The organism is Mangrovicoccus algicola (assembly GCF_014903745.1).
GTDB lineage: Bacteria > Pseudomonadota > Alphaproteobacteria > Rhodobacterales > Rhodobacteraceae > Mangrovicoccus > Mangrovicoccus algicola.
The window spans coordinates 1-56,241 of sequence record NZ_JACVXA010000013.1; the positions used below are offsets into that span (position 1 = coordinate 1).

Annotated in this window: 53 protein-coding genes and 1 riboswitch (1 of these 54 only partly in view); of the genes, 20 read left to right on the forward strand and 33 right to left on the reverse strand. The window is 68.5% G+C overall.

Annotated elements, in window-relative coordinates; all coding sequences use genetic code 11:
- The 3 genes from ICN82_RS06465 to ICN82_RS06475 form a co-directional block, all read left to right on the forward strand.
- Positions 1-285, forward strand: a 285-nt coding sequence (locus tag ICN82_RS06465; protein ID WP_330998971.1) for an acetyl-CoA carboxylase biotin carboxyl carrier protein, incomplete at its 5' end; no start/stop codon positions are given.
- A gap of 5 nt (positions 286-290) precedes the next feature.
- The gene (accC, locus tag ICN82_RS06470) at positions 291-1,640 is read left to right on the forward strand and encodes an acetyl-CoA carboxylase biotin carboxylase subunit (protein ID WP_193180904.1); all 1,350 of its coding nucleotides are present in this window, start codon (positions 291-293) and stop codon (positions 1,638-1,640) included.
- 183 nt (positions 1,641-1,823) lie between these two features.
- Complete coding sequence (locus ICN82_RS06475) at positions 1,824-3,296, forward strand: NAD-dependent succinate-semialdehyde dehydrogenase (protein ID WP_193180906.1); 1,473 nt, start codon at positions 1,824-1,826, stop codon at positions 3,294-3,296.
- Between the two features lie 51 nt (positions 3,297-3,347).
- Here ICN82_RS06475 and ICN82_RS06480 read toward each other — a convergent pair whose 3' ends face one another.
- Complete coding sequence (locus tag ICN82_RS06480; protein ID WP_193180908.1) at positions 3,348-3,725, reverse strand: hypothetical protein; 378 nt, start codon at positions 3,723-3,725, stop codon at positions 3,348-3,350.
- Between the two features lie 52 nt (positions 3,726-3,777).
- Positions 3,778-5,268 (reverse strand): MORN repeat-containing protein, encoded by a 1,491-nt coding sequence (locus ICN82_RS06485; protein WP_193180910.1) that lies wholly within the window; start codon positions 5,266-5,268, stop codon positions 3,778-3,780.
- A 157-nt stretch (positions 5,269-5,425) separates the two neighbouring features.
- Here ICN82_RS06485 and ICN82_RS06490 point away from each other — a divergent pair, with 157 nt between their 5' ends.
- Both ICN82_RS06490 and ICN82_RS06495 read left to right on the forward strand, forming a co-directional pair.
- Entirely contained in the window at positions 5,426-6,301 is an 876-nt protein-coding gene (locus ICN82_RS06490; protein ID WP_193180912.1) for a bifunctional helix-turn-helix transcriptional regulator/GNAT family N-acetyltransferase, read from the forward strand.
- Positions 6,302-6,391: 90 nt separating this feature from the next.
- The gene (locus tag ICN82_RS06495) at positions 6,392-8,050 is read left to right on the forward strand and encodes an NAD+ synthase (protein ID WP_193180914.1); all 1,659 of its coding nucleotides are present in this window, start codon (positions 6,392-6,394) and stop codon (positions 8,048-8,050) included.
- A 16-nt stretch (positions 8,051-8,066) separates the two neighbouring features.
- Here ICN82_RS06495 and ICN82_RS06500 read toward each other — a convergent pair whose 3' ends face one another.
- From ICN82_RS06500 to ICN82_RS06510, 3 genes are all read right to left on the reverse strand, one after another.
- On the reverse strand, positions 8,067-8,705 hold the full coding sequence (locus tag ICN82_RS06500) for an AAA family ATPase (protein WP_330998972.1): 639 nt from the start codon (positions 8,703-8,705) through the stop codon (positions 8,067-8,069).
- A gap of 75 nt (positions 8,706-8,780) precedes the next feature.
- Positions 8,781-9,707: an MBL fold metallo-hydrolase gene (locus ICN82_RS06505; protein WP_193180916.1), complete on the reverse strand. Its 927-nt coding sequence runs from the start codon at positions 9,705-9,707 to the stop codon at positions 8,781-8,783.
- 89 nt (positions 9,708-9,796) lie between these two features.
- Complete coding sequence (locus ICN82_RS06510) at positions 9,797-10,219, reverse strand: metallopeptidase family protein (RefSeq protein WP_193180918.1); 423 nt, start codon at positions 10,217-10,219, stop codon at positions 9,797-9,799.
- A 123-nt stretch (positions 10,220-10,342) separates the two neighbouring features.
- Here ICN82_RS06510 and gltX point away from each other — a divergent pair, with 123 nt between their 5' ends.
- Positions 10,343-11,665, forward strand: a complete 1,323-nt coding sequence (gltX, locus tag ICN82_RS06515; RefSeq protein ID WP_193180920.1) for a glutamate--tRNA ligase — start codon at positions 10,343-10,345, stop codon at positions 11,663-11,665.
- A gap of 89 nt (positions 11,666-11,754) precedes the next feature.
- Here gltX and clpB read toward each other — a convergent pair whose 3' ends face one another.
- Complete coding sequence (gene clpB, locus ICN82_RS06520) at positions 11,755-14,370, reverse strand: ATP-dependent chaperone ClpB (protein WP_193180922.1); 2,616 nt, start codon at positions 14,368-14,370, stop codon at positions 11,755-11,757.
- A gap of 265 nt (positions 14,371-14,635) precedes the next feature.
- Here clpB and ICN82_RS06525 point away from each other — a divergent pair, with 265 nt between their 5' ends.
- The 3 genes from ICN82_RS06525 to ICN82_RS06535 all read left to right on the forward strand — a co-directional run bounded on the left by ICN82_RS06525 (position 14,636) and on the right by ICN82_RS06535 (position 17,061).
- Entirely contained in the window at positions 14,636-14,932 is a 297-nt protein-coding gene (locus ICN82_RS06525; RefSeq protein ID WP_193180923.1) for a hypothetical protein, read from the forward strand.
- A gap of 81 nt (positions 14,933-15,013) precedes the next feature.
- Positions 15,014-15,727, forward strand: coding sequence for an orotidine-5'-phosphate decarboxylase (gene pyrF, locus ICN82_RS06530; protein WP_193180924.1), 714 nt, complete (start codon positions 15,014-15,016; stop codon positions 15,725-15,727).
- Between the two features lie 74 nt (positions 15,728-15,801).
- Positions 15,802-17,061 carry a DUF2254 domain-containing protein gene (locus tag ICN82_RS06535; protein ID WP_193180925.1) on the forward strand — a complete coding sequence of 420 codons (1,260 nt, stop codon included), beginning with the start codon at positions 15,802-15,804 and terminating at the stop codon, positions 17,059-17,061.
- Positions 17,062-17,064: 3 nt separating this feature from the next.
- On the opposite strand, the gene ICN82_RS06540 is transcribed toward ICN82_RS06535, so the two are convergent.
- Together ICN82_RS06540 and ICN82_RS06545 are read right to left on the reverse strand one after the other, a co-directional pair.
- Positions 17,065-18,315: a D-amino acid dehydrogenase gene (locus ICN82_RS06540; protein ID WP_193180926.1), complete on the reverse strand. Its 1,251-nt coding sequence runs from the start codon at positions 18,313-18,315 to the stop codon at positions 17,065-17,067.
- Between the two features lie 141 nt (positions 18,316-18,456).
- Positions 18,457-18,543, reverse strand: a riboswitch (glycine riboswitch).
- A gap of 112 nt (positions 18,544-18,655) precedes the next feature.
- Entirely contained in the window at positions 18,656-19,909 is a 1,254-nt protein-coding gene (locus ICN82_RS06545) for a DNA polymerase IV (protein ID WP_193180927.1), read from the reverse strand.
- Between ICN82_RS06545 and ICN82_RS06550 the strand changes: the two genes are divergently transcribed.
- Positions 19,910-20,371, forward strand: coding sequence for an NUDIX hydrolase (locus tag ICN82_RS06550; protein WP_193180928.1), 462 nt, complete (start codon positions 19,910-19,912; stop codon positions 20,369-20,371).
- Here the strand turns inward: ICN82_RS06550 and ICN82_RS06555 are convergent.
- Both ICN82_RS06555 and ICN82_RS06560 read right to left on the reverse strand, forming a co-directional pair.
- On the reverse strand, positions 20,354-20,695 hold the full coding sequence (locus ICN82_RS06555) for a DMT family transporter (RefSeq protein ID WP_193180929.1): 342 nt from the start codon (positions 20,693-20,695) through the stop codon (positions 20,354-20,356). The two genes, ICN82_RS06550 and ICN82_RS06555, sit on opposite strands and share 18 nt — an antisense overlap.
- A complete protein-coding gene (locus ICN82_RS06560) occupies positions 20,680-21,114 on the reverse strand; it encodes a winged helix-turn-helix transcriptional regulator (RefSeq protein ID WP_193180930.1) in 435 nt (144 codons plus the stop codon). The genes ICN82_RS06555 and ICN82_RS06560 overlap by 16 nt, the downstream gene beginning before the upstream one ends.
- A gap of 135 nt (positions 21,115-21,249) precedes the next feature.
- Between ICN82_RS06560 and ICN82_RS06565 the strand changes: the two genes are divergently transcribed.
- Positions 21,250-21,627: a YigZ family protein gene (locus ICN82_RS06565; RefSeq protein ID WP_193180931.1), complete on the forward strand. Its 378-nt coding sequence runs from the start codon at positions 21,250-21,252 to the stop codon at positions 21,625-21,627.
- Between the two features lie 10 nt (positions 21,628-21,637).
- Here the strand turns inward: ICN82_RS06565 and ICN82_RS06570 are convergent, their stop codons facing one another.
- The 9 genes from ICN82_RS06570 to ICN82_RS06610 all read right to left on the reverse strand — a co-directional run bounded on the left by ICN82_RS06570 (position 21,638) and on the right by ICN82_RS06610 (position 30,514).
- On the reverse strand, positions 21,638-22,714 hold the full coding sequence (locus tag ICN82_RS06570) for a PLP-dependent cysteine synthase family protein (protein ID WP_193180933.1): 1,077 nt from the start codon (positions 22,712-22,714) through the stop codon (positions 21,638-21,640).
- A gap of 79 nt (positions 22,715-22,793) precedes the next feature.
- Positions 22,794-23,555: an ABC transporter permease gene (locus tag ICN82_RS06575; protein WP_193180935.1), complete on the reverse strand. Its 762-nt coding sequence runs from the start codon at positions 23,553-23,555 to the stop codon at positions 22,794-22,796.
- Positions 23,552-24,475: an ABC transporter ATP-binding protein gene (locus ICN82_RS06580; protein WP_193180936.1), complete on the reverse strand. Its 924-nt coding sequence runs from the start codon at positions 24,473-24,475 to the stop codon at positions 23,552-23,554. Before ICN82_RS06580 ends, ICN82_RS06575 begins: the two co-directional genes overlap by 4 nt.
- 153 nt (positions 24,476-24,628) lie before the next feature.
- The gene (gene nqrF, locus ICN82_RS06585) at positions 24,629-25,849 is read right to left on the reverse strand and encodes an NADH:ubiquinone reductase (Na(+)-transporting) subunit F (RefSeq protein ID WP_193180939.1); all 1,221 of its coding nucleotides are present in this window, start codon (positions 25,847-25,849) and stop codon (positions 24,629-24,631) included.
- A gap of 15 nt (positions 25,850-25,864) precedes the next feature.
- Positions 25,865-26,473, reverse strand: coding sequence for an NADH:ubiquinone reductase (Na(+)-transporting) subunit E (nqrE, locus tag ICN82_RS06590; RefSeq protein ID WP_193180941.1), 609 nt, complete (start codon positions 26,471-26,473; stop codon positions 25,865-25,867).
- 1 nt (position 26,474) lies between these two features.
- Positions 26,475-27,128 (reverse strand): NADH:ubiquinone reductase (Na(+)-transporting) subunit D, encoded by a 654-nt coding sequence (locus ICN82_RS06595; protein WP_193180943.1) that lies wholly within the window; start codon positions 27,126-27,128, stop codon positions 26,475-26,477.
- Positions 27,128-27,958, reverse strand: a complete 831-nt coding sequence (locus ICN82_RS06600) for a Na(+)-translocating NADH-quinone reductase subunit C (protein WP_193180945.1) — start codon at positions 27,956-27,958, stop codon at positions 27,128-27,130. Before ICN82_RS06600 ends, ICN82_RS06595 begins: the two co-directional genes overlap by 1 nt.
- On the reverse strand, positions 27,951-29,159 hold the full coding sequence (locus tag ICN82_RS06605) for an NADH:ubiquinone reductase (Na(+)-transporting) subunit B (protein WP_193180947.1): 1,209 nt from the start codon (positions 29,157-29,159) through the stop codon (positions 27,951-27,953). The genes ICN82_RS06600 and ICN82_RS06605 overlap by 8 nt, the downstream gene beginning before the upstream one ends.
- 5 nt (positions 29,160-29,164) lie before the next feature.
- Entirely contained in the window at positions 29,165-30,514 is a 1,350-nt protein-coding gene (locus ICN82_RS06610) for a Na(+)-translocating NADH-quinone reductase subunit A (protein WP_193180949.1), read from the reverse strand.
- A gap of 272 nt (positions 30,515-30,786) precedes the next feature.
- On the opposite strand from ICN82_RS06610, the gene ICN82_RS06615 reads away from it, so the two are divergent.
- Both ICN82_RS06615 and nqrM read left to right on the forward strand, forming a co-directional pair.
- The gene (locus ICN82_RS06615) at positions 30,787-31,815 is read left to right on the forward strand and encodes an FAD:protein FMN transferase (RefSeq protein WP_193180950.1); all 1,029 of its coding nucleotides are present in this window, start codon (positions 30,787-30,789) and stop codon (positions 31,813-31,815) included.
- A 13-nt stretch (positions 31,816-31,828) separates the two neighbouring features.
- The gene (gene nqrM / locus ICN82_RS06620; RefSeq protein ID WP_193180952.1) at positions 31,829-32,080 is read left to right on the forward strand and encodes a (Na+)-NQR maturation NqrM; all 252 of its coding nucleotides are present in this window, start codon (positions 31,829-31,831) and stop codon (positions 32,078-32,080) included.
- 40 nt (positions 32,081-32,120) lie between these two features.
- On the opposite strand, the gene ICN82_RS06625 is transcribed toward nqrM, so the two are convergent.
- The 4 genes from ICN82_RS06625 to secA form a co-directional block, all read right to left on the reverse strand.
- Positions 32,121-32,300, reverse strand: a complete 180-nt coding sequence (locus ICN82_RS06625) for a hypothetical protein (RefSeq protein WP_193180954.1) — start codon at positions 32,298-32,300, stop codon at positions 32,121-32,123.
- A 1-nt stretch (position 32,301) separates the two neighbouring features.
- Positions 32,302-32,820 (reverse strand): CBS domain-containing protein, encoded by a 519-nt coding sequence (locus ICN82_RS06630; RefSeq protein WP_193180956.1) that lies wholly within the window; start codon positions 32,818-32,820, stop codon positions 32,302-32,304.
- Positions 32,821-32,936: 116 nt separating this feature from the next.
- Entirely contained in the window at positions 32,937-33,533 is a 597-nt protein-coding gene (locus ICN82_RS06635; protein ID WP_193180958.1) for a hypothetical protein, read from the reverse strand.
- The gene (gene secA, locus ICN82_RS06640) at positions 33,512-36,226 is read right to left on the reverse strand and encodes a preprotein translocase subunit SecA (protein WP_193180969.1); all 2,715 of its coding nucleotides are present in this window, start codon (positions 36,224-36,226) and stop codon (positions 33,512-33,514) included. The genes ICN82_RS06635 and secA overlap by 22 nt, the downstream gene beginning before the upstream one ends.
- Before the next feature lie 183 nt (positions 36,227-36,409).
- Between secA and ICN82_RS06645 the strand changes: the two genes are divergently transcribed.
- The 4 genes from ICN82_RS06645 to ICN82_RS21475 all read left to right on the forward strand — a co-directional run bounded on the left by ICN82_RS06645 (position 36,410) and on the right by ICN82_RS21475 (position 39,380).
- The gene (locus tag ICN82_RS06645) at positions 36,410-37,270 is read left to right on the forward strand and encodes a peptidylprolyl isomerase (RefSeq protein ID WP_193180971.1); all 861 of its coding nucleotides are present in this window, start codon (positions 36,410-36,412) and stop codon (positions 37,268-37,270) included.
- 7 nt (positions 37,271-37,277) lie between these two features.
- Positions 37,278-38,600, forward strand: coding sequence for a bifunctional glutamate N-acetyltransferase/amino-acid acetyltransferase ArgJ (gene argJ, locus ICN82_RS06650; protein ID WP_193180974.1), 1,323 nt, complete (start codon positions 37,278-37,280; stop codon positions 38,598-38,600).
- Positions 38,597-38,995, forward strand: coding sequence for an 8-oxo-dGTP diphosphatase MutT (gene mutT, locus ICN82_RS06655; protein WP_193180976.1), 399 nt, complete (start codon positions 38,597-38,599; stop codon positions 38,993-38,995). The genes argJ and mutT overlap by 4 nt, the downstream gene beginning before the upstream one ends.
- A 262-nt stretch (positions 38,996-39,257) precedes the next feature.
- Positions 39,258-39,380, forward strand: coding sequence for a hypothetical protein (locus tag ICN82_RS21475; protein ID WP_269142378.1), 123 nt, complete (start codon positions 39,258-39,260; stop codon positions 39,378-39,380).
- 173 nt (positions 39,381-39,553) lie between these two features.
- Here the strand turns inward: ICN82_RS21475 and infB are convergent, their stop codons facing one another.
- The 6 genes from infB to pip form a co-directional block, all read right to left on the reverse strand.
- The gene (gene infB, locus ICN82_RS06660) at positions 39,554-42,088 is read right to left on the reverse strand and encodes a translation initiation factor IF-2 (RefSeq protein ID WP_193180978.1); all 2,535 of its coding nucleotides are present in this window, start codon (positions 42,086-42,088) and stop codon (positions 39,554-39,556) included.
- An 8-nt stretch (positions 42,089-42,096) separates the two neighbouring features.
- Positions 42,097-42,720 carry an RNA-binding protein gene (locus ICN82_RS06665; RefSeq protein ID WP_193180981.1) on the reverse strand — a complete coding sequence of 208 codons (624 nt, stop codon included), beginning with the start codon at positions 42,718-42,720 and terminating at the stop codon, positions 42,097-42,099.
- Positions 42,721-42,743: 23 nt separating this feature from the next.
- Entirely contained in the window at positions 42,744-44,369 is a 1,626-nt protein-coding gene (nusA, locus tag ICN82_RS06670) for a transcription termination factor NusA (protein WP_193180983.1), read from the reverse strand.
- Positions 44,370-44,375: 6 nt separating this feature from the next.
- Positions 44,376-44,987 carry a ribosome maturation factor RimP gene (gene rimP, locus ICN82_RS06675; RefSeq protein ID WP_193180985.1) on the reverse strand — a complete coding sequence of 204 codons (612 nt, stop codon included), beginning with the start codon at positions 44,985-44,987 and terminating at the stop codon, positions 44,376-44,378.
- A gap of 174 nt (positions 44,988-45,161) precedes the next feature.
- Positions 45,162-47,267: a methyl-accepting chemotaxis protein gene (locus ICN82_RS06680; RefSeq protein WP_193180987.1), complete on the reverse strand. Its 2,106-nt coding sequence runs from the start codon at positions 47,265-47,267 to the stop codon at positions 45,162-45,164.
- A gap of 105 nt (positions 47,268-47,372) precedes the next feature.
- A complete protein-coding gene (pip, locus tag ICN82_RS06685) occupies positions 47,373-48,365 on the reverse strand; it encodes a prolyl aminopeptidase (RefSeq protein WP_193180989.1) in 993 nt (330 codons plus the stop codon).
- Positions 48,366-48,430: 65 nt separating this feature from the next.
- On the opposite strand from pip, the gene ubiG reads away from it, so the two are divergent.
- Complete coding sequence (gene ubiG, locus ICN82_RS06690; RefSeq protein WP_193180991.1) at positions 48,431-49,174, forward strand: bifunctional 2-polyprenyl-6-hydroxyphenol methylase/3-demethylubiquinol 3-O-methyltransferase UbiG; 744 nt, start codon at positions 48,431-48,433, stop codon at positions 49,172-49,174.
- Positions 49,175-49,203: 29 nt separating this feature from the next.
- Here ubiG and ICN82_RS06695 read toward each other — a convergent pair whose 3' ends face one another.
- The gene (locus ICN82_RS06695) at positions 49,204-50,034 is read right to left on the reverse strand and encodes an SHOCT domain-containing protein (protein ID WP_193180993.1); all 831 of its coding nucleotides are present in this window, start codon (positions 50,032-50,034) and stop codon (positions 49,204-49,206) included.
- A gap of 129 nt (positions 50,035-50,163) precedes the next feature.
- Entirely contained in the window at positions 50,164-51,141 is a 978-nt protein-coding gene (gene meaB, locus ICN82_RS06700; RefSeq protein ID WP_193180995.1) for a methylmalonyl Co-A mutase-associated GTPase MeaB, read from the reverse strand.
- Between the two features lie 105 nt (positions 51,142-51,246).
- Between meaB and ICN82_RS06705 the strand changes: the two genes are divergently transcribed.
- Together ICN82_RS06705 and hrpB are read left to right on the forward strand one after the other, a co-directional pair.
- A complete protein-coding gene (locus tag ICN82_RS06705; protein ID WP_193180998.1) occupies positions 51,247-51,957 on the forward strand; it encodes a DUF3108 domain-containing protein in 711 nt (236 codons plus the stop codon).
- 2 nt (positions 51,958-51,959) lie between these two features.
- Positions 51,960-54,419 carry an ATP-dependent helicase HrpB gene (gene hrpB / locus ICN82_RS06710; protein ID WP_193181000.1) on the forward strand — a complete coding sequence of 820 codons (2,460 nt, stop codon included), beginning with the start codon at positions 51,960-51,962 and terminating at the stop codon, positions 54,417-54,419.
- 18 nt (positions 54,420-54,437) lie between these two features.
- Here hrpB and argF read toward each other — a convergent pair whose 3' ends face one another.
- Positions 54,438-55,364: an ornithine carbamoyltransferase gene (gene argF / locus ICN82_RS06715; protein WP_193181002.1), complete on the reverse strand. Its 927-nt coding sequence runs from the start codon at positions 55,362-55,364 to the stop codon at positions 54,438-54,440.
- 12 nt (positions 55,365-55,376) lie between these two features.
- Positions 55,377-56,241, reverse strand: partial view of an aspartate aminotransferase family protein gene (locus ICN82_RS06720; RefSeq protein ID WP_193181004.1) — the 3' portion only. The gene runs 323 nt beyond the window's last position; the window shows 865 of its 1,188 coding nt (coding positions 324-1,188); its start codon lies off the right edge, out of view; it ends in the stop codon at positions 55,377-55,379.

The window sequence follows — 56,241 nt, forward strand, 5'->3', positions numbered from 1 at the left end:
GCCGCCGCCGCCGCCGCCGCCGCCGCGCCGCAGGAGGACCCGGCCGCCCATCCCGGCGCCGTCACCTCGCCGATGGTCGGCACCGTCTACATGCAGGCCGAGCCCGGCGCGCCCGCCTTCGTCGCCGTCGGCACCGAGGTCCAGGCCGGCCAGACGGTCCTGATCATCGAGGCGATGAAGACCATGAACCAGATCCCCGCCCCCCGCGGCGGCACGGTCAAGCGCATCCTCGTCGAGAATGGCAGCCCGGTCGAATTCGGCGCGCCGCTGCTGATCATCGAGTAAGCGCGATGTTCAAGAAGATCCTGATCGCCAATCGCGGCGAGATCGCGCTCCGCATCATCCGCGCCTGCCGCGAGATGGGGATCGCCTCGGTCGCGGTGCATTCCACCGCCGATGCGGATGCGATGCATGTACGCATGGCCGACGAGAGCGTCTGCATCGGCCCGCCCCCGGGCAGCGAAAGCTACCTGCACGTGCCCTCGATCATCTCCGCCTGCGAGATCTCGGGCGCCGAGGCGATCCATCCGGGCTACGGCTTCCTGTCGGAAAACGCCGCCTTCGTGCAGATCGTCCAGGATCACGGGCTGACCTTCATCGGCCCGACCGCGGAGCACATCCGCATCATGGGCGACAAGATCACCGCCAAGGACACGATGAAGAAGCTGGGCGTGCCCTGCGTGCCGGGCTCCGATGGCGGGGTGGCGACGCTGGAGGAGGCGCATGCCGTCTCCGCCCAGATCGGCTATCCGGTGATCATCAAGGCCACCGCCGGCGGCGGCGGGCGCGGCATGAAACTGGCCAGGACGGCGGAAGAGCTGGACTATGCCTTCCGCGCGGCGCGGTCCGAGGCGAAATCGGCCTTCGGCAATGACGAGGTCTATATCGAGAAATATCTCGGCCGCCCGCGTCATATCGAGATCCAGGTCTTCGGCGACGGCAAGGGCCGCGCCGTGCATCTGGGCGAACGCGACTGTTCGCTGCAGCGGCGCCACCAGAAGGTCTTCGAGGAGGCGCCCGGCCCCTGCATCGACGCGGAAACCCGCGCCCGCATCGGGGCGACCTGCGCCGAGGCCGTGGCCGCGATCAACTATGCCGGCGCCGGCACGATCGAATTCCTCTACGAGGATGGCGAATTCTACTTCATCGAGATGAACACCCGCCTGCAGGTGGAACATCCGGTGACCGAAGCCGTCTATGGCGTCGATCTCGTGCGCGAGCAGATCCGGGTGGCCGCGGGGCTGCCGATGGAGCTGGTGCAGGAGGATCTGGTGCCGCAGGGCCACGCTATCGAGGTGCGCATCAACGCGGAACGCCTGCCCAATTTCTCGCCCTGCCCCGGGCGGGTCACGGCCTATCACGCCCCGGGCGGGCTGGGCGTGCGGATGGACAGCGCGCTTTACGACGGCTACGCGATCCCGCCCTATTACGACAGCCTGATCGCCAAGCTGATCGTCCATGGCCGCGACCGCGACGAGGCGGTGGCGCGGCTGCGCAGGTCGCTGGGCGAGCTGATCGTCGACGGGATCGACACGACCGTGCCGCTTTTCCCCATGCTGCTGAACGAGCCCGACATCCTGAAGGGCGACTACACGATCCACTGGCTGGAAAAATGGCTGGCCGAACGCGCCCCGTCCTGAGACATCCCGACCTGAAACGGCGCGGCGGCCCCGGCTGCCGCGCCCTCCGCTGGCCCCATCGAAATCACGCCGATGGGACCAGAGGGGCGGCCTGCCGGCGTTGACTTTCCGCCCCGCGGCCCCACCCTGCCCGGAACGCCCGGCGCCCCCGCGCCATGACGCCCCGAGGACAGGACCGATCCAATGAACACGCTTGCCGCCCGCCTTTCCAATCCCGATCTGCTGATCACCGCCGCCCCGGTCGCGGGCCGCTGGATCACCGCTGCCGAGGCGGATGGCACGTTCGACGTGACGAACCCGGCCAGCGGCGAGGTCATCGCCACCCTGCCCGATCTGGGCGTGGCCGAGGCGAAGGCGGCGATCGAGGCCGCCCATGAGGCGCAGAAGCCCTGGGCGGCGAAGACCGGCAAGGAGCGCGCGCAGGTGCTGCGCCGCTGGTTCGAGCTGATGATGGCCAACCAGGACGACCTGGGCGCGATCCTGACCGCCGAGATGGGCAAGCCCCTGGCCGAGGCGACGGGCGAGATCGCCTATGGCGCCTCCTTCATCGAGTGGTTCGCCGAGGAGGCCAAGCGCGTCTATGGCGACCTGATCCCCGGCCACCAGCCCGACAAGCGGATCATGGTGATGAAGCAGCCGGTGGGCGTCGTCGCCTCGATCACGCCCTGGAACTTCCCCAACGCGATGATCGCGCGCAAGGTGGCGCCCGCGCTGGCGGTGGGCTGCGCCTTCGTCTCGCGCCCGGCCTCGGAGACGCCGCTTTCGGCGCTGGCCATGGCGAAGCTGGCCGAGGAGGCGGGCGTGCCGCCGGGCCTGTTCAGCGTCGTCACCTCCTCCTCCGCCTCGGAGATCGGACAGGAATTCTGTTCCAATCCCAAGGTGCGCAAGCTGACCTTCACCGGCTCGACCAATGTCGGGCGCATCCTGATGAAGCAGTCGGCCGAGCAGATCCAGAAGACCTCGATGGAGCTGGGCGGCAATGCGCCCTTCATCGTCTTCGACGATGCCGATCTGGATGCCGCGGTCGAGGGGGCGATGGTCTGCAAGTTCCGCAACAACGGCCAGACCTGCGTCTGCGCCAACCGCATCTACGTGCAGGCCGGGGTCTATGACGCCTTCACCGAGAAGCTGACCGCCGCGGTCGAGGCGCTGAAGGTCGGCGACGGGTTCGGCGAGGGGGTGCAGGCCGGGCCGCTGATCTCGGAGAAGGCGGTGAAGAAGGTCGAGGAGCATATCGCCGACGCCACCGCCCGCGGCGCCCGGGTGGTGACGGGGGGCAGGCCGCACGAGCTGGGCGGGACCTTCTTCCAGCCCACCGTGCTGAGCGGCGTGACGAAGGAGATGCAGGTGGCGACCGAGGAGACCTTCGGCCCGGTCGCGCCCCTGTTCCGCTTCGAGACGGTCGAGGACGTGATCGAGCAGGCCAATGACACGATCTTCGGCCTGGCCTCGTATTTCTACGCCCGCGACATGGCGCGGGTGTTCCGCGTGGCCGAGGCGCTGGAATACGGGATCGTCGGGGTCAATACCGGCATCATTTCCACCGAGGTCGCGCCCTTCGGCGGGATCAAGCAGTCCGGCCAGGGCCGCGAAGGGTCCAAATACGGGGTCGAGGATTACCTGGAGCTGAAATACGTCTGCATCGGCGGCGTCTGACCGGGAGGCCCCGGCTCGGGGCCGGGGCGGGACGGCGCGGGCGGCCCCGGCCTAGCCCAGCACGCCCCCGACGGCGATCAGCCCCGCCAGCACGGCAGCCGCCATCACCGCCTGCCCGCCGCGCACGAAGCCTACGGCCAGCGCCCGGATGTCCAGCGGAAGCCCTTCCGCCCGGGCCGCCTCCCGCGCGGCGCGGGCGAGGCTGACCAGCAGCGCCTGCGCCGCGCCGAGGGCGATGTTGTTGTTGATGCAGAAGGCCAGATAGCCCAGGGCGATGGCACCGCCCTTCAGCGGCCCCAGCGCCGCCCCCTGCGACACGGCATAGCCCGCCACTGCCAGGCTCACCGCCGAGAAATAGGCCCAGAGCCTGTCCGCGGCGGCATTCTGCGCCTGGAAGGCGTCCAGCGCGTCCTTCACGCCAAGGCTCATGAGACGCCTCCTTCTCCCTGCCGCCCCCGGCCTGCCGGGGCACGCCGGCCGGCTATTGCGCGGGCGCCGCCGCATCTGCCGGGGCGGCGGGTGCCGCCGCCGCGCCGTCACCGGCATCCTGCGCGGGTGCGCCATCGTCCCCGGCCGCGTCGGAGATGAGGTTGTCATTCTTCCACATGCCGCTCAGCACGGTGCCGTCGGCATAGGTCAGCACCCCCTGCCCCGAGCGGCGCCCCTGGTCGAAGCCGCCCTCGTAGGTATCGCCATTCTCGAAGACGACCTTGCCCTGGCCATGCTGGCGCCCGTCGCGGAAGCCGCCGGTATAGACCAGCTGGCCGGGCATGGTCAGCACGCCCTCGCCCTCGAAGGCATCGCCCTGGAACCCGCCCTCGTAGGTGGCGCCATTGGCGAAGACGGCACGCCCCTGGCCCTGTCTCTGTCCGGCGACCCAGCCGCCGTCATAGACATAGCCGTCGGGCAGGGTCAGCTTGCCCTGACCATGCTCGCGCCCGTCGCGGAACCCGCCCTCGTAGACGGCGCCGGAGGCCAGGATGCTCTTGCCCTGGCCTTCCATGATGCCCGCGCGGAACGTGCCTTCATAGACATCGCCGCCGGCGAATTCGACGCGGCCCGGCCCGTCGGGCAGCCCGGCCTTGAACTGGCCGCGATGGACGGTGCCGTCGGTATAGGTCAGCACGCCCTCGCCCTCGAACTTGCCATCGGCCCAGGCGCCCTCGTAGCGATAGCCGTCGGCGCCTTCATAGGTGCCCTGGCCCGAGATCACGTCATCGGCATAGGTCCCCTCGTAGCGCTCGCCGCTGGCATATTCGGTGACCCCCGGTCCCGAGCGGCGCCCGCGCACCAGCGAGCCGCGATAGACATCGCCGTTGACATAGGTCACGACCCCTTCGCCCGAAAGCTGGTCGGCGACCCACTGCCCCTCGAAACTGGCCCCGTCCGACAGGGTCAGCCTGCCTTGGCCGGAGCGCTGGTCCATCGACATGCCGCCCTCGTAGACCGACCCGTCGGGCAGCGTCACCTTCGCCTGCCCCGAGCGGCGGCCGTTTTCCCATCCGCCTTCGTAGACATAGCCGTCGGGCATGCGCAGCGTGCCCTGGCCATGGGCCTGGTCATCGGCAAAGCTGCCCTTGTAGACCGACCCGTCCGGATAGGTCCGCGTGCCCTCGCCCGACATCTTTCCCGCAGTCCAGGTGCCGATCATCACCGATCCGTCCGGCAGGGTCAGCTGGCCCGCCCCGTCGGGCTGACCGGCGGCAAAGGCACCTTCGTAGACGGCCCCGTTGACCAGCTGCGCGCGGCCCTGGCCCTCCTGCTTGCCTGCCACCCAGTCGCCCGTATAGCGGTAGCCCGAGGGCAGGCTGTAGCTGCCGAACCCGTCGGGCTGGCCCTCGGACATGGCGCCTTCATAGACGCCGCCATTGGCGTATTGCACGGTGACCGGCCCCTCCTCGGCGATCACGGCATAGCCGATCCCGGCGATCATCAGCGCCGACAGGCTCAGGGTCCGGAACTTCGCGGGCATGGGCGGCACCTTCGTTCTGTCATGTCCAGTCCCGGCGTTTGTAGAGGAGCCCCCGCCGCCAAGTCCAACCCTGTTTGCGAGCCGGGCCCCGGCTGTGCTTGCATCGCCTGGAAATCTGACCTAGGTCAGGAAAAACACCTGACCGGAGTCAGATACCATGCCGCTCGATCCCGTCGCCCGCTTCCGCCGCTTTGCCCGGGCCGCCACGGCCGAGCTCGGCGCGCTGGACCAGTCCTTCCTCGGCCGCGGCCGCCCGCTGGGCACGGCGCGGATGCTGAACGCGATCGGCCGCGGCCAGGGCAATCTGGCCGATATCCGCGCGCATCTGGGGCTTGATTCGGGGCTGGCCAGCCGCCTGCTGCGCAGCCTGGAGGAGGAAGGCCTGGTCGAGACGGTGCGCCATCCCGGCGACGGGCGGCGGCGCGTGCTGCGCCTGACCGCGGCCGGGCGGGAGGAATTCGCCGCCTATGAACGGCTGTCGGACGACCGCGCCGCGCGGCTGCTGGCAGGACGCGCGGATGCCGAGGCGCTGCTGGCCGCCATGGACCGCGTGGCGCTGGCGCTGGGGCGGCAGCATGCCGAGATCGTCGAGGCCGATCCGCAGGGCGCCGAGGCCCGGCATTGCCTGGGCGAATACTACACCGAACTGGGGCGGCGGCTGGCACAGGGATTCGACGTCAACCTCTCCTGCGATCCGCAGGCCGCCGACATGACGCCGCCGCGCGGCAGTTTCCTGGTCGCGCTGTCGGACGGGCTGCCCGCGGGCTGCGTCGGCGTCAAGCGCGGCAAGGGCGCGGAGGCCGAGATCAAGCGGCTCTGGGTCGATCCGCTGACCCGCGGCGCGGGGCTGGCGCGGCGGCTGATGGCGGCGGCCGAGGCACGGGCGCGGGATCTGGGCATCGGCGTGCTGCGGCTGGACACCAACAGCGCCCTGCCCGAGGCGGTCGCGCTCTACCGCCGCGAGGGCTGGACCGAGATCCCGCGATTCAACGACGATCCCTATCCCGACATCTTCTTCGAGAAGCGGCTCTAGCCCCGCCCGCCCCGCCGGCGCGGCACATGGCGGGGCTTTCCCTTGGCGCCGACCCTGCTAAGAGGGGGCCAGATCCCGGGGAGCCCGACCATGACCGCAACCTTCCGCCTGACCCTGGCCCAGCTGAACCCGACGCTGGGCGACCTATCCGGCAATGCCGCCAAGGCCCGCGCCGCCTGGGAAGAGGCGAAGGCCGCCGGCGCGCAGATGATCGCCTTCACCGAGATGTTCATCACCGGCTACCAGGCGCAGGACCTGATCCGCCGCCGCTCCTTCGTGACCGCCGCCGAGGCGGCGATCCAGCAGCTGGCGAAGGACTGCGCGGACGGGCCCGCCATCGGCATCGGCGGCCCCTGGCGCGGCGAGGACGGGCTGTACAACGCCTACTGGATCCTCGAGCACGGCAAGGTCGCGGCGCGGGTGCTGAAGCACAACCTGCCCAATGACGACGTCTTCGACGAGGTCCGCCTGTACCGGCGCGGCCCGATCCACGGCCCCTATGCGGTGGGTCCGCTGCGCATCGGCTCGCCGATCTGCGAGGACAGCTGGACCCCCGATGTCGCCGAGGCCCAGGCCGAGAGCGGCGCGCAGATCCTGCTGGTCCCCAACGGCTCGCCCTATCACCGCGGCAAGCAGGCCGACCGCATCGGCATCATGGTCGCGCGGGTGATCGAGACCGGGCTGCCCCTGGTCTATCTCAACATGGTGGGCGGCCAGGACGACCAGATCTTCGACGGCGGCAGCTTCGTGCTGAATCCCGGCGGGCATCTGATGGCGCAGCTGCCGGTCTTCGACGAGGCGCTGCGCCATGTCGATTTCGAGGAGACCGACGCAGGCTGGCGCGCGGCGAAGGGCAAGCTGGCCACCCATCCGGATGTCTGGGAACAGGATTACCGGGTGATGGTCGAAGGCCTGCGCGACTACCTCGCCAAGACCGGCTTCTCCAAGGTCGTGCTGGGCCTCTCGGGCGGCATCGACTCGGCGCTGGTTGCGGCCATCGCCGCCGATGCGATCGGCCCGCAGAACGTGCGATGCGTGATGCTGCCCTCGGAATACACCTCCCGGGGGTCGCTGGATGATGCGGCCGCCGTGGCGCAGCGGCTGGGCACCAGGCTGGACGAGCTGCCCATTGCCGGGCCGAAACACGCGGTGGAAGAGGTGCTGGCGCCGTTCTTTGCCGGGCGCGATCCCGACATCACCGAGGAGAACATCCAGTCGCGGCTGCGCGGCCTGCTGCTGATGGCGCTGTCGAACAAGTTCGGCGAGATGCTGCTGACCACCGGCAACAAGTCCGAGGTCGCGGTCGGTTATGCCACGATTTACGGCGACATGAATGGCGGCTACAACCCGATCAAGGATCTCTACAAGACCCGCGTCTTCGAGATCTGCCGCTGGCGCAATGCCAATTGGCGCGCATGGATGAAGGCCCCCGAGGGCGAGGTCATTCCGCCACGCGTGATCGACAAGCCGCCTTCCGCCGAACTGCGCCCCGATCAGAAGGACGAGGACAGCCTGCCGCCCTATCCGGTGCTGGACGCGATCCTCGAGGGGCTGGTCGACAAGGAGAAGAGCATTGCCGAACTGGTGGCCGAAGGCTTCGACGCGGATACGGTGAAACGCGTCGAGCACCTGATCTTCATCAGCGAATACAAGCGGTTTCAGTCCGCCCCCGGCCCCAGGCTGACGCGGCGGGCCTTCTGGCTGGACCGCCGCTATCCGATCGCCAACCGCTGGCGCGACTCGCTGTGACCGCCTGCCCGGCCGCTCAGGCCGGGCCGACCACCCAGGTCGCGGCGCGGGCGTGGCGGCGCACCAGCGCGCCATTGGGCAGGTCATTCTCCCTCAGCCGCCGCTCGGCCTCGGCCGCGGGAAGCGCGTGCTTCACGCGCCAGCGCCGCCGCAGCCGCCGCTCCAGCTCCTGCGGGGGCACGTCGAGGAACACCGTTTCGTCGAAATGCCGGGCCAGCCGGTCCCAGGGGGGCTGCTTGAGCAGCAGGTAGTTGCCTTCCACCACCAGCATCTCCGTCGCGGCCGACACGATCCGCGCCCCGGCGCGCGAGATCTCCAGATCGCGGTCGAAGACGGGAATGGCGATCTCGGGCTCGTCGTTGCGGCGCAGCCGGGCCAGAAGGTGATCGAACCCCGCCACGTCGAAGGTCTCGGGCGCACCTTTGCGGGGACGCAGGCCGCGCGCCTCCAGCACGGCATCGTCGTAATGGAACCCGTCCATCGGCACCACCTCGGCCCGGCCCGGGCGGGCGGCATTCAGCCCCTCGGCCAGGTACCGCGCCAGGCGCGACTTGCCCGATCCCGGCGCCCCGGCCACGGCGACCAGACGGCGGCCCGCAGGCAGCGCGGCCAGCCGCGCCAAGCAGGTTTCACGCGCGATGGCGGTCGAGATCACGGGCAGCTCCTTCTCGTTCGAGGCTGCCCGCGACACTGACGCGGCGCGGCGCCCGGGGCAACCGCGCCTCTCGCCTCACTCCATCCAGGTCTGGTAGCTGTTGGGCACCCAGGCGAACCCGCCCTCGCCGCGCCGCGCGACATGCCCGAGCGCCGGGAAGGGCATGTGGTACCCCACCGCCGGGATGCGGTCGGTCGCCAGCATGTCCATCACCCGGCGGCGCGTGGCAGCCGCCTGGGCCTTGTCCATGTCGAAGCGCACCTCCCAGTCGGGATAGCCCAGCGACCAGACGTAGTGGTTGGCGGTATCGGCAAACAGCATCATCTGCTCGCCGTCATTCTCGATCATGAAGCCCATATGGCCCGGCGTGTGGCCATAGGCCTCCACCGCGGTGATCCCCGAGACCACGGCCGCGCCCGGATCGATGAAGTGGAACCGTTCGGCCAGCGGGCGCACCTTGGAGTCGTAGCCCTCGTTCTCCGCCCCGGCCCAGTAGTTGTTCTCCACCGTCCCGGCCACATGCTCGGCATTGGCGAAGGTCGGGGCCTCGCCCGCCATCAGCCCGCCGATATGGTCGCCATGCATATGGGTCAGCACGACCTTGTCGATCTGATCCGGCGTGTAGCCCGCCGCCTGCAGCGCGCCGGTCGTCCCGTCGGCGGACAGCCCGGTATCGAACAGCACCAGCTCCGCGCCGGTATTGACCAGAAGCGGGGTGAAGAAGAACTGCGCCTTGTCGGCGGGGATGAAATTGGCCTGCGAGACCTCGGCGAATTCCGGCTCGGGGACATTGGTGCCGAAGATCGAATGGGCATTGTCGCGCGTGGTGGTGCCGCCCAGCAGCGTCACGACCTCGAACCCGCCCAGGCGGAAACGGAAATAGGGGGCGGGCATCGTCGCGCCCATCATCTCGGCGGAAGCCATGGTCATCCTCGGCATTGCGGCAGCCAGCGGCGCGGCGGCTGCGGTGGTCAGGGCCTGTCGGCGCGTAAACGTCGTCATCTCGCGTCTCCCTTCTGTGCGGGCCGGCCGTCCCCGCGACTTGCGGCGACCCCGGCCGTGCCGAGCTTACGCGGCAACCGCGTCGCGGATCACTCCCACCATCGGTCGATCACGGCGATGTCATCGTCGGACCAGCCGAAGTGATGGGCCAGCTCGTGCACCGCGACATGCGCCACCAGATCCTCCAGCCCGACATCGCCGCGGGCGATCCATTCATCGAGGATCGCCAGCCGGAACAGCCAGATCGTGTCCGGGCCGGAGGGCTGGTCCATCACCGACTTCTCCGTCAGCGGAATGCCGTCATAGAGCCCGGTCAGCTCGTAGGGATCGCGGATCTGCAGATCGCGCAGCACCGGCTCCGGCGCCAGGTCCTCGACCCGCAGCGCCACGCGGGCGGCGGCGGCGCGGAACGCCTCGGGCAACGCCTCGAAGGCGGCGCGGGCGATCTGCTCGATCTCTTCCAGACCGGGGGGCAGGCCGAAGCCGTCGGACGATTCTGTATCTTCGCTCATGCCCCCTCATCGCAGGCGCCGTCCCCGCCGCCCAGCGGCACCGTCGTCACAGGGGGGCGGCAGCGCGGATTTCTGGACACCGGCGCGGCGATGTGGTTAGCCAGCGGCCACAGGAGATCCGCCATGACCACCACCCGTTTCGCGCCCTCCCCCACGGGCTACCTGCATATCGGCAACCTGCGCGCCGCGCTGATGAACTATGCCATCGCCCGCAAGGCGGGGGGCACCTTCATCCTGCGCATCGACGATACCGACCAGGACCGCTCGAAGCAGGAATATATCGACGGGATCTTCGGCGACCTGGAATGGCTGGGCTTCACCTGGGACAAGGTCGAATACCAGTCCAAGCGGCTCGACCGCTATGCCGAGGCGGCAGAGAAATTCCGCGGCATGGGGCGGTTCTACGAGTGTTTCGAGACCCCGACCGAGCTGGACCTGAAGCGCAAGAAGCAGCTGAACATGGGCAAGCCCCCGGTCTATGACCGCGCCGCGCTGGCCCTGTCGGATGGCGAGAAGGCGAAACTGCGCGCCGAACGCCCCGGCCACTGGCGGTTCCTGCTGGACCGGGAACGCATCGAATGGGTGGATGGCATCCTGGGCGCGATCTCGATCGACGCGGCCTCGGTGTCGGATCCGGTGCTGATCCGCGGCGACGGCCAGGTCCTGTACACGCTGGCCTCGGTGGTCGACGATGCCGAGATGGGCGTGACCCATGTCGTGCGCGGCTCGGACCACGTGACCAACACGGCGACCCAGATCCAGATGATCGAGGCCTTCGGCGCCCGCGTGCCCGCCTTCGCGCATCATTCGCTGCTGACCGGTCCGCAGGGCGAGGCATTGTCGAAACGGCTGGGCACGCTGTCGCTGCGCGACCTGCGCGCGGCCGGGATCGAACCGATGGCGATCCTCAGCCACATGGCGCGGCTGGGCTCGTCGCAGCCGGTGGAGCTGCGCGGCTCGATGGAGGAGATCGTCGCGGGGTTCGATCTGGGCACATTCGGCGTGGCGCCGACCAAGTTCGACGAGGCCGACCTCGTGCCGCTGACCGCGCGGCATCTGGGCAGCCTGCCGCTGGAGGCCGTTGCCGCCGACATCGCCGCCGCGGGCGTGCCGGACGCGCTGGCCCCCGCCTTCTGGGCGCTGATCCGCGAGAATATCGAGCGCCGGGCCGAGATCGCGGGCTGGTGGGAGATCCTGCGCGACGGCGCCGTGGCCGAGGTGGCCGAGGAGGATCGCGACTTCATCGACGCGGCGCTGGAAATGCTGCCGCCGCTGCCCTTCGACGACACGACCTGGGGCGCCTGGACCGCGGCCGTGAAGGAGAAGACCGGGCGCAAGGGCAAGGGGCTGTTCATGCCGCTGCGCAAGGCGCTGACCGGCCGGGCACGCGGCCCGGAAATGGCCCAGTTCCTGCCGCTGATGCAGGCCCTGCCGCGCCGCGGCTGACCCCGCCCCGGCGACCGGCGGACATGAAAGAGGCGCGGAGGAGACCCTCCGCGCCTTTTCCGTTCCGGGCCGCGCCGGACAGTGCCCGGTCAATGGACGACGGCATCCTCGGGCTTGGGCCGGTTCGAGGAACTGATCCGGTCGCCCACGATCAGCCCCTCCGTCCCGGCCGAGACCGGGATCACCGCGCCTTCCGCCGCCTCGCCCGCCAGCAGCATCTCGGCCAGCGGATCCTGCAGCGCGCGCTGGATCACCCGTTTCAGCGGCCGCGCGCCGAAGACCGGGTCATAGCCCTCGTCGGCCAGCCAGGTCCGCGCCGCATCGTCCAGCTCCAGCGTGATCTTGCGCCCGGCAAGCCGCTTGCCCAGGCGCGCCAGCTGGATGTCCACGATGCCGTCCATGTCCTCGCGGCCCAGCCGGTCGAAGATGATCGTCTCGTCCAGGCGGTTGAGGAATTCGGGGCGGAAATGGGCCCGCACCGCATCCATCACGTCGCGCTTGGCGGCGGAACTGTCGGCCCCGTCGGGCAGCATCGAGAGCGCCTGCGCGCCGAGATTGGAGGTCAGCACGATCAGCGTCTGCTTGAAATCGACCGTGCGGCCCTGCCCGTCGGTCAGCTGCCCGTCATCGAGCACCTGCAAAAGCACGTTGAACACGTCCGGATGTGCCTTCTCGACCTCGTCGAACAGCACGACCTGGTAGGGCCTGCGCCGCACCGCCTCGGTCAGCACGCCGCCCTCGTCATAGCCGACATAGCCCGGAGGGGCGCCGATCAGGCGGGAGACCGCGTGCTTCTCCATGAATTCGGACATGTCGATCCGCACCATGGCGCTGTCATCGTCGAACAGGAACTCGGCCAGCGCCTTGGTCAGCTCGGTCTTGCCGACGCCGGTCGGGCCGAGCATCAGGAACGAACCCAGCGGCCGGTTCTCGTCATTCAGCCCCGCCCGCGCGCGGCGGACGGCATTGGACACGGCCCTGACGGCGGTCCGCTGGCCAATGACCCGGCGGCCGATCTCGTCCTCCATGCGCAGAAGCTTCTCGCGCTCGCCTTCCAGCATCTTCGACATCGGGATGCCGGTCCAGCGTTCGACGACCTCGGCGATCTGCTCGGGGCGCACGGCCTCTTCGACCATCACCTCGTCCTCGGCCTCCTCGGCGGCGGCCAGGCGTTTCTCCAGATCCGGGATGCGCCCGTATTGCAGTTCGCCCGCCTTGGCAAAGTCGCCCGTGCGCTTGGCCTGGTCCAGCTCCGCCCGCGCCTGCTCCAGCTTCTCCTTGATGTCGCGCGCCGCGGCTAGCTTGTCGCGTTCGGCTTGCCATTGCGCGGTCATCTCGGCAGAGCGTTCCTGAAGCCCGGCCAGCTCGCCCTCCAGCTTCTCCAGCCGGTCGAGGGAGGCCTGGTCATCCTCCTTCTTCAGAGCCTCGGCCTCGATCTGCAATTGCAGGATCTGGCGGTCCAGCGCGTCCAGCTCCTCGGGCTTCGAGTCGACCTCCATGCGCAGGCGGCTGGCCGCCTCGTCCATCAGGTCGATGGCCTTGTCGGGCAGGAACCGGTCGGTGATGTAGCGATGCGACAGCGTCGCGGCCGAGACCAGCGCGCTGTCGGAGATCCGCACGCCGTGATGCAGTTCGTATTTCTCCTTGATGCCGCGCAGGATGCTGATCGTGTCCTCGACCGTCGGCTCCTCGACCATGACCGGCTGGAACCGCCGGGCCAGGGCCGCGTCCTTCTCCACGTGCTTGCGGTATTCATCCAGCGTCGTGGCACCGACGCAATGCAGTTCGCCGCGCGCCAGCGCAGGTTTCAGCAGGTTCGACGCGTCCATCGCCCCGTCGGCCTTGCCCGCGCCCACCAGCGTGTGCATCTCGTCGATGAACAGGATGATCTCGCCCGCGGCGGCAGTGATCTCGCTCAGGATCGATTTCAGCCGTTCCTCGAATTCGCCGCGATATTTCGCGCCGGCGATCAGCGCGCCCATGTCCAGCGCCATCAGGGTCTTGTTCTTCAGGCTCTCGGGCACGTCGCCATTGACGATGCGCAGCGCCAGCCCCTCGGCGATGGCGGTCTTGCCGACGCCCGGCTCGCCGATCAGCACCGGGTTGTTCTTGGTGCGCCGGCTCAGCACCTGCATCGTGCGCCGGATCTCGTCGTCGCGGCCGATGATCGGGTCGATCTTGCCGTCGCGCGCCGCCTCGGTCAGGTCGCGGGCGAATTTCTTCAGCGCCTCATACCCGTCCTCGGCCGAGGCGCTGTCGGCCGTGCGCCCCTTGCGCAGGTCGTTGATCGCCTCGTTCAGCTTCTGCGCGCTGACGGCCCCGGCCTCCAGCGCCTCCTTGGCCCTGGAGCGCACCACCGCAAGCGCGGTCAGGATGCGTTCGACCGGCACGAAGCTGTCACCGGCCTTGGCGGCGATCTTCTCCGCCTCGTCCAGCACGCGCCCCAGGGCGGGATCCATGTAGACCTGCCCGGCATCGCCGGTCACCTTCGGCAGCCGCGACAGGGCAAGATCGACAGATTCGCGCACCCGATCGGGTGCGCCGCCCGCCCGCGTGACGAGATTGGCGGCCAGCCCCTCGCCGTCATCCAGCAGGGCCTTGAGCAGATGTTCGGGGGCCAGTTTCTGATGGGATTCGCGCATGGCAAGCGTCTGGGCGGATTGCAGGAAGCCGCGCGAACGTTCCGTGAACTTCTCGAGGTTCATGGAGAGTCTCCTTTTCGTCAAGCGCCCTGCCTGCCCGCCCTTGCGGCACGGGACCCGAGGGCCTCTGCATCAAAGATGGGCAAACGGGGAAAGCTTCTCAAGATGCCCGCAACGAGAATCCTTTCAGGAAGGCGACTGCCGGGTCCGCGCGATGGGGCGGGGAAACAGGCGAGTTCCAGCCTGTCGTGAAATCTCAGGTTGAAAAATGGACCATTTGCCCATACTTTGATTGAACAGGGTAAACTAGGGTATTCCGGTATAGACAATGACCGAAACCAGCCTCTCCCGCCCCTGGACCGATGCCGTCGCGTTTGCGGACCTGGAAATCCGCCGCCTTCGCCAGGCCGGTCCCGGGCTTCTGGAAGTCGATGTCAGCCTGATCCTGCAGGAGCGCTCGGGCCTGACGGCGCGCAACCTGACGCTGACCGTTCCCGAGCAAGGCGCGGGCAGCCTGCACGACCGGCTGTGCAGCGAGGCGCGGCTCATGCTGGGCGCCTCGCTGCGCATCGAACGATGCTGCTTCGGCGCGATGATGCGGCACGCCCGGCCCGACGCCGCCTGATCCGCACCGCCCCGCCCCGGCGCGGGACTTGATGCGATCCGGCCGCCGGGCTAGTCCGGGGACATCTGAAGGAGATGCCCCATGACCGACGCCGCCGCCTCCCCCCCAGATGATCGCCTGATCGTCGCCCTGGACGTGCCGCATGCCGTAGCAGGCATGGAGCTGGTCGACCGGCTCGGCCCCGCCATCGGTTTCTACAAGATCGGGCTGGGCATGCTGACGGGCGGCGGGCTGGCTCTGGCCAACGAGCTCAAGCAGGAACATGGCAAGCGCATCTTCCTGGACATGAAGCTGTTCGACATCGGCGCCACGGTCGAGGCCGCAGTGCGCGGACTGGCGCAGTTCAACCTGGATTTCCTGACGGTGCATGGCGACCCCCATGTGGTGCGCGCGGCCAAGGAGGGCGCGGCCGGGTCGCAGACGCGCATCCTCGCCGTCACCATCCTGACATCGCTGGACCGCCGCGACCTGGACGATGCGCTGATCCAGGACGGCCCGGTCGAGGAACTGGTGCTGGACCGCGCGGCGCGGGCCTTCGCCGCCGGGGCCGACGGGGTGATCGCGTCGCCGCAGGAGGCTGCCGTGATCCGCGGCCTGCCCGAATCCGAGGGCCGGCTGATCGTCACCCCCGGCGTGCGCCCCGCCGGGGCCGAGCTGGGCGACCAGAAGCGGGTGATGACCCCGGCCGGGGCGATCGCGGCAGGGGCCGATCACGTGGTCGTCGGCCGCCCGGTCTGGAAAGCTCCCGATCCCCGCGCCGCGGCCAGGGCGATCCTGGACGAACTGGCGGGCTGACGGCGCGGCCGCCCCGGCGGGGAACCACCCGCCATCCCGGCGCGTTGCCGCCAGAACGATCGCGCCGGAACCCGATGACCAAGCTGCTGCCCGCCCTGCTGCGCAAGATCCTCCTGGATCTGAACCATAGCTACTGGTTCGTCCCCTCGGCGATGGTCCTGCTGTCGCTGGCGGCGGCGGTCCTGTGCGAGTTCCTCGACCGCGAGGGCCTGACCGGATGGATGTTTCCCGCACTCTTCATGACCGATGCCAGCGCCGCGCGCTCCGTTCTGGGGGTGATCGCCCAGTCGGCGCTGGGGGCCGCCGGGGTGATGTTCTCCATGACCATGGTCGCGGTCAGCTTCGCCTCGTCGAATTTCGGCCCGCGGCTGATCGGCAACTTCATGCAGGATCGCGGCGTGCAGGTGTCGCTGGGGGTGCTGCTGTCGACCTTCGTCTTCTCGCTGACCATCCTGCGCGGGGTGCAGGACGGCGAAAGCGGCTTTGCCTGGATGCCCGCCCTGTCGCTGTCGGTCTCGCTGGGGCTGGCCTTCATCTCGGTCGGGGTGATGATCTATTTCGTCCATCATATCCCGGAGATCATTTCGCTGGAGAATGTCTCGGCAGCCCTGGGCCGGCGGCTGCTGAACGCGATTGCCGATGCGCCCGCCGCGGGCCCGGCCGTCCCGGCGGCCATCGCGGGACGGGTGGAGGCCGTGGCGCTGGAGGAGACCGGCTATCTGCAGGCGCTCGATGCGCCGGGCCTGCGCCGCATCGCGCAGGAGCGGGGCTGGAGCCTGCGGCTGGAGCGCGGCCCGGGCGATTTCGTCGGCCCCCACGAACCCGTGCTGCAGGTCGGCTGCCGCGAGGCGCTGACGGCGCGCGACCTGGACCGGCTGCGGGCCTGCTTTGCCGTCGGCACCGGGCGGACCGAAGCGCAGAACCCCCTGTTCATCGCTCAGCAGCTGGTCGAGGTGCTGGCCCGCGCCCTGTCGCCCGGCGTCAATGACCCGGTAACGGCAATGAACTGCCTCAACTGGCTGCATGCCGCGCTGCACCGGCTGGCCCGCACCGCGCCCCTGGATCCGGCCGGGGCGGAAGGGCTGTGCGATCCCGCGGATTTCCTGGATTTCGCCGCCGTGCTGGAGGTAGCCCATACCGACACCCGGCCCTATGTGGCGACGGATCCGATGGTCACCCGCCACGCCCATCACCTGCTGGCCACCCTGCGCGAGGCCCTGCCTGCGGGTCCTCGCCGGGCGGCGGTGGACCGCCAGATCGCCGCACTGGTCGCGGAGGCGGCCCGGCTGCGCCCGGAAAACAGCGAGGTCGCGGACCTGTCCGCGACCCCCTGAACGTCACTCCGCGGCCAGCGCGATTCCGGCATGGCGGGTCGGGCGCTGCGGTTCGTAGGCGCCCGCGACCACGTCCCCGATCATCGCGGCGGTCGCCCCCGACAGGGTCCAGCCCAGATGGCCGTGCCCGGTATTGTAGAAAACGCGCGGATGCTTGCCGCGGCCGACGCGGGGCATCATGTTCGGCATCATCGGGCGCAGCCCGGCCCAGGGCACGCAGCGCTCGGTCGAGACGTCGGGGAAATACTGCTCCACCCATTTCTCCAGCGGCTTGATCCGGTCGGCGCGGATGTCGCGGTTCTCGCCGTTGAACTCCGCTGTGCCGGCCACGCGGAACCGGTCCGCGCCGAGACGCGAGGTCACGATCTTGGCGGCATCATCGAGGATCGAGGCCCAGGGCGCGCCCTCCCGGCTTTTCTCGTCATCGAGATGCACGGTGATCGAGTAGCCCTTGACCGGATAGATGTTCACCCTGTCGCCGAAGGCCTGCGCCAGCCTGCGCGACCCGACGCCGGCCGAGACGACCACGCCGTCGAAGCGCATCTTCTCGGTGCCCAGCTGGATATGCACGCCGTCCTCCTCGGCCCGCGCCTCGACGATCTCGCGGCCCATTTCGAACTTCACGCCCTCGCCTTCCAGCCAGCGGGCCAGGCCGAAGGTGTATTTGTGGATGTCGCCGGTCGTGTCGCTTTCGGTCAGGTAGCCCCCGACCACGTCGGTGCGCAGCTGCGGCACGGCGGCCAGCACCTCCTGCGGGCTCAGCTCGCGCCGCTCCAGCCCCGCCTCGCGGTACAGCTCGTTGGTCTTGCGCGCCGCGGCCATGTCCTTTTCGGAGCGGTAGAAATGGACGATGCCGGCGGGTTCGTGGTTGAAATCGATCCCGGCGCGCTCGGCCATCTCGACGAAGACGCCGCGCGCGGCCTGGGCCATGCGCGCGGTCTCGATCGTGTTCGCCCTGTAATGCGGGATATTCGCCAGGAATTCGCCCATCCAGGAAATCTTGTGCCAGCTGGGCCGGGGGTTCACCAAGAGGGGCGCATCCGCCTTCAGCATCCATTTGAGCCCCTTGAACACGGTGACCCAGGAATTCCACACTTCGCCGTTGGAGGCCGAGAGCTGGCCGCCATTGGCAAAGGAGGTCTCCATCCCGGCATAGCGCTGCCGGTCGATGACGGTGACCTCGAATCCGCGGTCACGAAGCTGGAAGGCGGTGGTGATGCCGGTGATGCCGGCGCCGATAACGGCAATATGCATAGTCACAGGTCCTCAGGGTTCGCGCAGCCTGCGGCCGACGCCTAAACCCCCTCCGTACGGGACCTGAGAGATTCACCCCCGCCGGTTCATCCGGGCCGGGGCTTGCTCCTTCGGTGGGCGATAGCCGCTCTTCGGAGTTCTGACCCCCAGCCGGTCCGTTTGCCTGAGAGTTTTCGGGGCGATTGCTCCTTCGGCGGCGGATGATCCGCGCTCTCCCGGCTGGGCTATGTCCTCTGTATAACCCGGATTCCCGATATCGCCAAATCCTTTGCGGCCCCGCGGGATTCGCGCAGTGCAGAAATTTCATGCGTTCGCGGCGCCCTGCGGGCAATGGCGCGGGTCAGCGCAGCCCCCGGCCCTTGCGGATGGCATCGGCCCCGAAGCGCGCGCGGATTGCATCCGTCGCCCGCTCCGCCGCGGCGCGGCGCCGCGAATCGGGATCCAGCAGATCGCCGCTCAGATCGCCCTTCGCCGCCGGCACGATCTCGGCCAGGCCCACCCCCAGCAGCCGCCAGGGCCCCGGCTGGCCCAGCTGCTCATGCAGCGCCCGCGCGGCGCGGTAGATGGTATCGGCCATCTGCGTGGGTTCGCGCAGCGCATGGCGTCGCGTGACCAGCGCGAAATCCGCGCGCTTGAGCTTGAGCACCACGACCCGCCCCGCCCGGTCCTGCGCCTTGGCGCGGTCCGACACCTTCTCGGACATGCGCCAGATATGGCCATCCAGGATCTCCCGGTCGGCGGTATCCTCGGAGAAGGTCGTCTCCGAGGAGATCGACTTGACCGCCCGGTCGCGCGTCACCCGCCGCGCATCCTCGCCGCGGGCCAGGTGATACAGCCTCTGCCCCATGCTGCCGAAACGGGTCATCAGCGCCTTCTGGTCCCAGCGGCGCAGGTCGGCGAAGGTGCGGATCCCGGCGGCATTCAGCGCCGCCTGCCCGGCCTGCCCCACGCCCCAGATCATGCCCACGGGACGGTCGCGCAGGAAATCCGCCGTTTCCGCGCGGCCGATCACGGCAAAGCCGCGCGGCTTGTCCAGGTCGCTGGCGATCTTGGCGAGGAACTTGTTGTGCGACAGCCCGATGGAGCCCGAGACGCCGATCTCCTCCTCCATGCGCTTCGCCAGCCGCGCCAGCATCACCGCGGGCGGCGCGCCATGCAGCCGCGCCGTTCCGGTCAGGTCCAGGAAGGCCTCGTCCAGCGACAGGGGTTCGATCGCTGGGGTCAGCTCCTCCATCAGCGCGCGGATCCGGCGGCTGGTCTCGACATAGACCTCCATCCGGCCCTTCACCACCACCGCCTCGGGGCAGAGCTTCAGCGCCTGGAACATCGGCATGGCCGAGCGGACGCCCTTGATCCGCGCGATGTAGCAAGCGGTGGAGACCACGCCGCGCCGTCCGCCGCCGACGATCACCGGCCGGTCGCGCAATTCCGGGTGATCGCGCTTCTCGACGCTGGCATAGAAGGCATCGCAGTCCATATGAGCTATGGTGAGCTCCATCAGCTCGGGATGCGCGATCACGCGCGGCCCGCCGCAGGAGGGGCAGCGGGACCCGGTCTCGAAACAGGTCAGGCAATCGCGGCAGAGGGACGGCATATGACGGGTATACTCCGCGCGCGCGAGCCCGAACAGGAGGCACGCGCCGAATTCGCCGGGGCGAAACTTGCGCTGTTCATCGGCGACAGGTTGCTGGTCTGCCTGCGCGACGACATCGCCACCATCCCCTTTCCGGGCCAGTGGGACTTTCCCGGCGGCGGCCGCGAGGGGCGCGAAAGCCCCGAGGCGACGGCGCTGCGCGAGACGCGCGAGGAATTCGGGCTGGTGCTGGATCCCGGCGACCTGGCGCGGCCGCTGGCCCATCGCAGCCACGAACAGGGCTGGCTGAACTGGTTCTTCGTCGCCCATCTGCCCGCTACGGCCGAGGCCGCGATCCGCTTCGGCGACGAGGGCCAGTGCTGGCGCCTGATCCCGCCCCGCGCCTATCTGCGCAACCCGCGCCGCATCCCGCATCTGGCCGCGCTTCTGGCGGATTACCTCGACTCAGTGGCCCACGGATGAGAAGGCCTGCATGATGACGCAGCCCGCCACGATCAGCGTGATCCCCGCCACCGCCGCCACATCCAGGCGCTGTCCGTAGAGGACCAGCCCGAGGATCGCCGTCAGCGTGATGCCCACCCCGCTCCAGACCGCATAGGCCACGCCCAGCGGCAGCACGCGCAGCGCCAGGGTCAGCAGGTACACCGCCGCGGACAGGCAGATCACCACCAGGACCGACGGCCAGAGCCGGGTGAATTCCTGCGTCCTCGGCAGGGTCGAGGTGGCCGCGATCTCGCACAGGATCGCCAGGAAGAGGGCGCCATAGGCCGTCAGGGTGGGGGACATCGCGTGCTCCTTGCGCTCGGCTCCGGCTCCGGATCCGGTCCCCGCATACGCGGAAGATTGTCCTCGATCCAGTCGGTCAGCTCGCGCAGATGCGCCGCCGCCTCCTGCCCCAGCGGCGTCAGGCTGTATTGCACCTGCAGCGGCATCGGCACGATCACGTCGCGGTCGACCAGCCGGTCGCCTTCCAGCGCCTGCAGCGCCTGGGCCAGCATCCGGTCGCTGATCCCGCCGATCTCGCGGCGCAGCACGCTGAACCGCTGCGGCCCCGCCATGAGCGCGATCAGGACCAGCACGCCCCAGCGGCTGGTCATGTGGTTCAGCACGGCACGGCTGGGACAGGCCGACACCATGACATCGCCGCGATTGTGGCGGTCCAGCAGGCTGGCACGCGGCGGGCCACAAGGGTCTTTGCTCGCCATTCCGCTTTCCTTTGTTAACTAATATTTCTGGACCGGCGTCTATCGCCGAATTTACGCATGGGCAACCACTTCGGTGCGGCGCGGCGCAATCTTCCCGGCCTTGCCCCGCAGCCGGTGCGCGGCTAGGCCGGAGGAATGCTGGTTCTGGACAACATACTGACCGACCGGGGGTCGAAATACGCGGTCTCGGGCGGTCCCTGCCACAGCGAGGACGAGGCGCGCGCCTTCCTCGCCGCGCTGAGACGGAAGAAGAAATTCGCCAAGGCCACGCATAGCAGCTGGGGCTTCATCGGGGCGGACGGGCCGGTGAAGAACGATGACGGCGAATCCGGTGCCGGCATGGTGATCCTGCGCATGCTGGAGCGCGAGGACCTGCGCGATCACATCGTGGTCGTGACGCGCTGGTACGGGGGCAAGCACCTGGGCGGCGACCGTTTCCGCCACGTCCAGACCGCGGTGCGCACCTATCTCGAGGCGCTGGGGCCCGGGGACGGCGACCGCGCCGCCCCCTGAACGCGCCGCGTCAGTCCGCGGCGATCTGCCCGTAGGGGGTGGAGGCCGAGATCGCCTGCTCCTCCTCGCTCATCGCCTCGGCGATCCCCTCGAAAAGCGGCGTGGAAAGATAGCGTTCGCCGGTATCGGGCAGCATGACCAGCATCACCGACCCTTCCGGCGCATCGGCCGCGGCCTTCACCGCCGCCGCGAAGGTCGCCCCGCCCGAAATGCCGGTGAAGATCCCCTCCTCCCCCGCCAGACGCCGCGACCAGGCGATGCCGTCGGCCCCCGAGACCGGCAGCAGGCTGTCGTAATACTTGCCGTCGATCGCCTCCTGCAGCACCCAGGGAATGAAATCCGGCGTCCAGCCCTGGATCGGATGCGGCGAGAAGGCGGAATGGCCCTCCATCGGCTGATGCGCCGCGTTGCGGGCATTCACCTGCCCCGATCCGATCAGCGCGGCAGTCTCGGGTTCCGACAGCACGATCCGCGTCTGCGGCCGTTCGCGGCGCAGCACGCGGCCCACCCCCGCGACCGTGCCGCCGGTGCCATAGCCGGTGACGACGTAATCCAGCCTCTCGCCCTCGAAATCCGCCAGGATCTCGCGCGCGGTGGTCGCGGCGTGGATATCGGCATTGTCCGCCGTCTCGAATTGCGAGGCCAGGAACCATCCATTCGCCTCGGCCAGTTCGCGCGCCTTGGCATACATGCCGTAGCCCTTCAGCCCCTTGGGGGTCAGCACCACCTTCGCCCCGAGGAACCGCATCAGCCGCCGCCGCTCCACCGAGAAGCTTTCGGCCATGGTCACGACCAGCGGATACCCCTTGGCGGCGCAGACCATGGCCAGCCCGATGCCGGTATTGCCCGAGGTCGCCTCCACCACGGTCTGCCCGGGTTTCAGCCGGCCGTCGCGCTCGGCCGCCTCGATGATGTTCAGCGCCAGGCGGTCCTTGACCGACCCGCCGGGATTGAACGCCTCGAATTTCACGTAGACGGTCACGCCCTCCGGCGCGATCCGGTTGATCCGGATGACCGGCGTGTCCCCCACCGCATCGAGGACGCTGTCATAGCGGCGTCCCCTGCCGGTCGTCTGGCGAATGCCCATGCGTATCCCTCCTGTCGCATCGCGCCTGATCCAAGCACCGAAGCCCCGCCCTGACCAGCCCGTTTCGCGGCCGTCCCGGCTATTGCCGGATGCGCCAGCCGGTCTGGAAGATCCGCCAGATCACCAGAAGGCACAGTCCGGTGAAGGCGGCGATGGCCAGCAGGCTCAGCCCCACGGGCACTTCGGCCGTGCCGAAAAAGGCCCAGCGGAAGCCCGAGACCAGGTAGACCACCGGGTTGAACAGGCTGATCGTGTGCCACACGCCCGGCAGCATCGAGACGGAGTAGAAGCTGCCGCCGAGGAAGACCAGCGGCGTGATGATCAGCAGCGGCACCAGCTGCAGCTGCTCGAAGCTCTCCGCCCAGATGCCGATGATGAACCCCATCAGCGAGAAGCTGATGCAGGTCAGCACCAGGAAGGCCGCCGCCATCAGCGGGTGCTGGATGTGCAGATCGACGAAGAAGGTCGAGGTCGCCAGGATCATCACCCCGATCAGCAGCGCCTTGGAGGCCGCCGCCCCGGCATAGGCGATGACGATTTCCAGGAAGCTGACCGGCGCGGAAAGCTGTTCATAGACCGTGCCCATGAATTTCGGGAAGTAGATGCCGAAGCTGCCATTGGACACCGCCTGGGTCATCACCGACAGCATGACCAGCCCCGGCACGATGAAGGCGCCGTAGGGGATGCCGTCCATTTCCTGGATGTTGCGGCCGATCGCGGCGCCGAAGACCACGAAATACAACGATGTGGAAATCACCGGCGAGATCAGGCTCTGCACGAGCGAGCGGAAGAACCTCTTCATCTCGAAGAGGTACATGGTCCAGATTGCGGTCGGGCTCATGGCCGCTCCTTCACGAGGTCGACGAAGATGTCCTCCAGGCTCGACTGCCGGGTCTCCAGGTCGCGCAGCGACAAGCCGGCCGCCTGAAGGTCGGATAGCAGCCGGGTGATGCCGGTGCCGTCGGACTTGGTGTCATAGGAATAGATCAGCGTCCGGCCGCCATTGCACAGCTCCAGCTCATAGCCCGCCAGCGCCGCGGGGATCGCGGCGACGGGCTCGCGCAGATGGACGCTCAGGTTCTTGCGCCCCATCCGCGCCATCAGCTGCGCCTTTTCCTCGACCAGCAGGATCTGCCCGTCGGCGATCACACCGATGCGGTCGGCGATGGCCTCGGCCTCCTCGATGTAATGGGTCGTCAGGATGATGGTGACGCCCTGGCGCTTCAGCTCGGCGACGACCTTCCACATGTCGCGGCGCAGCTCGACATCGACCCCCGCCGTCGGCTCGTCGAGAAACAGAACGCGGGGTTCATGCGCCAGCGCCTTGGCGATCAGCACGCGGCGTTTCATGCCCCCCGAAAGTTCGCGCATCCGGGCATTGCGCTTTTCCCACAGCGACAGCTGGCGCAGCACCGCCTCCACCCGCGCCGGATCGCGCCGCAGCCCGAACAGCCCGCGCGAGAAGGCGACCCCCGGCCCCACCGGCGCGAAGGGTTCCAGGTTCAGCTCCTGCGGGACCAGCCCGATCAGCCGCCGCGCCTGGCGGTACTGGGTGACGACATCGTGGCCGCCCACCAGGATGCGCCCGGAACTGGGCCGCGTGATGCCGCAGATCGAGGAAATCAGCGTGGTCTTGCCCGCGCCGTTGGGCCCCAGCAGCGCGAGGATCTCTCCCTCGTCGATCTCCAGGTTGACGCCCTTGAGCGCCTGGAAGCCGGAGGCGTAGGTCTTGGTGACGTCCTGGACGGAAACGATCGGCATGTCGGGCTCCTTCGCCGCGGACCCTAGTGGCCGGGACCGGGAAAGCCAACATCGCCGGGGGGCCTGCACAGGGGGGTGTGCGGGGCCGCAGGGCGGGGCCGAAACGCGAAGGGGCCCCCGGAGGGGCCCCTGGCGAAGGCTCGGGCGACGGGCTCAGCCGCCGAAATCATCCAGCATGATGTCGTCGCGGTCGACGCCCAGATCCAGCAGCATGTTGATCACCGACTTGTTCATGATCGGCGGGCCGCACATGTAGTATTCGCAATCCTCGGGCGCCGGGTGGTTCTTGAGGTATTCCTCGAACAGGACATTGTGGATGAACCCGGTATAGCCGGTCCACTCGTCCTCGGGCGTCGCGTCGGACAGCGCCACGTGCCATTCGAAATTCGGGTTCTCGGCGGCCAGGCCGTCGAAATCCTCGACATAGAACATCTCGCGCTTCGACCGGGCGCCGTACCAGAAGCTGACCTTGCGGTCGGTGCCGATGCGCTTGAGCTGGTCGAAGATGTGCGAGCGCATCGGCGCCATGCCCGCGCCGCCGCCGACGAAGATCATTTCCTTCTTGGTGTCGCGGGCGAAGAATTCGCCGAACGGACCGGAAATGGTGACCTCGTCGCCGGGCTTGAGGTTGAAGATGTAGGACGACATCTTGCCCGCGGGGATGCCGGTCGAGCCCGGGGGCGGGCTGGCGATGCGGACATTGAGCATGATGATGCCCTTCTCCTCGGGGTAGTTCGCCATCGAATAGGCGCGCTCCACCGGTTCGTCCACCTTGGAGCGGTACTGCCACAGGTTGAACTTGTCCCAGTCGCCGCGGAATTTCGGATCCACGTCGAACTGGTCATAGGAGATGTCGTAGGGCGGGCACTCGATCTGGATATAGCCCCCGGCGCGGAAATTCACGTTCTCGCCTTCGGGCAGTTCCAGCACCAGTTCCTTGATGAAGGTCGCCACGTTGTCGTTGGAGCGGACCTTGCAGCGCCATTTCTTGACGCCGAAGACCTCCTCGGGGACTTCGATCTTCATGTCCTGCTTGACCGAGACCTGGCAGGACAGGCGGTCGCATTCGGCCGCCTCGCGCCGGGTGATGTGGGTCTCTTCGGTGGGCAGGATGGACCCGCCGCCTTCCAGGACCTTGACCCGGCACTGCGCGCAGGTGCCGCCGCCGCCGCAGGCGGAGGGCACGAACAGCTTGGCTTCGGCCAGGGTCTGCAGCAGCTTGCCGCCTGCCGGGACCGAGATGGTCTTCTCGCCGTTGATCTCGATGTTGACATTGCCCGAGGAGACCAGCCGCGACCGGGCGCTGAGAATGATCGTCACCAGCGCGAGGACGATGACGGTGAACAGGCAGACGCCGAGAATGAAAGTGCTCATCTGTTCCGTCCTCCCTTACAGGTTGACGCCCGAGAAGGACATGAAGCCCATCGCCATCAGACCCGCAGTGATGAAGGTGATGCCGAGGCCCTGAAGCCCGTCCGGAATGTCGGAATATTTCAGTTTCTCGCGCACGCCCGCCATGGCGGTGATCGCCAGTGCCCAGCCGATGCCCGAGGAGATGCCGTAGGTGGTCGCCTCGGCGAAATTGTAGTCGCGTTCGACCATGAACAGCGACCCGCCGAGGATGGCGCAGTTCACCGTGATCAGCGGCAGGAAGATCCCCAGCGCGTTGTAGAGCGGCGGGAAGTACTTATCGAGCGTCATCTCGAGGATCTGCACCATCGCCGCGATCACCCCGATATAGGAGATGAGCCCGAGGAAGGTCAGGTCGATATCCGGGAACCCGGCCCAGGCCAGCGCGCCGGGGGCCAGCAGGTGCTGCAGGATCAGGTTGTTCGCCGGGACGGTGATCGACTGGACCACGATCACCGAGATGCCCAGGCCGATCGCCGTGCCGATCTTCTTGGACACGGCGAGGAAGGTGCACATGCCCAGGAAGAAGGCCAGCGCCAGGTTTTCGACGAAGATCGCCTTGAAGGCGAGGGAAACGAGCCCTTCCATGTCAGTGGGCCTCCACGGTCTGGATCTTGTATTCGCGCGCCTCGACCTGTGCCGGTTTCCAGGTGCGGAAGCCCCAGATCAGCAGGCCGATGACGAAGAAGGCCGAAGGCGGCAGCAGCAGCAGGCCGTTCGGGACGTACCAGCCGCCGTTGTTGACGGTCGGCAGGATCGTGATGCCGAAGAGCGAGCCCGAGCCGAAGAGTTCGCGCACGACGCCGACCATCATCAGGATCAGCCCGTAGCCGAAGCCGTTGCCGACCCCGTCGATGAAGGAGGCGATCGGCGGGTTCTTCATGGCGAAGGCTTCCGCGCGGCCCATCACGATGCAGTTGGTGATGATCAGCCCGACGAAGACCGACAGGGTCTTGGAGATCTCGTAGGCGAAGGCCTTCAGCACCTGGTCGACCACGATCACCAGCGAGGCGATGATGATCATCTGCACGATGATCCGGATCGAGCTGGGAATGTGGTTCCGCAGGGTCGAGATGAACATCGAGGAAAACCCGGTCACCGCGGTCACGGCCAGCGCCATGACGAAGGCCACCTGCAGCGAGGAGGTCACGGCCAGGGCCGAGCAGATCCCCAGCACCTGCAGCGTGATCGGGTTGTTGTCGACGAGCGGATCGACAAGCAGTGATTTGTTGGTCTGCGCCATCACAGGTCTCCGTTCTTCAGCTTCTCGAGATAGGGTGCGAAGCCCGCATCGCCCATCCAGAACCGGACCAGGTTGTCCACGCCGCGCGAGGTCAGCGTTGCCCCGGCCAGGGCGTCGATATGGTAGTCCGCGGCCTCGCCCTGCGGGCTGCCCTTGGACACGTTGATCCGCAGGTCGCCCTCGTCGTCACGCAGCTTCTTGTCGTTCCACAGCGCCTTCCAGCGCGGGTTGTCCACCTCGGCGCCGAGGCCGGGGGTTTCCGCCTGCTGGTAGAACTGGAGGCCGAAGACCGTGTTGGTATCTTCCTCCAGGGTGATGAAACCGTAAAGGGTCGACCACAGGCCATAGCCGGAAATCGGCAACACGACTTTGTCAAGCGCGCCGCTGTCATCCTTCAGCAGGTAGACCATCTGGTAGCGCGCCTGGCGCCCCAGCCCGGCCGGATCCTCGTCGAGTTCCGAGGACAGGTTCATGTCCGAGGTCGCGGCGACATCGTCGTAATCGGCCACGGTGAAGGGCTCGCCCGCTTCGTTGGGCACCTCCTCCACGTATTCGGCGGTCTCCAGATCGACGATCTTCGGCTCGAAGGCCGAGCTGAAGACGGCATTGATGTCCATGCCCTCTTCATAGAGGCCGGCGACCTGCAGGATGTTGCGGCGCTTGTCCAGCACCTGGTTCGCCTCCTGCACCGGGCGCAGGGCCACGGCGGCCGCGGCCACGACCATCGAGCAGAACAGACAGAGCGAGATCGCGACGAACAGCGTCTTTGCGGTGGAATCGGCGGGCGTGTTCTGCCACCAGCCGAGGAAGCCTTTCCTGGTCTCAGGCATTGCGCTTGACCCTCCGGGCGATGTTGGCGCGCGCGACGAAATAGTCGATCAGCGGCGCGAAGATATTGGCGAAGAGGATGGCGAGCATCATGCCCTCGGGGAAGGCCGGGTTGATGACGCGGATCATCACGACCATCACCCCGATCAGCGCGCCGTAGATGTAGCGGCCGAGATTGGTATGCGAGGCCGAGACGGGTTCGGTCACCATGAAGGCCAGGCCGAAGGCATAGCCGCCGATGACCAGATGCCAGTACCAGGGCATGGCGAACATCGGGTTGTCGGCCGAGCCCACCAGGTTGAAGATCAGCGAAAGGCCGATCATGCCGCCCAGGCAGCCGACGACCAGCCGCCAGTTGGCGATGCGGGTGGCAAGAAGGAAGGCAAGCCCGATGAAGCAGGCCAGCGCCGAGGTCTCGCCCAGGCAGCCCTGGATCGTGCCGAGGAACGCGCCCCACCAGGTGACGCCTTCCGCCGCCAGCGCCTGCATCCCGTCGGAGGCTGCCACGGACAGCGCCGTCGCCCCCGAGAAGCCGTCGACCGGCACCCAGACCGCGTCACCCGACATCGAGGCGGGATAGGCGAAATACAGGAAGGCCCGGCCCACCAGCGCGGGGTTGAGGAAGTTCTTGCCGGTCCCGCCGAAGACTTCCTTGCCGATGACCACGCCGAAGGAGATGCCGAGCGCGACCTGCCACAGCGGCGCCGTGGCCGGCATGATCAGCACGTAGAGCATCGAGGTGACGAGGAAGCCCTCGTTGACCTCGTGGCGGCGGATCGTGGCGAACAGCACTTCCCAGAAACCGCCCACCACCAGGGTGACGATGTAGATCGGCAGGAAATACATGAACCCGTGCAGGAAATTCGCAATGGGATTCAGTGGGTTGAACCCGATGCCGAGACTGGCCAGGATCACCTGGCGCCAGCCTTCGGGATCGGTCTGCCCCAGCGCGGCAATGGCGCTGTTGGCCTGGTAGCCGGTATTCCACAGGCCGACGAGGATGGTGGGAATGGTCGCGATCACGACATAGGTCATGATCCGCTTCATGTCGATGAAGCTGCGCGCATGCGGCGCGGCGGTCGTGACCGTCTTGGGGGTATAGAGGAAGCTTTCCACCATCTCGTAGACGGGGAACCATTTCTCCCACTTGCCGCCCTTGGTGAAGTTCGGCTCGATCCGGTCGAAGAATTTGCGGGCGCCCATGGGTATCAGCCCTCCTTCTCGATGCGGGCCAGGCTCGTGCGCAGAGCCATCCCGTATTCATACTTGGCCGGGCAGGCAAAGGTGCACAGCGCGAGGTCTTCCTCGTCCAGCTCCAGCGCCCCCAGCGCCTGCGCGGTGTCGGTATCGCCGACCAGAAGCGCGCGCAGCAGCTGCGTGGGCAGGTAATCCTGCGGCATCAGCGTCTCGAACACGCCGGTCGGCACCATCGCGCGGCGGCCGCCATTGAGATTGGAGGTCAGCGCATAGAGCTTGCTGCCAAGGAAGGAGGAGGCCAGCACCGGCTGGACCGAGAACTTGCCCGGCTGCGGGCTGATCCAGCCCAGCACTTCCTGCGCGGCATCCTCGGTAATCAGCGTCACCTGCCGGTGATAGCGCCCCAGGAAACCGAAGGGCCCGTCTGCGGCAAAGCCGCTGAGCACCGATCCCGAGATCACCCTGACCGGCGCGTCGCCGGAGATCTGCCTCGCGGTCAGCGTTGCCATGTCGGCGCCCATCATGGTGCGGACATGGCGCGGATGGGCCGCGCGCGGCCCCGCAACGGTGATGACGCGCACCGGATCGACGAAGCCCGTCTCGAACAGCCGGCCGATGGCCAGCACGTCCTGATAGCCGATATGCCAGACAGTCTTGCCGGAATGGGGCGGCTCGATGAAATGCATGTGCGTGCCGGGCAGGCCCGCCGGATGCGGCCCCTCGAAGGTGTGGATCTCCACCCCGGGCACGGTGCCGCCGGACAGGGTCTCGCCCTGGCGCTGGCACAGGTAGGTCTTGCCCGCGGACAGTTTCGACACCGCCATCAGGCCCTTGTCGAAAGCCTCCGCGGCGCCGTCCAGGACCAGCTTCGCATCGGGGGCGAGCGGGTCGGATTCCATCGCGGTCACGTAGATCGCGGCCGGGCGGTCGGTGCCTGCCGGAACCTTGGAATAGGGCCGGGTGCGGAACGCGGTCCACAGACCGGAATCCAGCAGCTTGGCCGCGATCTGCTCGGCGCTCTGCGTGGCGGGATCGGCGGCATGGAAATCCATGCCCGTATCATCGGCATCGTCGATATCGATCACCACGCTCTGCAACACGCGGCGGGCGCCGCGGTTGATGGCGCGGATCCGGCCCGTGGCGGGCGCGGTGAACACGACTTCGGGACTGTCCTTGTGGCAGAAAAGGGCGGTCCCGCGACGGACCGTATCCCCCTCCTGGACGAACATGCGGGGCTTGAGCCCGACATAATCGCCTCCGAGGAGGGCGACAGAGACAGGCGAGGCCGCGGCCTCGATCGCCGGCGCGGGCGCGCCTTCGATCGGCAGGTCGAGACCTTTCTTCAGGGCGTGATGGGTCATCTAGCTCGAAGCGTCCTAGGTGCGGCTGTGAACGGTGACTGCACTTGCGGCATTGCGCACCTCCGTAGGCAATGCCGGCAGGAACCGGAATGTGGCAATGTGCCGTGCAATCCCCAAGGAATGGCCCGGCGCATTTATGCACCCCCCTTTAACGGTCCCGGACGGGAAGTGCAGCCCAAAAATGGAGAATATCCGCCGATCCGCACCGGTCCTGCGCGATTGACAGCGCAGGACGCGGATGAAACACCCGCGCCAGATCTGGACCGGGACCCATGCCGATGCGCGTCACGCTGCTGCTTTCCTCTCTTCTCGCCCTCTCCGCCTGCTGGCCCGAAAGCCGCGCGGAACCGCTGCGCATCGAAGGCAGCACGATGGGCACGACCTACCATGTCACGGTCGTCGATCCGCCGGAGGGGATGGACGAGGACAGGCTGCGCGAGATCGCCGATGCGTCGCTGGCCGGGCTTCTGTCACATGTGAACAACTGGGATCCCGGCTCGGAAGTGTCGGCCTTCAGCGCCTCGGCCTCCACCGAGCCGGTGACGGTCTCGCCGGTGCTGCGCGCGGTGGTGGCGGAATCCGCGCGCATCAATGCCCTTTCGGGGGGCATGTTCGACGTGACCCTGGCCCCCCTGATCGACCTGTGGGGCTTCGGCCCGCGCCGTCCCGAGGACCCGGTGCCCGGCGAGGCCGAGATCGCCGCCGCGATGGAGGATGTGGGACAGGCAGACAAGCTGGTCCTGGAGGGCGACCGCCTGCGCAAGACCCGCCCCGGCGTGTCGGTCAATCTCGGCGCCATCGCCAAGGGCCAGGGGATCGACGCCGTCGGCGATGCCATCGCCGCGGCCGGGGCGACCCGCTATCTCGTCGAGATCGGCGGCGATCTGGTGGCGGCGGGGCAGAACCCCGAGGACCGGCCCTGGTCGATCGGCATCGAACGCCCCGATGCCGCCAGCCGCACCGTGCAGACCGTGATCCCGGTCTCGGGCTACGGCATGGCCACATCCGGGGATTACCGAAACTATTTCGAACAGGACGGCATCCGCTACAGCCATATCCTCGACCCGACCACCGGGCGGCCCGTCACCCATGCCACCGCCTCGGTCACGGTGCTGGCAGAGACGGCGATGGCCGCGGACGGGCTTGCCACCGCCCTGCTTGCCATGGGAGAAGAGGCCGCGATGCCCCTGGCGCGCGCCGAGGACATCCCGGTCATGTTCATCACCCGCCGCGATGGCGCATTCGTGACCGAGACAAGCCCTTCCTTCGACGCCCTGCTGGCCCAGATGGAAGAGAAGTAGCTAGGAGACTATCATGGCAACCTTTGCCTTCGCCTTCGCCTTCCTCCTGCTCGTCGTGCTGGGCATGAGCCTCGGCGTGCTGTTGATGGGCAAGACCATCAAGGGCAGCTGCGGCGGGCTCAACGCCATTTCCGGTGCCGACAAATGCGTGGTCTGCCAGAAGGATGTCGATCCCGACAGCCCGCTGCGCGACAAGCTGCAATGCAAGCGCGCGCAGGCCATGCGGGACCGCATGGAAGCCGAGATCGCCGCCGATCCCCGCTGACCCCGCCGGGGGGCGCGGACGCCCCCTGCCCCGCGCCCGCTCAGCCGCCGGTGAACGGCGCGAAGGCCAGGACCGCGAAGGCCGCCGCCGCAGGCAGGCCCCAGCTCCAGGCGCGCCGCACCCAGCCGCTCTCCTGCGCCTTCCAGTTCTCGCGGAACTGGCGGCCGCAGAAGACCATCACCAGAAGAAGTCCCGTCGCCCAGAGCGGTGTCAGCGTCATTCTACCCCACGATCATCTGTTTCATGCGCAGCGCCTCGTATTCCAACTGCCGCAGCCGCGCCTTGACCACATCGCCGATCGAGACCAGCCCGACAAGCTGCCCGTCCTCCACCACCGGAAGATGCCGGAACCGCCCGTCGGTCATCCGCCGCAGCACGGCCAGAAGCGGCGTCGACGGATTGCAGGTCTGGGGGTTGGGGGTCATCAGCGCGGACACGGGGGTATCGAGCCCCGCATCCCCCGCCTCGTCGATCCTGCGCACCACGTCGCGTTCCGACAGGATGCCGACGATGCCGTCCTCCTCCATGACCAGCACGACGCCGATGCGGCGGGCGCGCAGTTCATGCACCGCGCTGCGGACGGTTTCGCCCGGGGCGATCGTGTAGACGATGCCGCCTTTCTCCCGCAGCAGATCCGCGACCGTGATCACATCCTGCGCCAGATTCGATTCCGGCGTCTGCGAGTAGGTCCGCGGCTCCTCCGCATGGGCCAGCACGCCTTGATAGGATTTCGGGGCCATTCCTGTCTCCTCCTGTGGCTGGGGGCGTGACGGCTCCTCTTCCGCGAAGCACGCCCCGTCAGACCAAGCCTAAGCCCATTCCGATCAGACGCCTAGCGCGAAAAGCGGGCGACGGCTCAGCCGGCCGGCAAGGGCAGGCGAAGCCGGGTCCCGGCCAGGTCGCAACCGGGCAGCCGCGCCTCGATCAGCCGCGGCGCCGGCCAGCCGTCGCGCAGCACCCTGGCCCGCAGCGCCTGCCCGCAATTCCCGGCGGTCACCGGCCAGTCCAGATGGCCGGGCGCAGGCGAGGTTCCGAACAGCGCCAGTTCCGGCAGGATCCGGCCGGGCACCGGGAAACCCGCGACCGGCAGCAGCCCGGGCTGGCTGTCTCCCGCATCGATCCACAGGAACCCGCCGGGGGCCGCCCCCTCGGGCAGCTCGATCTCCCAGGTCTCGCCCGCCAGCGTCGCGCTGAGCCCGGCGGAGGCCGGCAGCACCGGAAGGCGCAGATGCACCGCCCCCTGCGCCCCGGTCTCCTCGGTCAGGCGCAGCGGTCCGTAGGACAGGTCGACCGTGGCATAGGGCGCGCATTCGAACCGGAGGTGCAGATCGATCACGCCCTCCGCCGCGGCCAGTTCCGTCATCGGCGCGCAGGACAGGGCCGCAACGGGCCCCGCCGCAGCGCCCAGCACGAGCGCAAGCGCGGCCCGGATCAGGCCAGGCTGCCGTGGCAATGCTTGAACTTCTTGCCGGAGCCGCAGGGGCACAGGTCGTTGCGGCCGGGATTGCCCCAGCTGGCCGGATCGTTCTCGTCGAAGCCGGGCACCGCCGCCCGGGCAGGTTCATCGGCGCCGTCGGCATCCTCTGCCTTCGGCTCCTGCTGCTCGGGCGCCCTGACCCCCTGCTGGGCGAGGAACTGGCGCAGCATCGCCTGCTGCTCCTCCTGGCTCAGCGGACGCACCTGGCCCAGCTTGGCCGTGACCTCGGCGCGCAGGCTGTCCAGCAGATGCTCGAACAGCTGGAAGGCCTCGTTCTTGTACTCGTTGAGCGGGTCGCGCTGCGCATAGCCGCGGAAGCCCACCACCGAGCGCAGGTGATCCAGCGTCAGCAGATGCTCGCGCCATTTCGCGTCGATCGTCTGCAGCAGCACCTGCTTCTCGATGTTGCGCATCTGGTCGGGGCCGAAATCGGCGGCCTTCTTCGCCATCAGCTCGTCCGAGGCCTTCTCCAGCCGCTCGCGGATCACCTCGGCATCGACGCCGTCCTCCTCGACCCAGGCCATGACCGGCGCATCGACGCCCAGCTTCTCGATGGCGGCGGCATAGAGCCCCTCGCCGTCCCACTGGTCGTGATAGGTCTTGGGCGGGATGTAGGTATCGACCAGATCCTCGACCACGTCATGGCGCATGTCGCGGGTGATCTCGGACACGTCCTGCGTCTCCATGATGTCGCGGCGCTGGCTGAAGATCACCTTGCGCTGGTCGTTCATCACGTCGTCGAATTTCAGCAACTGCTTGCGGATGTCGAAGTTGCGCGCCTCGACCTTGGCCTGGGCGCGTTCCAGCGACTTGTTGACCATCGGGTGGACGATGGCCTCGCCCTCCTTCATGCCCAGCCGCTGCAGCATCTTGTCCAGCCGGTCGCCGCCGAAGATCCGCATCAGGTCGTCTTCCAGCGACAGGAAGAAGGAGGACCGGCCCGGGTCGCCCTGACGGCCCGAGCGGCCGCGCAGCTGGTTGTCGATCCGGCGGCTCTCATGGCGTTCCGTCGCCAGGACGAACAGCCCGCCGGCCGCCTTCACCGCCTCTTCGTCGGCCTTGTGGCCTTCCTCGATCCGCGCGCGGATCTCGTCGGGATGGGTCTCGGGATCGGCCTCGATGGCCTCCATGATCTTGAACTCGACATTGCCGCCCAGCTTGATGTCGGTCCCGCGCCCGGCCATGTTCGTGGCGATGGTCACTGCGCCCAGCTTGCCGGCATCGGCCACGATCTGGGCCTCCTGCTCGTGCTGGCGCGCGTTCAGGACGTTGTGCTGGATGCCCTCGGATCCCAGGAGCTGGCTGAGCAGCTCGGATTTCTCGATCGAGGTCGTGCCCACCAGAACCGGCTGGCCCTTTTCATGGGCCTTGCGGATCTCCTCGACGATGGCCGCGTATTTCTCGCGGTTGGTGCGGAACACCTGGTCATGGTCGTCGATCCGCGCGATGGGCCGGTTGGTCGGCACCGCGACCACGCCCAGCTTGTAGATCTCGTCGAATTCGTCGGCCTCGGTCGCGGCGGTGCCGGTCATGCCCGACAGCCGGTCGTAAAGCCGGAAATAGTTCTGGAAGGTGACGGAGGCCAGCGTCGTGTTCTCGGGCTGGATGGCCACGTCTTCCTTGGCCTCGATCGCCTGGTGCAGCCCGTCCGACAGGCGCCGCCCGGCCATCATCCGGCCGGTGAATTCGTCGATCAGGACCACCTGCCCATCGCGGACGATGTAATCCTTGTCGCGGGTGAACAGCACATGCGCCTTCAGCCCCTGGGTGACGTGATGCACCAGCGTGGTGGATTCCGGGTCATACAGGGTCTGCCCCTCGGGCAGAAGTCCGGCGCCCTGCAGGCGCTGCTCGATGAACTCGTTGCCTTCCTCGGTGAAGGTCACGTTGCGCTGTTTCTCGTCCAGCGTGTAATGCTCGGCCGTCAGCTCGGGGATGAAGGCATCCACGGTGCGGTAGAGTTCCGAGCGGTCCTGCGCCGGGCCCGAGATGATCAGCGGCGTGCGCGCCTCGTCGATCAGGATGGAATCCACCTCGTCGACGATGGCGAAGTAATGCCCGCGCTGCGCCATCTGCTCCAGCGAGGATTTCATGTTGTCGCGCAGATAGTCGAAGCCCAGCTCGTTATTGGTCGCGTAGGTGATGTCGGCCGCATAGGCCTCTTTCTTCTCGGGCTCGGGCTGCTGCGGGTAGACGACGCCGGTGCTCAGCCCCAGCGCGCCGTAAACCTTGGACATCCATTCCGCGTCGCGGCGGGCGAGATAATCGTTGACCGTCACGATATGCACGGGCTTGCCGGTCAGCGCGTTCAGATAGGCCGGGAAGGTCGCCACGAGCGTCTTGCCCTCGCCGGTCTTCATCTCGGCGATATTGCCCTGATGCAGGAAGATCCCGCCCATCAGCTGGGTGTCGAAGGCCCGCAGCCCCAGCGCGCGGCGCGCCGCCTCGCGGCAATTGGCGAAGGCCTCGGGCAGCAGCGCGTCCAGGCTCTCGCCCTTGGCGAGGCGGTCCTTGAACTCGCCGGTCTTCGCGATCAGCCCGCCATCGTCGAGCTTCTCGAAATCGGGCTCCAGCGCGTTGATCCTGGCCACGAGAGGACGGGTTGCCTTGACTTTCCGGTCGTTCGGGGTCCCGAAGACCTTCTTCGCAATCGTTCCAATGCCCAGCACGTGTCTCTCCGCTTCGCTTGCGCGTCCTGACCCGTTCTTGAACGGCGGCGCCTTGCCGCCCCCGGCGGCACATCCTATGAAGCGGTCAGATGCAGCCCCGTCGTCTGGGTCTCCAGCGATGTAAGGGGCAGGTCTGAGAGTGTCAACGCCGCCGGACGCGCACAATCCTGGAAGGAACGCACCGTGAAGCTCAACTCCCGCTTTCTCCTGACAACCGCCGCCGCCATCGGATTTGCCTCCGCTGTCGCAGCGCAGGAGACGCCTGCGCTCCCGGCAGCGGAATTCGACACCGTCGTGGCGACGGTGAACGGCACCGAGATCACCGCGGGCCAGGTCATGCTGATGCGCACCCGGCTGCCCCAGCAGCTGCAGCAGATGCCCGACGAACAGCTCTTCGACTCGCTCCTGGAGCAGATGATCAACCAGCAGCTTCTGGCCGAGACGCTGGAAACCCGCCCGGCGATGATCGATGCCGACCTGGCCAACGAGGAACGCACGCTGAAATCCAGCTTCGCGCTGCAGGACCTGGCCGAAACCGCCGTCACCGACGAGGCGCTGCAGGCGGCCTATGACGAACAGTTCGCCGATGCCGAACCGGGCCGCGAATACCATGCCGCGCATATCCTGGTGGAAACCGAGGAAGAGGCGCAGGAAATCCTCGACACCCTGAACAATGGCGGCGATTTCGCCACCGAGGCGCAGAAATCGCTGGATCCCTCGGGCCATGCGGGCGGCGACCTGGGCTGGTTCGGGACCGGCATGATGGTGCCCGAATTCGAACAGGCCGTGGTGGCGATGGAACCCGGCGAACTGGCCGGTCCGGTCCAGACCCAGTTCGGCTGGCACATCATCAAGCTGGAGGAGACCCGGATGGCCGATGCGCCGTCTCTGGACGATGTCCGCGACGAGCTGACCCAGACGCTGCAGCGCCAGGCCATCGACGCGCGCATCGCCGAGCTGACCGATGCGGGCTCCGTCGAGCGCAAGAGCTCGAAGGATGTCGATGCCAGCTTCATGTCCGACCCATCCTTCCTCACCGAGTGATCCTCAGATGAGCATGCCGAAGATGCGGCGCGACATGAACGCCATTGCGCGCGAGAGGCTTGCCGCGCGCAGGGCGGCCGAACGGGCCGCCACCCCTGCCGTGCCGCTGGTCTCGCCGCTTGCTCCGGCAGGCGGCTTCCCGTCCCTGCCCCCCATCGCGGGGCTGGACCTCTCTTCCGTGGCGGCCGGGATCAAGTACCGCGGCCGTCCGGACGTGATGCTGGCCCGTCTGGCGCCGGGCTCGGTGGTGGCGGGGGTGACAACCCGTTCCACCACCCGCTCCGCGCCGGTTCTGGACTGCGAGGCCAAGCTGGCCGCCGGGGCCGATCCCGAAGCCGGGGCGGCCTTCCTGGTCAATGCCGGCAATTCCAATGCCTTCACCGGCGGGCGCGGGGTCGAATCCGTCGAGGCGGTGACTGCCGCCGCCGCCGCCGCCCTGGACCTGCCGCAATCGCGGATCTTCACCTCCTCCACCGGGGTGATCGGCCAGCCGCTGCCGCATGAACGCATCATCGACGCGCTCGGCACGCTGGCCGCGGGGCTCGCTCCCGGCGGCTGGCCCGGCGCGGCGCGGGCGATCATGACCACCGACACCTTCCCCAAGGGGGCCGTGGAGACGGCCGAGCTGGCGGGCGGCACGGTGACCGTGGCAGGCTTCGCCAAGGGCTCGGGGATGATCGCGCCGGACATGGGCACGATGCTGGTCTACATCTTCACCGATGCGAAGATTGCCCAGCCCGCCCTCGCGTCGATGCTGCGCCGCCTGACCGACCGCAGCTTCAACAGCATCACGGTGGACAGCGACACCTCCACCTCGGACACGCTGCTGGTCGGTGCAACCGGCCGGGGGGCAGAGGTCACGCAGGCGGATGAGGCGGCCTTCGAGGCGGCGCTCGGCGCGGTGATGACCGACCTGGCGCTGCAGGTGGTGCGCGACGGCGAGGGCGCGACCAAGCTGCTGGAAGTCCGGGTGACCGGCGCCGACAGCGACGCGGATGCCCGCAAGGTGGCACTGGCCATCGCCAATTCGCCGCTGGTCAAGACCGCGGTGGCCGGCGAGGACCCCAACTGGGGCCGCATCGTCATGGCCGTCGGCAAATCCGGCGCCAAGGCCGATCGCGACCTTCTGTCGATCCGTTTCGGCGACATCCTGGTGGCCGAGAAGGGCTGGGTCGCCCCGGACTATACCGAGGAGGCGGGCGCCGCCTACATGAAACAGGCCGAACTGGTGGTGACCACCGATCTGGGCCTGGGCAACGGCGCCTCGACCGTCTGGACCTGCGACCTGACCCACCGCTACATCTCGATCAACGCGGATTACCGGTCTTGAAACTGGTCCTCGTCTCCGCCGTCGTCCTGGTCGATGCCGACGGGCGCGTGCTGGTCACGCAGCGCCCCGAGGGCAAGGCGATGGCGGGGCTGTGGGAATTCCCGGGCGGCAAGGTCGAGCCCGGGGAAACCCCCGAAGCCGCCCTGATCCGGGAACTGCAGGAAGAGCTGGGCATCGACACCCAGGCCTCCTGCCTGGCGCCGCTGACCTTTGCCAGCCATGGCTATGACAGCTTCCATCTGCTGATGCCGACCTTCGTCTGCCGCCGCTGGACGGGCACCCCGACAGGGCGCGAGGGGCAGGCGATGAAATGGGTGCGCCCGGCGGCCCTGCGCGACCTGGAGATGCCCGAGGCCGACCTGCCCCTGATCCCGGTGATCCGCGACTGGCTCTGACCGCGGGCGGAGATCTGCCAGTGATTCGCGGATGTTAGCGCCCGCAGTCATGCTGCAACTGCAAAATCAAGGGGGTCCGCGCAAGATTGGTTAATACGCGCGGACCAATCCCGGCAAAAGCACAACATTTGTACCCTGTTTGCCGCTGAATTGAGCGAATATGACCCTGGCATGACACTTTTGTTAGTGAATTCCTAACGAAGCTTAATTACATATGTTGTTCAGGAAAGCTCCACACCACACCACACCGGGGAACCCAGCCATGCTCAAGACCATCACCGTCGGCAGCCACATTTCCGTCCAGGGCACCTTCGTCAAGACCCTGTCGAATGGCCGCATCATCGTGCGCGTGGGACCGCGCACCTTCGAAGGCACTCCGGTCTGACCACCAGCCACACTGTTTTCAGACCACGTACCGGAGGGGCCGGGCGGGACACCGCCCGGTCCTTCTGCTTTTCAGGCCCCTGCTCCGCGACGATCGCCCGGATGCCGCCGCGCCCCGCGAAACGACAACGGGCGCCCGAAGGCGCCCGTTCCGATTGACGTTGCGTGACCGGCTCAGGCCAGGGTCCGCGTGACTTCCTCGCGCTCGAAGATCTCGATCACGTCGCCCTCGCGAATGTCGTCATAAGCCTCGAAGGCCATGCCGCATTCCTGGCCGGACTGCACTTCGGGAACCTCGTCCTTGAAGCGCTTCAGCGTTTTCAGCGTGCCCTCGTGGATCACCACGTTGTCGCGCAGGAGGCGCACACCGGCAGAGCGGCGGGCGATGCCTTCCGTGACCAGACAGCCGGCGACCTTGCCGATGCCCGTGACCTTGAAGACCTGGCGGATCTCGGCATAGCCGATGAACTTCTCGCGGATCTCGTTGGACAGCAGGCCCGAGGCCGCCGCCTTCACGTCATCCACGAGGTCGTAGATCACCGAGTAATACCGGATCTCCACGCCCTTCTGGTTGGCCGCGTTGCGGGCCGGTGCATTGGCCCGCACGTTGAAGCCGAAGACCGGCGCGCCGGATGCCTCCGCCAGACCGATATCGGATTCGGTGATGGCGCCGACACCCGAATGCAGAACCCGCACGCGGACCTCGTCATTGCCGATCTTCTCCATCGCCTGGACGATCGCCTCGGCAGAGCCCTGCACATCGGCCTTCATCAGGATCGGAAGCTCGGCGACGTTCTCATCCGCCTTGGCCTTCGCCATGAGCTGTTCCAGCGTGGTCGCCGCACCGGCAGCCGCGCGCTTGTCCTTGGCCGCCTGCTCGCGGTAATCCGCGATCTCGCGGGCCTGGGCCTCGGTCTCGACCACGTTCAGCACATCGCCCGCCTCGGGCGTGCCGTTCAGGCCCAGAACCTCGACCGGCTGCGACGGTCCGGCTTCCTTGACGCGCTCGCCCTTGTCGTTGATCAGCGCGCGCACCTTGCCCCACTGTTCGCCGACGACGAAGATGTCGCCCTGCTTCAGCGTGCCGTTCTGCACCAGAACCGTGGCCACCGGGCCGCGGCCGACATCCAGCTGGGCCTCGATCACGGCGCCATTGGCGCTGCGGTCGGGATTCGCCTTCAGTTCCAGGATCTCCGATTGCAGCGCGATCGCGTCCAGGAGCTCGTCCAGGCCCTTGCCGGTCTTCGCCGACACCTCGACATCCTGCACCTCGCCCGACATGGCCTCGACGACGACCTCGTGCTGAAGCAGCGCGGTGCGCACCTTCATCGGATCGGCCTCGGGCTTGTCGACCTTGTTGATCGCGACGATCATCGGCACGCCCGCCGCCTTGGCATGGGCGATGGCCTCGACCGTCTGCGGCATGACCGCGTCATCCGCCGCCACCACCAGCACGACGATATCCGTCACCTGCGCGCCGCGGGCCCGCATGGAGGTGAAGGCCGCGTGACCGGGCGTGTCGAGGAAGGTGATCAGCTGGCCGCCATCCGTCGTCACCTGGTAGGCGCCGATATGCTGGGTGATGCCGCCGGCCTCGCCCGCCACGACCTTGGCGTTGCGGATCGCGTCCAGAAGCGAGGTCTTGCCGTGGTCGACATGGCCCATGATGGTCACGACCGGCGCACGCGGCTTCAGGTCTTCTTCCTTGTCGTCGATCGTGTGGATGACGTCCTCGACATCCGAATCCGAGACGCGGACGACCTTGTGTCCGAATTCCTCGATGATCAGTTCGGCCGTATCCGCGTCGATCGACTGGTTCTGCGTCGCCATGATGCCGTTCTGCATCAGGGTCTTGACGACATCGGCCACGCGTTCGGCCATGCGGTTGGCCAGCTCCTGCACGACGATGGTCTCGGGCAGCTGCACATCGCGCACGATCTTCTCGCGGCTCTCGCCCGAGCCCGAGGACTTGCGGCGCTCGCGCTCCTGCTTCCGGCGCATCGCGGCCAGCGACCGGCCGCGGTTCTCGCCGCCGCCATTCAGGGCCTGGTTGACCGTCAGCTTGCCGGAACGGCGGTTGTCGTCGCGGCCGCGCTTCTTGCCCGCCGCATCGCGATCGTTGCGGTCGCCCTGCGTCTTGCGCGGGGTCGGCACGCCGGATTTGGTGGGCGTGGCACGCTCGGCCCGGGGGTCGGCGGCGGCAGGCGCGGGGTCGGACGCCGCGCTGCGCTCGGCACGCCTGCTGGCGGCCGCATCCTCGCGGGCCTTCTTCGCGGCGTCCTCGGCCTCGCGCTTCTTGCGCTCGTCCTCTTCCGCCTTGGCCTTCAGCGCCTCTTCGCGCTCGCGCTCCTCGCGCTCCTTGGCCTCGATCTCGGCACGCCGACGCTCGCGCTCATCGGCACGACGCTTCTCTTCCTCGGCGCGCTCGCGCGCATCATCGGCCTCGCGGGCCTTGGCGGCCTGAAGCGCGCGCAGGCGGCGTTCCATTTCCGCATCGGAAATCCCGGCAGGACGTCGGGACGGGTCGCCGCCAGCGGCACCGCCACCGGACTTCGTTCCCCCGGGTTTCGGGACCACAACGCGCTTGCGCTTGGTTTCGACCACGACATTCTTGGTCCGGCCATGGGAGAAGCTCTGCTTCACCTGACCAGAACGCGAACCGCCGCCGCCGCGGACACCCAGAGTTTTCTTACCGTCGCTATCGCTCATAAAGCCGATCAATCCTTCCCGAGGGCCGAATTGCCCTCGTCACGCGGGCGCAGGCCCGCCAAACGTGACGCTTCCTCTACAACACGGTGGGCGAGTCCACCAGCGGCAAGCGCACCGTGCACGACATTTTCCCGGCCAAACGCCAGGCCAAGTTCCGTGCCCGAAAGCACGGTAATCAGTGTCTCCGGGCCGCCGGGCGGCCGGAGCTTGGTCTTGCCGCGCTCAGACCCGTCGCTGGCCTGCAAGAGCAGCACGGCCTCGCCGGTTTCCAGCCAGGCCTTGACCTTTTCATATCCCGCGACCGCCCCACCCGCCTTGCGGGCCAGGGCAATCAGCTTGACCAGCCGGTCGGCCAGCCCGTCCTCGACCAGGCGGACGAGGTCTTCTGGCGGGCGCACCTGCCGCTTGGCCGCGCGGCTGAAGAGTTTCTTCTTCACCGCCAGGTCCAGCGCGGCACGATCGGCAGAGACCCACATCCCGCGACCCGGCAGCTTCTCCGCCAGATCGGGCACCGCGATATCTCCCGGACCGACGACAAAGCGGATCAGGCCGCCTTTCGGTCCGGTCTCCCCCGTCGCCAGGCAGCGGCGCTCGGGTTCGTCCGTGTCCTTCCTGGCCCCGCCCCGGCTCATGGCTTCTGCCTCCGGGCCGACCGTCAGGCCTCGTCCTCCGCCTCGTCACCAAGATCGGCGTCCGCCTCGGACTCGGCCTCAGCTTCCAGCTCGGCCGGATCAACCCAGCCCAGCTGCACGCGGGCATTCATCACCAGGGCCTGGGCTTCCTCGAGGCTGACATCGAAGGGCTCCAGAAGCCCGTCATCCTTCACGCGCTTGCCTTCGACCGTGGTCCAGCCGCCGGCCAGCTCCCAGTCGGCGCAGGTCGCGAAGTCTTCCAGCGACTTCACGCCATCCTTGGCCAGCGCCTCGATCATCTGGGGTGTCAGGCCGTCAAAGTCAACCAGGCTGTCCTCGACACCGAGGCTGCGGGCGTTTTCCAGCGCCTTGCGGTTCTGTTCCTCGATATGGTCGCGGGCGCGCGCCTGAAGCTCGTCGGCCGTGCTCTCGTCGACCCCGTCGATCACCAGCAATTCGTCGAGATCGACATAGGCGACCTCTTCGAGATTGGTGAAGCCTTCCGAGACCAGCAGCTGGGCGAAGAATTCGTCGACATCCAGCGTATCCATGAACAGCTGCGTCCGCTGGGCGAATTCCGCCTGGCGCCGCTCGCTCTCCTGGCTCTCGGTCATGATGTCGATATCCAGCCCGGTCAGCTGGCTGGCCAGGCGCACGTTCTGGCCGCGCCGCCCGATGGCCAGGCTCAGCTGGTCATCCGGCACGACGACCTCGATGCGTTCGGCTTCCTCGTCCAGCACCACCTTCGACACTTCGGCCGGCTGCAGCGCATTGACCAGGAAGGTCGGCTGGTCCTCGTTCCACGGGATGATGTCGATCTTCTCGCCCTGAAGCTCGTTGACCACCGCCTGCACGCGGCTGCCGCGCATGCCGACGCAGGCGCCGACCGGGTCGATCGAGCCGTCATAGGAGATCACGGCGATCTTGGCGCGGCTGCCCGGGTCGCGGGCCACGGCCTTGATCTCGATGATGCCGTCATAGATCTCCGGCACTTCCATCTTGAACAGCTCGGCCATGAATTCCGGCGCGGTGCGGCTGAGGAAGATCTGCGGGCCGCGCGGTTCGCGGCGCACGTCCTTGATGAACACGCGGATGCGGTCGCCGGGGCGATAGCTTTCGCGGCCGATCTTCTCGTTGCGGCGCAGGACGGCTTCGCCCCGGCCGATATCGACGATGATATTGCCGTATTCCTCGCGGCGCACGGTCCCGTTGATGATCGTGCCCGCGCGATCCTTGAATTCGTCATACTGGCGGTCGCGTTCCGCCTCGCGCACCTTCTGCAGGATGACCTGCTTGGCCGATTGCGCGGCGATGCGGCCCAGTTCCACCGGCGGGACCTCGTCGACGATCTCGTCGCCGATCTCGGGATCGGCCTTGTACTGCTTCGCCTGGGCGACGGTCAGCTCGGCCTGGTAGTTTTCCAGCGCCTCGTCCTCGACCACGGTGCGCACGCGGGTGAAGGTCGCCACGCCGGTGCGCCGGTCGATCGCCACGCGAATGTCCATCTCCGCGCCATAGCGGGACTTGGCCGCGCGCGCGAGGCTTTCCTCCATGGCCTCGATCACCAGGTCGGGATCGATCATCTTCTCGCGGGCCACGGCCTCGGCCGTCTGCAGAAGCTCCAGCTGGTTCGCTGCGGTAATCGCCATGGGATGTCAGTCCTTCTCGCTCGCGGCCGCCGGATCCTCGGCGGTGTCGGTGACGATCTCGTCGAATTCGTTCTCGTTGATGACGCCCGCCGCCTTGCGCTGGCGCAGCATCTCGGTGATCAGCTCGTCGGTCAGCACCAGCTTGGCATCGCTGAGCCAATCGAATTGCAGCCCGATCGTGACCGGCTCCTGGCCCGCGCCCTGCGGCGGCAGCGTCAGCAGGACCTCGCCATCCTCGACCCCGGCCAGCTCGCCGCGGAACCGGCGGCGGCCGTCGATCAGTTCGGTCGTCTCGATCTTGGCCTCGTAGCCCGCCCAGATATCGAAATCCTTCAGCCGCGTCAGCGGCCGGTCGATCCCGGGGCTGGAGACTTCCAGCGTATAGGCTTCCTCCAGCGGATCCTCGACATCGAGCGCCGCGGAGACGGCCGTGGAAATCTTCGCGCAATCGTCGACCTCGATCCCGCCATCGGGGCGGTCGGCCATGATCTGCAGCGTATGGGTCTTGCCGCCCATCAGCCGGATGCGGACAAGCTCGTAGCCGAGATCGGCAATCACCGGCTCGACGATCTCCGCCATGCGGCGGTCGATGGGGGCTTTCGCGATCAGGTCTGACACGGAAGGACTCCAGGAGTTTCGGAACGCACAAAAAAACGGGCCAGCGGCCCGTTGCGTGTTTCGGTGGAGCACCTTCCCCGCGAAGGGAGCAGCGCGCCGCTGGCGCTGCTATTACGGTGTTCGGCGGCGGCATGCAAGCTGATTCTCCGCCGGGCCCGGTTCTTCGCCCGGGGCTCAGAAATCTTCCCAGCCCCCGTCATCGACGGGCGACGCCGCAGGGGGCGCCGCCGCTGCGGCCGGACCGCCCCCGGCAGACGCGCGGCGCGCGGGCCGTTCCGCCGGGACAGGGGACGATCCGGGAGATGCGGCCATCTCCTCGGATGGTCCTGCCGGGGCAAGCCGCGCCAGCGCCGCCGCGCGGCCCGGGCTCAGCCGGAACTGCGCCACGGCGTTGCCCAGATTCACCGCTTCGCGGGTCAGGCTCTGGCTGGCCGAGAGCGTGTCCTGAAACAATGCGGTATTCGCCTGCGTGGTGTTGTCGAGATGCGAGACCGAGGTATTGATCTCGCCCAGGCCGACGGATTGCTCGCCGGCGGAACGGGCAATGTCCGAGACATGGCTGGAAATCTCGGAGACGGAGGCCGCGATCCGGCGCAGCGTCTCGCCCGCCTCGCCGACAAGGGACACGCCGCGATTGACCTGCTCCCCGCTTTCCGAGATCAGCGCGTTGATCTCCCGCGCGGCATCGGAGGATCGCTGTGCCAGCGCCCGCACCTCCGAGGCGACGACGGCAAAGCCGCGCCCGGCCTCGCCCGCGCGCGCCGCCTCCACCCCGGCATTGAGGGCCAGAAGATTGGTCTGGAAGGCGATGTCGTCGATCACGTGGATGATCTTGGAAATCTTGTCCGAACTCTGTTCGATCGCGCCCATCGCCTCCACGGCCTGGCGCACGACCTCCCCGGATTGCTCGGCCGTGCCGCGGGCATCCACGACGATCCGGTCCGCATCCTTGGCCCCCTTCGCCGCCAGCGCGACGGATGAGGTGAGCTGTTCGAGGGCGGCGGCGGTCTCCTCCAGGGTAGCGGCCGCCTGTTCGGTGCGCTTGGCCACATCCTCCGCCGAGCTGGTGATCGCCTCGCCCTTCTCCACGATATGGCCCGAAGATTCCGAGATCCCCGCGATGACCTCCTCCAGCGTGTCGACCGTGCTGTTGAAATCGTTGCGCAGCTCCTCGTAGGCGCCGTCGAATTCCTGATCGATCCGCGCGCCCAGGTCGCCCGCGGCCAGGGTGCGCAAGGCATCTGCAAGAATGGAGACCACCTGCTCCTGCCGCGCCAGGGTCTCGCGCCGTTCGCGATCGGCCTTCTCCACGCTTTCGGCGCGCAGCGCCTCCTCCCTGGCCTGTGCATCGCGGCGCGCCTGCTCGGCCTCGCGCTCTCTTTCCTGCTCGGCCCGTTTCTTCTCCTGCTCGGCTTCGAGGCGCTGCGCCTCCGCGGCGACCTCCGCCTTGTGCCGGGCCTCCACTTCCGCGGAGAGCCGCGCATTTTCCCTCAGCCCGTCGCGGAACCCCTGCACCGCGCGCGCCATTTCGCCGAATTCGTCGCGGGAGCTCAGACAGGGGATATCGGCCTCCAGATCCCCGGCAGACAGGGTGGCCATGCGCGCGTTCAGGCTTGCCAGCGGCCGCGTCACGCTGCGCGCGATCGCCACGATCACCACGCCCAGGATCACCATTCCCGCCAGGCCCACGGCCATGCCGATATTGCGCAGCACCGCCATCTGGGCGTGCAGATCCTCCAGATAGGTCCCGGTGCCGACGATCCAGCCCCAGGGTTCGAAGGGACGCACGAAGCCGAGCTTGGGGACCATCTCGGCGGAGCCGTCATCGCCGAAGCGCGCGAAACTGTAGTCCAGCGTCCCGCCGCCCTGCGCGGCGAGGTCGATGAATTCCAGGAAGACCTTGATTCCCTCCGGATCCTCGAAACCGCTCTGGTCGGTGCCCACGAGAGCCGGGTTGCTGCCATGGGCGGTCACGACCGCATCGTGATCGAGCGCGAAGAAATACCCGTCGCCGTCATAGCGCATCGCATTGAGCACGCGCTCGCCCTCCACGAGGGCCGCCTCGGGCGAAATTTCGCCCGCCTCGACGCGGTACTGCACCGCCTCGAGGCTGAAGATCGCCGCATCGACCACGTCGCGCAGATGCGCCTCCCGCATGCGCAGGGTATTGCGTTCCGCCAGCGTGTACATGGTCGCCGCAAGGGCCCCGACGGCCAGAAGCACGACAAGGACGATTGCATAGATCCGGCCGCCGATGCGCAACCCGAAAGCCGTCTTCATGGGGAAGCTCTCCGAAATGACTGACGGGAGCTGTATGGGCCACAAGAAGTAAAGGTTGCGTTGTGCCGGGCGAGATTCATCGGCGGGGCCCGCGCCCCGCCGCCGTCACAGGCCCAGGCGCGCGCGCTCCCGCCGGAGCGCGTTGGTGATCCGCACCAGTTCCGCGCTGATGCCCGGTTCGCTGAGCGCATGCCCGGCATTGGGCACGAGCTTCAGCTCGGCGCGCGCCCAGGCCCGGGACAATGCCCAGGCGGATTGCGGCGGGCAGATCATGTCATAGCGCCCCTGCACGATGGTGCCGGGCACATCCGCGATCCGCGCGGCATTTTCCAGGATCCAGTCCGGCGACCCGAGAAACCCGCCATTGATGAAATAGTGATTCTCCAGCCGCGAGAAGGCCCGGGCGTAATCGGCGGGACTGTCATGCTGCAGGCCCTGGCTCTGGATCGACGCCAGCGCGTTTTCCCAGGCCGCCCAGGCGCGGGCATAGCGGATCTCGACCATGGTGTCGCCGCTGAACAGCCGCCGGTGATAGGCGGCAATCAGGTCGCCGCGCTCCTCCTCGGGGATCAGGCGCACGAAGCGGTCCCAGACATCGGGCCAGAACTGCCCCGCCCCGCCGCCATAGAACCAGCCGAGTTCGCGCGGCGTCATCAGGAAGACGCCGCGCAGCGCCAGATAGGCGGCCCGCTCGGGATGGGTGATGGCATAGACCAGCGACAGGGTCGCGCCCCAGCTGCCGCCGAAGACGATCCAGCGATCCACGCCCAGTTCCTCGCGGATCCGCTCCATGTCGGCCACGAGATGCCAGGTGGTGTTGTTCTCCACCGAGGCATGCGGACGCGAGCGGCCGCAGCCGCGCTGGTCGAAGAGGATGACGCGATAGGCGGCGGGGTCGAAATAGCGCCGCATCGCCGGGCTGCATCCGCCCCCCGGCCCGCCATGCACCACGACCACGGGAATGCCCTCGGGCGATCCGCATTGCTCGACATAGATCCTGTGGCCGTCCCCGGTCTCGATCATCCGCTGGTCATAGGCATCGACCGGAGGATACAGAAACTGGTGCGCCGTACGTTTTTGTCCCGAGACTTGCTCCATGGAGCGACTATATAGGCGTGTTCGGGCCTCGGCCATAGACCGCAACAGAAAAAGGGGAGCGCGGCATGAGCGATGCGTCATCGTCCGTCGATCCGCAGGAGATCGCGAAATTCGAGGCCATGGCCGCCGAATGGTGGGATCCCCATGGCAAGTTCAAGCCGCTGCACATGATGAATCCCTGTCGGCTGGGCTATGTCACCCGCCAGATCGCGGCGGAATTCGGCCGCGACCTGAACCGGCCCCGCGCGCTCGAGGGGCTGCGCATCCTCGATATCGGCTGCGGCGGCGGGCTCCTGTGCGAACCGCTGGCGCGGCTGGGCGCGACCGTGACCGGCGCGGATGCCGCCGAGCGCAACATCCCCGTGGCCAAGCTCCATGCCGAGCAGTCCGGGCTGGAGATCGACTACCGCCATACGACGGCCGAGGCGATCGCCGCCTCGGGGGAAAAGTTCGACGTGGTGCTGGCCATGGAGGTGGTGGAACATGTCGCCGATCCGCAGGCCTTCCTGTCGGTCTGCGCGCAGCTGCTGGAGTCCGGCGGGCTGACCGTGGTCTCGACGCTGAACCGCAACCCGAAAAGCTACCTGATGGCGATCATCGGGGCCGAGCATGTCATGCGCTGGCTGCCGAAGGGCACGCATGACTGGGCGAAGTTCATCACCCCCGACGAGCTGTCGGGATTCCTCGAGACCGCGGGGATGGTGCCGGTGGACCGCCGCGGATTCGTCTTCAATCCGCTGGGCTGGAGCTGGTCGCTGTCCGAACGCGACCTGTCGGTGAACTACGCCATCGCCGCCCGCGCGGGCTGAGCGCGCAGGCGGCGGCGCGGGCGGACAGGCTAGAGCCGCGCCAGGAGCTCCGCCTTCTTGGCCTGGAATTCCGCCTCGGTCAGCACGCCCATGTCCCGCAGCTGGCCCAGTTTCTCCAGCGCGGCGAAGACATCGCCCTGTACCGGCTGCGCCGCGGCGGGATCTGCGGCAGGCGCCGGTTCGGGGGCGGTCTGCGGCGCGGGCTGCCCGGCCTCCGGCGCGCTTTGCCAGGATGGCGCCTGCGCGGCCTGCCCCTGGCCCGAGACCACCGGCAGCTGGTTGAGATAGACCGTCCCGTACTGGCTGGTGAAGGTCCAGCTGGCATCGCCCGACTGCTGCTGGCCGACGCCGCCGATCTGGTGATCCAGCGTGTCGTAGACCGTCACCTGGCCGCCGAGATTGACCGCCAGCCGGCCCCTGTCGGGAAAGATCGCATAGCTGAGATTGTTCTGGCTGCCGGAGGAGGAGGGGCTGCCCAGTTCCGGCGGCCACCAGCTGCCGCCGCCGCCGAAGCTCATCGAGACACCGCCCTGTCCCGTTCCCTGCCCCTGCCACTGTCCGCCGGAGGAGGGTGCGGGCGGCGGCAGGTAGAAGCTGCCATTGAACCAGGCCGCCGAGATCTCGCCGCACAGGTTCGACACCAGCGCCTGCAGGTTGGAATTGAACATGTCCCCGACCATGGTCATCCCGCCCGAGGACCATTGCCCCATGCCGCCCAGCTCGGGCACCGAGAACTGGGCCATCGTGCCGCCGCCGCGGCTGACCGCGTCCATCATCGCGCGCACCGCGTCCTGGCTCAGCCCGTAGCGCCGCGACAGGTCCGCCATCACCGCGGATCCATGCTGGGAAAGTTGGTCCATGCGTCTCTCGCCGCCCCGGGCGGCGCTCCTGTTCTGCGGATCAGCCCGTGGCCTAGCATATCGCGGGACGCGCCGATACCGGAACCGCCTCTGCCGCCCGGCCTGCGGCAGATCCGCACCCGCCCCGCCTCAGCCGGCCAGCGCCGCCAGAACCTCGCGCGCGGCCGAAGCGGCCGTGCGCCGCCCCTCGGCCACCGCCGCGCCCAGCTCGGTTTCCAGCTGCCGCAGCGCCGGGTCGGCCGCCAGCCGGGCCATCAGCCCGTGGCGCAGCTCCTCGCGGAACCAGTGATGCGCCTGGCGGGCGCGGCGGGCCTGCCAGTGCCCTGCCGCGCGGCGCCAGCGATCCAGCGCCTGCATCTCCTCCCAGGCCGCCTCCAGCCCGGTTTCCGAAATCGCCGAGACGGTCAGCGCCTTGGGAAAGCCCGGCGGATCCTCCGGCCGCTTGCGCAGCAGCCGCAGCGCCCCGGCGTAATCCGCGCAGGTCCGCGTCGCCGCGGGCAGCAGGTCGCCATCGGCCTTGTTCACCAGGATCAGGTCGGCGATCTCCATGATTCCGCGCTTGACCCCCTGCAGCTCGTCGCCCCCCGCAGGCGCCATCAGCAGCACGAAGAGATCGCACATTTCCGCGACCATGGTCTCGGACTGGCCGACGCCCACCGTCTCGATGAGCACGATGTCGAACCCCGCCGCCTCGCACAGCGCCACCGCCTCGCGCGTGCGCCGGGCCACGCCGCCCAGATGCGTCTGGGACGGCGAGGGCCGGATGAAGGCGCGCGGGTCGCGGCTCAGCCGCTCCATCCTGGTCTTGTCCCCCAGGATCGACCCGCCGGAGCGCGCCGAGGAGGGATCGACCGCCAGCACGGCGACCCGGTTTCCCTGCGCGGTCAGCATCTTGCCGAACCCCTCGATGAAGGTGGACTTGCCGACACCCGGCGTGCCCGACAGGCCGATGCGCAGCGCCATGCGGCCCGCCCGGCCCAGGGTCTCGATCAGCTCCACCGCCGCGGCACGGTGATCCTCGCGGCCGCTTTCCACCAACGTGATCGCCCGGGCCAGCCCCCGGCGCTCTCCCGCCCGGATGCGGCGGGCAAGATCGGAAAGGTCCATGGCGGCGCTCCGCTTGATCTGCCCGGGCACCCCGGGCCGGTTGACGATCCCCCCGGTTTTCTGCCTTGTGCCGGGGATGGATGGCAAGAGCGGAGGACAGGGCCGATGACGCGCAGGGGATGGACCGCGACACTGGCGGCGCTGGTTCTGGCCGGTCCGGCCATGGCCGAAACCGGGACCTTCGACCTGCGCCTGGGCCCCGTGCCCGCGGGCACGCTGGCCTATTCGGCAGAAGAGCGCGGCGGGCGCTATGCCGCCTCCGGCGCCGTGCGCTCGGGCGGGCTGGCCGGGCTGTTCGTCGATGCCGCCATCGATGCCACGGCGCGCGGCCGGTCGGAGGGGAACGACTATCGCCCCGATAGCTTTTCCTCCACCACCTCCGAGGACGGCGACACCGAGACCCTGACCTTCCGCTATGCCAACGGGGTGCCGCAGGTGTCGCGCGATCCCGCACCGTCGAAACCGCCGAAACACGCCGCCCCGCCGGAGGCGCAGGGCGGAACCGTCGATCCGATGACCGCCGCCTTCGCCATCCTGCGCGACCGGCCCGCGGATCAGGCCTGCGACCTGCGGATAGAGATGTATGACGGACGCCGCCGCACCGATCTGCGGCTGGTCGGCGGCACCGCCACCGGCGATGGCGGGCTGTCCTGCCGCGGCGAATACCGCCGCGTCGCCGGGTTCTCGCAGAAGGAGCTGGCCGAGAAGCCGGTCTGGCCCTTCTCCGTGACCTATGCCCCCGCGGGGGCGGCGCTGCGCGTCACCGAACTGGCGATCCCCACCAGCTTCGGCACGCTGCGGATGGTGCGGCGCTGAGCATGGCCCTTGCCCTGCCGATCGATGACGCGCTGCCCGCGCTGCGCGCGGCCCTGGCCTCCCATGGCCGCGCCGTGCTGCAGGCCCCGCCCGGCGCGGGCAAGACCACCCGCGTGCCGCTGGACCTCCTGGCCTCGGGGCTGGTCGAGGGCCGCATCCTGATGCTGGAACCCCGCCGCCTGGCCGCCCGCGCCGCCGCTGAGCGGATGGCCGCCACCCTGGGCGAGGAGGTCGGACAGACCGTCGGCTACCGCATCCGCGGCGACAGCAGGGTCAGCCGCGCGACCCGCATCGAGGTCGTCACCGAAGGCATCCTGACCCGCCAGATCCAGGCCGATCCCGACCTGCCCGGCATCGGGCTGGTGATCTTCGACGAATTCCACGAACGCTCGCTGCAGGCCGATCTGGGGCTGGCCCTGGCCTGGGAGGTGCGCGGCGCGCTGCGCGAGGACCTGCAGATCGTCGTCATGTCCGCCACGCTGGATGCCGCGCCGGTCGCCGCGCTGCTCGAGGATGCGCCGATGGTCACCTCCGAGGGCCGCGCCTTCCCGGTGGAGACCCGGCACCTGGAGCGTCCGAAGGGCCCGCGCGAACGTATCGAGGCCGTGACCGCCGACCTGGTGGCCCGCGCCATGGGCGAAACGGAGGGCGGCGTCCTGGTCTTCCTGCCCGGCGAGGGCGAGATCCGCCGCACCGAGGGGCTGCTGAAGGGCCGCCTGCCCGCCGATGCCGATATCCGGCCGCTTTTCGGCGCGATGGAGCTGAAGGCGCAGCGCGCCGCGATCGCCCCCTCGCCCGCCGGCCGCCGCAAGGTGGTCCTGGCCACCGCCATCGCCGAGACATCGCTGACCATCGAGGATGTGCGCGTCGTGGTGGATGCCGGGCTGGCGCGGCGGGCCCGGTTCGATCCGAATTCCGGCATGTCGCGGCTGGTGACCGACCGCGTCACCCGCGCCGAGGCCGAACAGCGCCGCGGGCGGGCCGGACGGGTTGCGCCGGGGATCTGCTACCGCGCCTGGACGCGGGGCGAGGAAGGCGGGCTGGCCGCCTTCCCGCCGCCGGAAATCGCCGCCGCCGATCTGACCGGGCTGGCGCTGGACCTGGCGCAATGGGGGGCGGAGCCCGGCGACCTGGCCTTCCTGACGCCGCCGCCCGAGGGCGCGCTGGCCGAGGCGCGGGCGCTTCTGGCCGATCTGGGCGCGCTGGATGCGGCCGGGCGGCTGACCGATCACGGTGCCGCGCTGGCGCGGCTGCCGGTGCATCCGCGGCTGGGGCACATGCTGGCCCTGGCCGGGCGGCAGGCGGCGGATCTGGCGGCGCTCCTGGCCGATCGCGACCCGCTGCGCGGCGCCGGGACCGACCTGCGGCTGCGGCTGGAGGCGCTGCGCGATCCCCGCCGCTTCGCCGCCGAACATGGAGAGATCGCCAGCCGCGCGGGACTGGAGCGCATCCGCGCGGAAGCCCGCCGCCTGTCCCGCGCCGCACCTGATGCGGCGCCTCCCCTGTCCCCGGCGGAGATGGCGGCGCTGGCCTATCCCGACCGGATCGGGCTGCGCCGCAAGGGCGACGATCCCCGCTGGCTCCTGTCCGGCGGCAAGGGCGCGGCGATGGATCCGGGCGACCCGCTGGCCGGACAGCGGCTGATCGTGGCGCTGGACCTGGACGGGGACGCCCGCGAAGCGAGGCTCCGCCTCGGCGCGGCGCTCGGCGAGGCCGAACTGCGCGGGCTTTACGCGGATCGCATCGCGGAGATCCCCGTCTGCCAGTGGTCGAAGCGCGACCGCCGCGTCGAGGCGCGGCTGCAGGAACGCTTCGGCGCGCTGGTGCTGACCGACCGCCACTGGAAGGACGCGCCCGAGGAGGCCGTCGCCGCGGCCGCGCTGGAGGGGCTGCGCGACCTCGGGCTGCAGGCGCTGAAACCCTCCGCCGCCTTCGACCTGCTGCGCGCGCGGCTGGCGCTGGCCCGCAACGAGATGCCCGGCCTGCCCGACCCTTCCGAGGATGCCCTGCTCGCCGAGGCGGAGGACTGGCTGCTGCCCTATCTGGGCCGGGCCCGCTCGGCTGCCGATCTCAAGGCGCTGGACCCCGGCCCGGCGCTGGCCGCGCGGCTGGGCTGGGACGAGGCGCAGGCGCTCGACCGGTTCGCGCCGCCGCATTACACCACGCCGCTGGGACGCCGCATCGCCATCGATTACGGCGCCGAGGCCCCCGAGATCACGCTGCGCCTGCAGGAAATGTTCGGCGAGACACGGCACCCGATGGTCGGCGGGCGGCCGCTGCGGGTCACGCTTCTGTCGCCTGCCGGACGGCCGGTGCAGACGACGATGGACCTGCCGGGATTCTGGACCAGTTCCTATGCCGATGTCCGCAAGGACATGCGCGGCCGCTATCCGCGCCATCCCTGGCCCGAGGATCCGACCGCGGCCGACCCGACGCTGCGGGCCAAGCCCAGGGGCAGCTAGCGCCGCCCCCGGCGGGGCTCAGAGCCCCAGGCACCAGCGCATGACGGCCTTCTGGGCATGCATGCGGTTCTCGGCCTCGTCGAAGATCACCGATTGCGGCCCGTCCATCACCTCGTCGGTGACTTCCTCGCCGCGATGCGCGGGCAGGCAATGCATGAACAGCGCCTCCTTCCCGGCCGCGGCCATCAGCGCGCCGTTGACCTGGTAGGCGGCCAGCAGATTGTGCCGCCGCTCCCGGGTCTCGGGCGCGTCATGCATCGACACCCAGGTATCGGCCACGACCAGGTCGGCGCCCTCGACGGCCTTCGCCGGGTCGCGCTCGATGGTGATGTTTGCGCCCGCCGCCCGGGCCGCCGCGACATATTCGGCATCCGGGTCCAGCGACTCGGGGCCGGCAAAGACGAAATCGAAGCCGAACTGCCCCGCGGCATGGATGAAGGAGGCGCAGACATTGTTGCCGTCGCCGGTCCAGACCACCTTCTTGCCCGCGATCGGTCCGCGATGTTCCTCGAAGGTCAGGATGTCGGCCATGATCTGGCAGGGATGGCTGCGGTTCGTCAGCCCGTTGATCACCGGCACGGTGGCATGCTCGGCCAGTTCCAGCAACGTCTCCTCGCCGAAGGTGCGGATCATGATCAGGTCGACATAGCGGCTGAGCACGCGGGCGGTGTCGGCGATGCTCTCGCCATGGCCCAGCTGCATCTCGGACCCGGTCAGCACCATCGTCTGCCCGCCCATCTGCCGCACGCCCATGTCGAAGGAGACGCGGGTCCGCGTCGACGGCTTCTCGAAGATCAGCGCGACCATGCACCCCTCCAGCGGATGCTCGGCATCGGCCGTGCCGCGCGGCAGGCCGCGGCGGGCCGATTTCATCGCCGCCGCCTGGTCGATCATCGACCGCAGGTCCTCGGCAGACGTCTTGTGGATGTCCAGGAAGTGTTTCATCGTTACCAAACCTCAGGCGCTTTCGGCGGGCTTCTGTGCCAGCGCGCAGGCGGCCCGGTCCAGCCGCGCCACCGCCTCTGCAATATCCTCGTCGGGAATGTTCAGCGCGGGCAGCAGCCGCACCACGTTATCGGCGGCGGGCACGGTCAGCAGGCCCTCGGCCTGGGCCGCCGCCACCAGATCGGCCGGGGCCACCCGGCATTTCAGCCCGATCATCAGCCCCGTCCCGCGCACCGTCTCGAAGATGGCCGGATGCGACGCGACCAGGCCTTCGAGCGACTGCCGCAGCAGCCCGGCCTTGCGGTTCACCTCGGCCAGGAAGGCCGGGTCCGAGACGATCCCGGTCACCTTCAGCCCCACGGCGCAGCCCAGCGGGTTGCCGCCATAGGTGGATCCGTGGGTGCCCGCCTTCATGCCCTGCGCCGCCTCTTCGGTGGCCAGAACCGCGCCCAGCGGGAAGCCGCCGCCGATGCCCTTGGCGGACATCATGATGTCGGGGGTGACGCCTGCATGTTCATGCGCGAAGAGGCGGCCGGTCCGGCCCATGCCGCATTGCACCTCGTCGAAGATCAGCAGCGCGCCGACCTTGTCGCAGCGCGCCCGCAGCGCCTTCAGCGTGGCATCGGGGATCGCGCGGATCCCGCCCTCGCCCTGGATCGGCTCGACGATCACCGCCGCGGTATCCTCGGTGACGGCCGCCAGCAGCGCCTCGTCCTCGCCGAAGGGCACATGGACGAAGCCCGGCATCAGCGGGCCGAAGCCCTTGACCATCTTGTCGCCGCCCGCCATCGCGATGGCGCCGGTGGAGCGGCCGTGGAACGCGCCCTGCAGCGCCACGATCTGCGCGCGCGGCGCGCCCGCCTCGTCATGGTACTTG

Coding starts and splice junctions, on each gene's coding strand:
- accC (WP_193180904.1), top strand. CDS start 291: ATGTTCAAGAAGATCCTGATCGCCAATCGCGGCGAGATCGCGCTCCGC.
- ICN82_RS06475 (WP_193180906.1), top strand. CDS start 1,824: ATGAACACGCTTGCCGCCCGCCTTTCCAATCCCGATCTGCTGATCACC.
- ICN82_RS06480 (WP_193180908.1), bottom strand. CDS start 3,725: ATGAGCCTTGGCGTGAAGGACGCGCTGGACGCCTTCCAGGCGCAGAAT.
- ICN82_RS06485 (WP_193180910.1), bottom strand. CDS start 5,268: ATGCCCGCGAAGTTCCGGACCCTGAGCCTGTCGGCGCTGATGATCGCC.
- ICN82_RS06490 (WP_193180912.1), top strand. CDS start 5,426: ATGCCGCTCGATCCCGTCGCCCGCTTCCGCCGCTTTGCCCGGGCCGCC.
- ICN82_RS06495 (WP_193180914.1), top strand. CDS start 6,392: ATGACCGCAACCTTCCGCCTGACCCTGGCCCAGCTGAACCCGACGCTG.
- ICN82_RS06505 (WP_193180916.1), bottom strand. CDS start 9,707: ATGACGACGTTTACGCGCCGACAGGCCCTGACCACCGCAGCCGCCGCG.
- ICN82_RS06510 (WP_193180918.1), bottom strand. CDS start 10,219: ATGAGCGAAGATACAGAATCGTCCGACGGCTTCGGCCTGCCCCCCGGT.
- gltX (WP_193180920.1), top strand. CDS start 10,343: ATGACCACCACCCGTTTCGCGCCCTCCCCCACGGGCTACCTGCATATC.
- clpB (WP_193180922.1), bottom strand. CDS start 14,370: ATGAACCTCGAGAAGTTCACGGAACGTTCGCGCGGCTTCCTGCAATCC.
- ICN82_RS06525 (WP_193180923.1), top strand. CDS start 14,636: ATGACCGAAACCAGCCTCTCCCGCCCCTGGACCGATGCCGTCGCGTTT.
- pyrF (WP_193180924.1), top strand. CDS start 15,014: ATGACCGACGCCGCCGCCTCCCCCCCAGATGATCGCCTGATCGTCGCC.
- ICN82_RS06535 (WP_193180925.1), top strand. CDS start 15,802: ATGACCAAGCTGCTGCCCGCCCTGCTGCGCAAGATCCTCCTGGATCTG.
- ICN82_RS06540 (WP_193180926.1), bottom strand. CDS start 18,315: ATGCATATTGCCGTTATCGGCGCCGGCATCACCGGCATCACCACCGCC.
- ICN82_RS06545 (WP_193180927.1), bottom strand. CDS start 19,909: ATGCCGTCCCTCTGCCGCGATTGCCTGACCTGTTTCGAGACCGGGTCC.
- ICN82_RS06550 (WP_193180928.1), top strand. CDS start 19,910: ATGACGGGTATACTCCGCGCGCGCGAGCCCGAACAGGAGGCACGCGCC.
- ICN82_RS06555 (WP_193180929.1), bottom strand. CDS start 20,695: ATGTCCCCCACCCTGACGGCCTATGGCGCCCTCTTCCTGGCGATCCTG.
- ICN82_RS06560 (WP_193180930.1), bottom strand. CDS start 21,114: ATGGCGAGCAAAGACCCTTGTGGCCCGCCGCGTGCCAGCCTGCTGGAC.
- ICN82_RS06565 (WP_193180931.1), top strand. CDS start 21,250: ATGCTGGTTCTGGACAACATACTGACCGACCGGGGGTCGAAATACGCG.
- ICN82_RS06570 (WP_193180933.1), bottom strand. CDS start 22,714: ATGGGCATTCGCCAGACGACCGGCAGGGGACGCCGCTATGACAGCGTC.
- ICN82_RS06575 (WP_193180935.1), bottom strand. CDS start 23,555: ATGAGCCCGACCGCAATCTGGACCATGTACCTCTTCGAGATGAAGAGG.
- ICN82_RS06580 (WP_193180936.1), bottom strand. CDS start 24,475: ATGCCGATCGTTTCCGTCCAGGACGTCACCAAGACCTACGCCTCCGGC.
- nqrF (WP_193180939.1), bottom strand. CDS start 25,849: ATGAGCACTTTCATTCTCGGCGTCTGCCTGTTCACCGTCATCGTCCTC.
- nqrE (WP_193180941.1), bottom strand. CDS start 26,473: ATGGAAGGGCTCGTTTCCCTCGCCTTCAAGGCGATCTTCGTCGAAAAC.
- ICN82_RS06595 (WP_193180943.1), bottom strand. CDS start 27,128: ATGGCGCAGACCAACAAATCACTGCTTGTCGATCCGCTCGTCGACAAC.
- ICN82_RS06600 (WP_193180945.1), bottom strand. CDS start 27,958: ATGCCTGAGACCAGGAAAGGCTTCCTCGGCTGGTGGCAGAACACGCCC.
- ICN82_RS06605 (WP_193180947.1), bottom strand. CDS start 29,159: ATGGGCGCCCGCAAATTCTTCGACCGGATCGAGCCGAACTTCACCAAG.
- ICN82_RS06610 (WP_193180949.1), bottom strand. CDS start 30,514: ATGACCCATCACGCCCTGAAGAAAGGTCTCGACCTGCCGATCGAAGGC.
- ICN82_RS06615 (WP_193180950.1), top strand. CDS start 30,787: ATGCCGATGCGCGTCACGCTGCTGCTTTCCTCTCTTCTCGCCCTCTCC.
- nqrM (WP_193180952.1), top strand. CDS start 31,829: ATGGCAACCTTTGCCTTCGCCTTCGCCTTCCTCCTGCTCGTCGTGCTG.
- ICN82_RS06625 (WP_193180954.1), bottom strand. CDS start 32,300: ATGACGCTGACACCGCTCTGGGCGACGGGACTTCTTCTGGTGATGGTC.
- ICN82_RS06630 (WP_193180956.1), bottom strand. CDS start 32,820: ATGGCCCCGAAATCCTATCAAGGCGTGCTGGCCCATGCGGAGGAGCCG.
- argJ (WP_193180974.1), top strand. CDS start 37,278: ATGAGCATGCCGAAGATGCGGCGCGACATGAACGCCATTGCGCGCGAG.
- ICN82_RS21475 (WP_269142378.1), top strand. CDS start 39,258: ATGCTCAAGACCATCACCGTCGGCAGCCACATTTCCGTCCAGGGCACC.
- infB (WP_193180978.1), bottom strand. CDS start 42,088: ATGAGCGATAGCGACGGTAAGAAAACTCTGGGTGTCCGCGGCGGCGGC.
- ICN82_RS06665 (WP_193180981.1), bottom strand. CDS start 42,720: ATGAGCCGGGGCGGGGCCAGGAAGGACACGGACGAACCCGAGCGCCGC.
- nusA (WP_193180983.1), bottom strand. CDS start 44,369: ATGGCGATTACCGCAGCGAACCAGCTGGAGCTTCTGCAGACGGCCGAG.
- ICN82_RS06680 (WP_193180987.1), bottom strand. CDS start 47,267: ATGAAGACGGCTTTCGGGTTGCGCATCGGCGGCCGGATCTATGCAATC.
- pip (WP_193180989.1), bottom strand. CDS start 48,365: ATGGAGCAAGTCTCGGGACAAAAACGTACGGCGCACCAGTTTCTGTAT.
- ubiG (WP_193180991.1), top strand. CDS start 48,431: ATGAGCGATGCGTCATCGTCCGTCGATCCGCAGGAGATCGCGAAATTC.
- ICN82_RS06695 (WP_193180993.1), bottom strand. CDS start 50,034: ATGGACCAACTTTCCCAGCATGGATCCGCGGTGATGGCGGACCTGTCG.
- meaB (WP_193180995.1), bottom strand. CDS start 51,141: ATGGACCTTTCCGATCTTGCCCGCCGCATCCGGGCGGGAGAGCGCCGG.
- ICN82_RS06705 (WP_193180998.1), top strand. CDS start 51,247: ATGACGCGCAGGGGATGGACCGCGACACTGGCGGCGCTGGTTCTGGCC.
- hrpB (WP_193181000.1), top strand. CDS start 51,960: ATGGCCCTTGCCCTGCCGATCGATGACGCGCTGCCCGCGCTGCGCGCG.
- argF (WP_193181002.1), bottom strand. CDS start 55,364: ATGAAACACTTCCTGGACATCCACAAGACGTCTGCCGAGGACCTGCGG.